Origin of the sequence: Parageobacillus sp. KH3-4 (assembly GCF_022846435.1) — a bacterium.
Taxonomy (GTDB): Bacteria; Bacillota; Bacilli; order Bacillales; family Anoxybacillaceae; genus Parageobacillus; species Parageobacillus thermoglucosidasius_A.
The window spans coordinates 1,972,061-2,029,144 of sequence record NZ_AP025627.1 but is presented as its reverse complement, the minus strand read 5'-3'; the positions used below and the strand labels follow the sequence as shown (position 1 = coordinate 2,029,144).

57 protein-coding genes, 1 tRNA gene, 2 pseudogenes and 1 riboswitch (1 of these 61 running past the window's edge) are annotated in these 57,084 nt (G+C 46.2%); of the genes and pseudogenes, 44 read left to right on the top strand and 16 right to left on the bottom strand.

All coding sequences use genetic code 11. The annotated features are described in order from the left end of the window. Positions 1–457 precede the first annotated feature (457 nt). Positions 458–994: a hemerythrin domain-containing protein gene (locus MWM02_RS10450; RefSeq protein WP_064550420.1), complete on the top strand. Its 537-nt coding sequence runs from the start codon at positions 458–460 to the stop codon at positions 992–994. Between the two features lie 132 nt (positions 995–1,126). Here the strand turns inward: MWM02_RS10450 and narI are convergent, their stop codons facing one another. From narI to MWM02_RS10430, 4 genes are read right to left on the bottom strand one after another with little or no spacing between them, the layout of a single operon-like run. After that, positions 1,127–1,831, bottom strand: coding sequence for a respiratory nitrate reductase subunit gamma (gene narI, locus MWM02_RS10445; protein ID WP_064550419.1), 705 nt, complete (start codon positions 1,829–1,831; stop codon positions 1,127–1,129). Between the two features lie 3 nt (positions 1,832–1,834). Continuing rightward, on the bottom strand, positions 1,835–2,383 hold the full coding sequence (gene narJ, locus MWM02_RS10440; protein ID WP_244401950.1) for a nitrate reductase molybdenum cofactor assembly chaperone: 549 nt from the start codon (positions 2,381–2,383) through the stop codon (positions 1,835–1,837). A 19-nt stretch (positions 2,384–2,402) separates the two neighbouring features. Beyond that, positions 2,403–3,875 carry a nitrate reductase subunit beta gene (narH, locus tag MWM02_RS10435; protein ID WP_064550417.1) on the bottom strand — a complete coding sequence of 491 codons (1,473 nt, stop codon included), beginning with the start codon at positions 3,873–3,875 and terminating at the stop codon, positions 2,403–2,405. After that, positions 3,865–7,548 carry a nitrate reductase subunit alpha gene (locus MWM02_RS10430; protein WP_244401949.1) on the bottom strand — a complete coding sequence of 1,228 codons (3,684 nt, stop codon included), beginning with the start codon at positions 7,546–7,548 and terminating at the stop codon, positions 3,865–3,867. Before MWM02_RS10430 ends, narH begins: the two co-directional genes overlap by 11 nt. A 198-nt stretch (positions 7,549–7,746) precedes the next feature. Here MWM02_RS10430 and MWM02_RS10425 point away from each other — a divergent pair, with 198 nt between their 5' ends. The 5 genes from MWM02_RS10425 to yidC all read left to right on the top strand — a co-directional run bounded on the left by MWM02_RS10425 (position 7,747) and on the right by yidC (position 14,683). Beyond that, complete coding sequence (locus MWM02_RS10425) at positions 7,747–8,253, top strand: metal-dependent hydrolase (protein ID WP_064550415.1); 507 nt, start codon at positions 7,747–7,749, stop codon at positions 8,251–8,253. Between the two features lie 77 nt (positions 8,254–8,330). Further along, a complete protein-coding gene (locus MWM02_RS10420) occupies positions 8,331–9,086 on the top strand; it encodes an alpha/beta hydrolase (RefSeq protein WP_064550414.1) in 756 nt (251 codons plus the stop codon). A gap of 245 nt (positions 9,087–9,331) precedes the next feature. Then, the gene (locus tag MWM02_RS10415; RefSeq protein WP_244401948.1) at positions 9,332–13,525 is read left to right on the top strand and encodes a bacteriocin-processing peptidase family protein; all 4,194 of its coding nucleotides are present in this window, start codon (positions 9,332–9,334) and stop codon (positions 13,523–13,525) included. A 97-nt stretch (positions 13,526–13,622) separates the two neighbouring features. Then, a complete protein-coding gene (locus MWM02_RS10410) occupies positions 13,623–13,904 on the top strand; it encodes a hypothetical protein (protein WP_064550412.1) in 282 nt (93 codons plus the stop codon). Between the two features lie 23 nt (positions 13,905–13,927). Then, positions 13,928–14,683 carry a membrane protein insertase YidC gene (gene yidC, locus MWM02_RS10405; RefSeq protein ID WP_064550411.1) on the top strand — a complete coding sequence of 252 codons (756 nt, stop codon included), beginning with the start codon at positions 13,928–13,930 and terminating at the stop codon, positions 14,681–14,683. Between the two features lie 182 nt (positions 14,684–14,865). Here yidC and MWM02_RS10400 read toward each other — a convergent pair whose 3' ends face one another. The 4 genes from MWM02_RS10400 to MWM02_RS10385 all read right to left on the bottom strand — a co-directional run bounded on the left by MWM02_RS10400 (position 14,866) and on the right by MWM02_RS10385 (position 16,522). Continuing rightward, on the bottom strand, positions 14,866–15,129 hold the full coding sequence (locus MWM02_RS10400; RefSeq protein WP_064551992.1) for a hypothetical protein: 264 nt from the start codon (positions 15,127–15,129) through the stop codon (positions 14,866–14,868). 77 nt (positions 15,130–15,206) lie between these two features. Further along, positions 15,207–15,497, bottom strand: coding sequence for a hypothetical protein (locus MWM02_RS10395; protein WP_244401947.1), 291 nt, complete (start codon positions 15,495–15,497; stop codon positions 15,207–15,209). Between the two features lie 405 nt (positions 15,498–15,902). Further along, positions 15,903–16,166, bottom strand: coding sequence for a hypothetical protein (locus MWM02_RS10390; RefSeq protein WP_064551992.1), 264 nt, complete (start codon positions 16,164–16,166; stop codon positions 15,903–15,905). 77 nt (positions 16,167–16,243) lie between these two features. Next, a complete protein-coding gene (locus MWM02_RS10385; RefSeq protein WP_244401946.1) occupies positions 16,244–16,522 on the bottom strand; it encodes a hypothetical protein in 279 nt (92 codons plus the stop codon). A 266-nt stretch (positions 16,523–16,788) separates the two neighbouring features. On the opposite strand from MWM02_RS10385, the gene MWM02_RS10380 reads away from it, so the two are divergent. Both MWM02_RS10380 and MWM02_RS10375 read left to right on the top strand, forming a co-directional pair. Beyond that, the gene (locus MWM02_RS10380; RefSeq protein WP_064553572.1) at positions 16,789–17,340 is read left to right on the top strand and encodes a cysteine hydrolase family protein; all 552 of its coding nucleotides are present in this window, start codon (positions 16,789–16,791) and stop codon (positions 17,338–17,340) included. Between the two features lie 73 nt (positions 17,341–17,413). Next, complete coding sequence (locus tag MWM02_RS10375; protein WP_064553574.1) at positions 17,414–18,883, top strand: nicotinate phosphoribosyltransferase; 1,470 nt, start codon at positions 17,414–17,416, stop codon at positions 18,881–18,883. A gap of 323 nt (positions 18,884–19,206) precedes the next feature. On the opposite strand, the gene pepF is transcribed toward MWM02_RS10375, so the two are convergent. Next, positions 19,207–21,066, bottom strand: coding sequence for an oligoendopeptidase F (pepF, locus tag MWM02_RS10370; RefSeq protein WP_064553576.1), 1,860 nt, complete (start codon positions 21,064–21,066; stop codon positions 19,207–19,209). Positions 21,067–21,196: 130 nt separating this feature from the next. Here pepF and MWM02_RS10365 point away from each other — a divergent pair, with 130 nt between their 5' ends. Then, a complete protein-coding gene (locus MWM02_RS10365; protein ID WP_064553578.1) occupies positions 21,197–22,087 on the top strand; it encodes an aldo/keto reductase in 891 nt (296 codons plus the stop codon). Between the two features lie 30 nt (positions 22,088–22,117). After that, entirely contained in the window at positions 22,118–24,274 is a 2,157-nt protein-coding gene (locus tag MWM02_RS10360; RefSeq protein WP_244401945.1) for a DNA topoisomerase III, read from the top strand. Positions 24,275–24,283: 9 nt separating this feature from the next. Here the strand turns inward: MWM02_RS10360 and MWM02_RS10355 are convergent, their stop codons facing one another. After that, positions 24,284–24,724 (bottom strand): GNAT family N-acetyltransferase, encoded by a 441-nt coding sequence (locus tag MWM02_RS10355; RefSeq protein ID WP_244401944.1) that lies wholly within the window; start codon positions 24,722–24,724, stop codon positions 24,284–24,286. A 240-nt stretch (positions 24,725–24,964) separates the two neighbouring features. Beyond that, positions 24,965–25,891 (bottom strand): glycerophosphodiester phosphodiesterase, encoded by a 927-nt coding sequence (locus tag MWM02_RS10350; RefSeq protein WP_064553584.1) that lies wholly within the window; start codon positions 25,889–25,891, stop codon positions 24,965–24,967. Between the two features lie 399 nt (positions 25,892–26,290). Between MWM02_RS10350 and MWM02_RS10345 the strand changes: the two genes are divergently transcribed. The 21 genes from MWM02_RS10345 (at position 26,291) to cobO (ending at position 44,314) form a co-directional block, all read left to right on the top strand. Continuing rightward, positions 26,291–26,362: transfer RNA gene (locus MWM02_RS10345), tRNA-Gln, on the top strand. A gap of 100 nt (positions 26,363–26,462) precedes the next feature. Beyond that, positions 26,463–26,957 (top strand): ribonuclease E activity regulator RraA, encoded by a 495-nt coding sequence (gene rraA, locus MWM02_RS10340; protein WP_064553795.1) that lies wholly within the window; start codon positions 26,463–26,465, stop codon positions 26,955–26,957. A 48-nt stretch (positions 26,958–27,005) separates the two neighbouring features. After that, a riboswitch (cobalamin riboswitch) is annotated at positions 27,006–27,197 on the top strand. 125 nt (positions 27,198–27,322) lie between these two features. Beyond that, positions 27,323–27,691, top strand: a complete 369-nt coding sequence (locus tag MWM02_RS10335) for a (2Fe-2S) ferredoxin domain-containing protein (protein WP_064553586.1) — start codon at positions 27,323–27,325, stop codon at positions 27,689–27,691. A 26-nt stretch (positions 27,692–27,717) separates the two neighbouring features. Continuing rightward, entirely contained in the window at positions 27,718–28,458 is a 741-nt protein-coding gene (locus MWM02_RS10330; RefSeq protein ID WP_064553588.1) for an energy-coupling factor ABC transporter permease, read from the top strand. Between the two features lie 3 nt (positions 28,459–28,461). Then, the gene (locus MWM02_RS10325; protein ID WP_064553590.1) at positions 28,462–28,746 is read left to right on the top strand and encodes an energy-coupling factor ABC transporter substrate-binding protein; all 285 of its coding nucleotides are present in this window, start codon (positions 28,462–28,464) and stop codon (positions 28,744–28,746) included. Next, positions 28,743–29,459 carry a cobalt ECF transporter T component CbiQ gene (cbiQ, locus tag MWM02_RS10320; RefSeq protein WP_064553592.1) on the top strand — a complete coding sequence of 239 codons (717 nt, stop codon included), beginning with the start codon at positions 28,743–28,745 and terminating at the stop codon, positions 29,457–29,459. Before MWM02_RS10325 ends, cbiQ begins: the two co-directional genes overlap by 4 nt. A gap of 17 nt (positions 29,460–29,476) precedes the next feature. Beyond that, positions 29,477–30,295 (top strand): energy-coupling factor ABC transporter ATP-binding protein, encoded by an 819-nt coding sequence (locus MWM02_RS10315; protein ID WP_244401943.1) that lies wholly within the window; start codon positions 29,477–29,479, stop codon positions 30,293–30,295. An 84-nt stretch (positions 30,296–30,379) separates the two neighbouring features. Further along, positions 30,380–31,942 (top strand): precorrin-3B C(17)-methyltransferase, encoded by a 1,563-nt coding sequence (cobJ, locus tag MWM02_RS10310; RefSeq protein ID WP_244401942.1) that lies wholly within the window; start codon positions 30,380–30,382, stop codon positions 31,940–31,942. Positions 31,943–31,955: 13 nt separating this feature from the next. Next, positions 31,956–32,780 carry a sirohydrochlorin chelatase gene (locus MWM02_RS10305; protein WP_064553598.1) on the top strand — a complete coding sequence of 275 codons (825 nt, stop codon included), beginning with the start codon at positions 31,956–31,958 and terminating at the stop codon, positions 32,778–32,780. 12 nt (positions 32,781–32,792) lie between these two features. Then, entirely contained in the window at positions 32,793–33,560 is a 768-nt protein-coding gene (cobK, locus tag MWM02_RS10300) for a precorrin-6A reductase (RefSeq protein WP_064553600.1), read from the top strand. A 20-nt stretch (positions 33,561–33,580) separates the two neighbouring features. Further along, a complete protein-coding gene (locus MWM02_RS10295; protein ID WP_064553602.1) occupies positions 33,581–34,228 on the top strand; it encodes a precorrin-8X methylmutase in 648 nt (215 codons plus the stop codon). A gap of 5 nt (positions 34,229–34,233) precedes the next feature. Next, entirely contained in the window at positions 34,234–35,331 is a 1,098-nt protein-coding gene (locus tag MWM02_RS10290) for a cobalt-precorrin-5B (C(1))-methyltransferase (RefSeq protein WP_064553604.1), read from the top strand. Continuing rightward, positions 35,318–36,523, top strand: a complete 1,206-nt coding sequence (gene cbiE, locus MWM02_RS10285; RefSeq protein ID WP_244401941.1) for a precorrin-6y C5,15-methyltransferase (decarboxylating) subunit CbiE — start codon at positions 35,318–35,320, stop codon at positions 36,521–36,523. The genes MWM02_RS10290 and cbiE overlap by 14 nt, the downstream gene beginning before the upstream one ends. Then, on the top strand, positions 36,520–37,221 hold the full coding sequence (gene cobI / locus MWM02_RS10280; protein ID WP_064553608.1) for a precorrin-2 C(20)-methyltransferase: 702 nt from the start codon (positions 36,520–36,522) through the stop codon (positions 37,219–37,221). The genes cbiE and cobI overlap by 4 nt, the downstream gene beginning before the upstream one ends. Beyond that, positions 37,218–37,988 (top strand): precorrin-4 C(11)-methyltransferase, encoded by a 771-nt coding sequence (gene cobM, locus MWM02_RS10275; RefSeq protein ID WP_064553610.1) that lies wholly within the window; start codon positions 37,218–37,220, stop codon positions 37,986–37,988. Before cobI ends, cobM begins: the two co-directional genes overlap by 4 nt. 4 nt (positions 37,989–37,992) lie before the next feature. Further along, positions 37,993–39,066, top strand: a complete 1,074-nt coding sequence (locus MWM02_RS10270; RefSeq protein ID WP_244401940.1) for a cobalt-precorrin 5A hydrolase — start codon at positions 37,993–37,995, stop codon at positions 39,064–39,066. A 13-nt stretch (positions 39,067–39,079) separates the two neighbouring features. After that, positions 39,080–40,444, top strand: coding sequence for a cobyrinic acid a,c-diamide synthase CobB (locus MWM02_RS10265; RefSeq protein ID WP_244401939.1), 1,365 nt, complete (start codon positions 39,080–39,082; stop codon positions 40,442–40,444). After that, entirely contained in the window at positions 40,437–41,951 is a 1,515-nt protein-coding gene (locus MWM02_RS10260) for a cobyric acid synthase (RefSeq protein ID WP_244401938.1), read from the top strand. Before MWM02_RS10265 ends, MWM02_RS10260 begins: the two co-directional genes overlap by 8 nt. After that, positions 41,951–43,003 (top strand): nicotinate-nucleotide--dimethylbenzimidazole phosphoribosyltransferase, encoded by a 1,053-nt coding sequence (gene cobT / locus MWM02_RS10255; RefSeq protein ID WP_244401937.1) that lies wholly within the window; start codon positions 41,951–41,953, stop codon positions 43,001–43,003. The genes MWM02_RS10260 and cobT overlap by 1 nt, the downstream gene beginning before the upstream one ends. Beyond that, positions 43,000–43,782, top strand: a complete 783-nt coding sequence (gene cobA, locus MWM02_RS10250) for a uroporphyrinogen-III C-methyltransferase (RefSeq protein ID WP_244401936.1) — start codon at positions 43,000–43,002, stop codon at positions 43,780–43,782. Before cobT ends, cobA begins: the two co-directional genes overlap by 4 nt. Next, complete coding sequence (cobO, locus tag MWM02_RS10245) at positions 43,763–44,314, top strand: cob(I)yrinic acid a,c-diamide adenosyltransferase (RefSeq protein WP_244403615.1); 552 nt, start codon at positions 43,763–43,765, stop codon at positions 44,312–44,314. Before cobA ends, cobO begins: the two co-directional genes overlap by 20 nt. A gap of 18 nt (positions 44,315–44,332) precedes the next feature. Here the strand turns inward: cobO and MWM02_RS10240 are convergent, their stop codons facing one another. From MWM02_RS10240 to MWM02_RS19395, 3 genes are all read right to left on the bottom strand, one after another. After that, the gene (locus tag MWM02_RS10240; protein ID WP_198401626.1) at positions 44,333–44,482 is read right to left on the bottom strand and encodes a hypothetical protein; all 150 of its coding nucleotides are present in this window, start codon (positions 44,480–44,482) and stop codon (positions 44,333–44,335) included. 31 nt (positions 44,483–44,513) lie between these two features. Next, complete coding sequence (locus MWM02_RS10235) at positions 44,514–44,747, bottom strand: DUF3892 domain-containing protein (protein ID WP_064553624.1); 234 nt, start codon at positions 44,745–44,747, stop codon at positions 44,514–44,516. A gap of 199 nt (positions 44,748–44,946) precedes the next feature. Next, positions 44,947–45,075, bottom strand: coding sequence for a hypothetical protein (locus MWM02_RS19395; RefSeq protein WP_255210114.1), 129 nt, complete (start codon positions 45,073–45,075; stop codon positions 44,947–44,949). Between the two features lie 380 nt (positions 45,076–45,455). Between MWM02_RS19395 and MWM02_RS10230 the strand changes: the two genes are divergently transcribed. From MWM02_RS10230 to MWM02_RS19630, 9 genes and pseudogenes are all read left to right on the top strand, one after another. Continuing rightward, entirely contained in the window at positions 45,456–46,091 is a 636-nt protein-coding gene (locus tag MWM02_RS10230) for a bifunctional transcriptional activator/DNA repair enzyme AdaA (protein WP_064553626.1), read from the top strand. Continuing rightward, positions 46,091–46,660: pseudogene (locus MWM02_RS10225) on the top strand (methylated-DNA--[protein]-cysteine S-methyltransferase). The gene MWM02_RS10230 and the pseudogene MWM02_RS10225 overlap by 1 nt, the downstream one beginning before the upstream one ends. Positions 46,661–46,679: 19 nt before the next feature. After that, a complete protein-coding gene (locus tag MWM02_RS10220; RefSeq protein ID WP_244401935.1) occupies positions 46,680–47,501 on the top strand; it encodes an SPL family radical SAM protein in 822 nt (273 codons plus the stop codon). Between the two features lie 219 nt (positions 47,502–47,720). Then, complete coding sequence (locus MWM02_RS10215) at positions 47,721–47,939, top strand: hypothetical protein (RefSeq protein ID WP_244401934.1); 219 nt, start codon at positions 47,721–47,723, stop codon at positions 47,937–47,939. Beyond that, a complete protein-coding gene (locus MWM02_RS10210) occupies positions 47,926–48,171 on the top strand; it encodes a hypothetical protein (RefSeq protein WP_064553634.1) in 246 nt (81 codons plus the stop codon). The genes MWM02_RS10215 and MWM02_RS10210 overlap by 14 nt, the downstream gene beginning before the upstream one ends. 626 nt (positions 48,172–48,797) lie before the next feature. Then, positions 48,798–49,034 carry a hypothetical protein gene (locus tag MWM02_RS10205; RefSeq protein WP_064553636.1) on the top strand — a complete coding sequence of 79 codons (237 nt, stop codon included), beginning with the start codon at positions 48,798–48,800 and terminating at the stop codon, positions 49,032–49,034. A 935-nt stretch (positions 49,035–49,969) separates the two neighbouring features. Beyond that, positions 49,970–50,452: a C40 family peptidase gene (locus MWM02_RS10200; RefSeq protein ID WP_003250775.1), complete on the top strand. Its 483-nt coding sequence runs from the start codon at positions 49,970–49,972 to the stop codon at positions 50,450–50,452. 265 nt (positions 50,453–50,717) lie between these two features. Then, positions 50,718–51,044, top strand: coding sequence for a YnfA family protein (locus MWM02_RS10195; protein WP_003250771.1), 327 nt, complete (start codon positions 50,718–50,720; stop codon positions 51,042–51,044). Positions 51,045–51,441: 397 nt separating this feature from the next. Next, positions 51,442–52,169 (top strand): annotated as a pseudogene (locus MWM02_RS19630) (transposase). A gap of 66 nt (positions 52,170–52,235) precedes the next feature. Here the strand turns inward: MWM02_RS19630 and lepB are convergent. Then, entirely contained in the window at positions 52,236–52,784 is a 549-nt protein-coding gene (lepB, locus tag MWM02_RS10185) for a signal peptidase I (RefSeq protein ID WP_244401932.1), read from the bottom strand. A gap of 174 nt (positions 52,785–52,958) precedes the next feature. Between lepB and MWM02_RS10180 the strand changes: the two genes are divergently transcribed. Together MWM02_RS10180 and MWM02_RS10175 are read left to right on the top strand one after the other, a co-directional pair. Continuing rightward, positions 52,959–53,636 (top strand): DUF6338 family protein, encoded by a 678-nt coding sequence (locus tag MWM02_RS10180; RefSeq protein WP_244401931.1) that lies wholly within the window; start codon positions 52,959–52,961, stop codon positions 53,634–53,636. A gap of 197 nt (positions 53,637–53,833) precedes the next feature. After that, on the top strand, positions 53,834–53,992 hold the full coding sequence (locus MWM02_RS10175; protein ID WP_081260538.1) for a phage terminase small subunit-related protein: 159 nt from the start codon (positions 53,834–53,836) through the stop codon (positions 53,990–53,992). A 294-nt stretch (positions 53,993–54,286) separates the two neighbouring features. Here MWM02_RS10175 and metA read toward each other — a convergent pair whose 3' ends face one another. After that, positions 54,287–55,195 carry a homoserine O-acetyltransferase MetA gene (gene metA, locus MWM02_RS10170; protein WP_064553642.1) on the bottom strand — a complete coding sequence of 303 codons (909 nt, stop codon included), beginning with the start codon at positions 55,193–55,195 and terminating at the stop codon, positions 54,287–54,289. A gap of 148 nt (positions 55,196–55,343) precedes the next feature. Between metA and MWM02_RS10165 the strand changes: the two genes are divergently transcribed. Together MWM02_RS10165 and MWM02_RS10160 are read left to right on the top strand one after the other, a co-directional pair. After that, positions 55,344–57,032, top strand: coding sequence for a formate--tetrahydrofolate ligase (locus MWM02_RS10165; RefSeq protein ID WP_064553645.1), 1,689 nt, complete (start codon positions 55,344–55,346; stop codon positions 57,030–57,032). Positions 57,033–57,045: 13 nt separating this feature from the next. Beyond that, positions 57,046–57,084: the 5' end (the start) of a hypothetical protein gene (locus tag MWM02_RS10160; protein WP_244401930.1), read on the top strand. The gene runs 486 nt beyond the window's last position; the window shows 39 of its 525 coding nt (coding positions 1–39); the start codon lies at positions 57,046–57,048; its stop codon lies off the right edge, out of view.

Below are 57,084 nucleotides of genomic sequence, written 5' to 3'. Positions count from 1 at the left end.
GGCGCCGGCGGGCGGCACGGACATCGAAATGGGCTCGTCACCGGAGCCGCCCTGCACAACCAATAAATTAATGCTTATTGAGTATGACAATGAAGGGAGATATAAACACCGGCTCGCAAATGTCCTATTCAACGCGGAAAAACGAAGATTACATATGATACGAAAGAGAAAAATCGCCGCATTCCGTTTAAGCGAAAGGTTGAAATATATGGGAAAAACGAAGCATTTACTAAAAGAGGAAAGCCGCGATCTTTTACTAGATTAGAGCAAGAGGTAGAGTGTGAATGGCGCGTTCGGAAAGCGAAGCACGACGTTCTTATTGATAAAAGCGCGGAACGATCACGCAGGAGACTCTTTTGCGTGATGTTTTTATTTGCGAATGGTGTGATATCGCTCACAACGTATTTGCGAAAAACAAGGTACAATCATGGCAAAGAAACAATAGGAGGGATGGAAGATGCATTCATTTTGCTGCCATATGGGTGGACAGGAAGAAGTGAAGCTATGCGCAGGTTTGCAGCGTTTAAAACAGGAACACGGACCGTTGCGTGAACAAAAACAGCGCCTGTTGGAACGGGCACAAGCAATCGTCGGCGACAAGGAAGAGCAAAATTGGCGGGAACGGTTGCTTGCGTTGCGGGAAAGTGTACAGGCATTTGTGAATGAACTAGATCCGCACTCCGAGCGGGAAGAAGGTGTGCTGTTTCCAATGATGGCGCAATATATCGGAAGAACATCCGGCCCGATTGCCGTCATGGAGTATGAACATGATCAGGCGAAGCAGCGGCTTGCTTCCTTTTTAGCGGAAACCGCGGAGCTTCCGGCAACGGTCGACCGCGACAGTGCGGCGGCGCTCGCCAATGTGGTGATCGACGCTTATCATATTTTAGCGGAACACTTTATGAAAGAAGAAAATGTGTTGTTTCCGATGGCTGAACGCCTGCTGTCCGCCGAAGAAAAAGAAGAATTGGCGGAAAAAATAAACCAAATATGAGAAAAAAACGGGATGTCTCCTTGATAACAGGTACATCCCGTTTTACATACACGCAAAAAATCTCTCGCCTCTGTAAGAAAAGAGGCGGGAGATTCGGAATTATATGTGAAAGGGGATTCGGACATGTTGCGATCAATGAATGTTATACGTCTGCTTCGCTTGTTTTGGCATGCGTTTGCGGTACACGACATAGCTTCGGCGCAAGTAGCGAAGCGGAAAGCTAAACACATGTACGAGCCGTGTAAACGGCCAAACGGCGAAAATGCCTAACGCCGCAATCACATGAATTTGAAATATGATTGGGACTTGCTCCATATAGGCTGGATTTGGCCGGAGCGCTAGGATGCTGCGAAACCATGGCCCGATTGTTGCCCGGTAATCAAAGCCGTTCGAATCGATATTGAACAGCGTAGAAGAAAGGCCGGTTAGGATGACAACCGCAAGGAAGAAGAGAGCGATCCAGTCGCCGCGGCTGCTTGTTGCCCGCACGCGTTTTACTGTTATGCGCCGGCGAATGAGGATGATAAGCCCGATGAAAGCGAGCAGTCCTGCCGGAATGCCGCCGGCAAGAGCAATAAGATGGTATGTTTCTTCCGATATGCCAAGTGTTTGGTAAACTGGTTCAGGAATTAAAATTCCCATGACATGCCCTACAAAGACAAACAGTATTCCCCAATGAAAGAGAAGGCTGCCGAGGCGTAGCTGTTTTTTTTCCAATACTTCACTCGATTTTGATGTCCAGCCGAATTGATCGTATTGGTAACGCCAAATATGCCCGCTGATAAAAATGGTTAAGGAAATATAAGGTAAAATCACCCAAAGAAATTGTCTGAGCACAGGTTACACACTTCCTTTCGCAATTGGCTTTACGCCGAGTTCTTCGAGTGCTAGAAAAATGGCGTCGAAAATGGCGGTGTAAGGACTTCCATTGGCAGCAAGATGTTTTCGAATTTCATCGATATTGTCCGCATATGTTTCAAAGAGCGGAACAACATATTGTTGTTCCGCATAGGCGGCAAACTCAAGCATAAGCGGCAAATAATCTGGGAGTTCCTGCTCGGTTGTATCAAATCCAGCCGCTTTATAGCGCTGTTTCAGCTGCAAAAGTTCCATTCCCCGCTCACGCTGTTCACCAGTATTCATGTAGGTAACGTACAAATTTGTTTTTTTGCCGAAATCGAACGTTTCGACATATTGTTCCATGCGCTGTCGGGCAGGGACGGCCTGGATTTCATGGATAAAAGTGGTGATTTTATCGTTGATCGTCTCATTTTGTACTGTGTTGATCATTTCCAGGCAATCGTTCAACAAGTCTGCCCATTCATCATCGGGATATGATAATAAATAGGATGTACATAAAAATACTGCTTTCATTTGTTCTCGATTCATCGTCCAATCCCCTCCCGCATTAAGAAAGCGTGCCGCATGCGCCGGGGCCGCCGGCGAATGACAAGCCGCAGCTTCCTTGTTCCGCATATAATTCCGCAACTTCTTCGCGGTGGGAGGAAGGAACGACGAAACGGTCATGGTATTTGGCGATCGCGAGCAAGCGATACATGTCTTCGATGTCTTGCTCGCTTAACCCGAGTTCTTCAATCATGCGGATATCCGGTTGCTTGTTCGTTTGCTTTGCGCGCATATAAGAGCGCATCGCCGCCATTTTTTTCAACGTGATGCGGATATGGGTCTCATCGCCGGCTGTCAGCAAGTTCGCCAAATATTCGATTGGGATGCGCATTTCATCAATCGCCGGGAAAATATCTTCCGCATTCGCTTTGCTTCCTTTTCCTTCAAACAGATTCATGATCGGGCTTAGTGGCGGAATGTACCATACCATTGGCAATGTCCGGTATTCTGGATGAAGCGGAAGCGCGATTTTCCAGTCGACAATCATTTTATAAATCGGCGAACGCTGTGCCGCTTCAATCCATTCATCTGGAATGCCTTCTTCTTTTGCTTTTGCGATCACTTCCGGATCATGCGGGTCGAGGAAAATGCCAAGCTGGGCGTGGTACAGCGCTTTTTCCTCTTCCACGCTTGCCGCTTCTTTCACTTTGTCAGCATCATAAAGCATGACGCCGATATAGCGGATGCGGCCAACGCACGTTTCCGCGCAAATCGTCGGCATGCCCGCTTCAATGCGCGGGAAGCAGAGCGTGCATTTTTCCGCTTTATTTGTTTGCCAGTTAAAATATACCTTTTTATACGGACAGCTTGTTACGCAATATCGCCAAGCGCGGCAGGCGTTTTGGTCGACGAGGACGATGCCGTCCTCGTCGCGTTTGTACATCGCCCCCGACGGGCAGCTTGAGACGCACGCTGGATTGATGCAATGCTCGCAAATGCGCGGCAAATACATCATAAAGACGTTTTCGAACTCCGCCCGGATCGATTGTTCCATTTTGACAACATTTGGGTCTTTTAAACCGGTAATATGGGCGCCAGCGAGGTCGTCTTCCCAGTTCGGTCCCCATGACAGTTCCATGAATTCGCCGGTAATGGCTGATTTCGGGCGGGCGACCGGCTGATGGCGTTTTTGCGGGCTATTTGTCAATGTTTCGTAATCGTAATTCCACGGTTCGTAGTAATCATCAATCGTTGGCTGGTACGGGTTGTAAAACAAGTTAACAAGGCGCATCGCTTTCGAGCCGGATTTGAGCTGGAGCTCGCCGTTTTTAAGCTCCCAGCCGCCTTTATATTTTTCTTGGTCTTCCCATTGTTTCGGATAACCGATTCCCGGCTTTGTTTCCACGTTGTTGAAGTACATATATTCTGCGCCGGGGCGGTTTGTCCACGTATTTTTGCAAGTGACGCTGCATGTATGGCAACCAATGCATTTATCCAAGTTCATGACCATGCCGACTTGCGCTTTAATCTTCAAGCCAATCAACCTCCTCTAATTTGCGGATAATGACGTACAAGTCGCGTTGGTTTCCTGTTGGGCCGTAATAGTTAAAGCCGTAGCTTAATTGCGCGTATCCGCCGATCATATGTGTCGGCTTCACATGGATGCGCGTCGGGCTGTTGTGCGTGCCGCCGCGGTTGTTTGTCAGTTTCGTGCCCGGAACGTTAATGTGCCGGTCTTGGGCATGGTGCATAAACGCCATGCCGCGCGGCAAGCGGTGGGAAACAACGGCGCGGGCAACGACGACGCCGTTGCGGTTGAAACATTCAATCCAGTCGTTATCGCGAATGCCGGCTTCTTCGGCATCATCTTTGTTGATCCAGACGGTCGGGCCGCCGCGGAAAAGAGTGAGCATTGGCAGCGCATCAAAATACATGCTGTGAATCGACCATTTATTATGCGGCGTTAAATAGTTCAAAACGATTTCCTTTCCTTTTGCTTCCGGACGCTTTTTCGAGAACGGGCGGTGCTGCAATATCGGCTTAAAGGTAGCCATCGCTTCGCCAAATTCGTGCATGAGCTCATGGTCGAGATAGAATGACTGCCGCCCTGTCAATGTACGCCACGGAATGAGCCGCTCGACATTCGTTGTAAACGGAGAATAGCGCCGTCCTCCTTTTTCTGAACCGCTAAATGCCGGCGAGGTGATGACCGTTTTCGGCTGCGCTGTAATTTGTTCAAATGTAAAACATTCTTCTTCGCGTTCTTTCGCCAAATCGACAAGCGATAAATTTGTCTTTTTCTCGAGCGTTTTCCACGCTTTCATCGCCACTTTTCCGTTCGTCGTCGAGGATAATGTGAGAATCGCTTCCGCCACTTTTTTCGCATCGCTGATGTCCGGGCAGCCGGCAGCGGTCGCCGCGCATTTGATCGTTCCTAACATCTTTTTCAATTTTTCGTATTCGTCTTTGGCTGACCAAGCGATGCCTTTTGCGCCCATTGGCTGTTTGGCCACATTCGGTCCAAGTGCGATCATTTTCTCGTAAATAAGCGTATAATCGCGTTCAACAACGTGAATGTTTGGCATCGTTTTTCCCGGAATCGGTTCGCACTCGCCTTTGCTCCAGTCACGGACTTTGCCGAACGGCTGCGCCAGTTCTTGTGCTGTATCGTGCATAAGCGGGGTGGCGACGACTTCTTTGACCGGCTTCATGCCGATTTGTTTGGCGACATCGGAGACAGCTTTTGCTAATGATTTGAAAATGTCCCAGTCCGAGCGTGCTTCCCAAGGGGAAGAAATCGCCGGATTGAACGGATGAATGAACGGATGCATATCTGTGCTGTTTAAATCATGTTTTTCATACCATGTCGCCGCCGGAAGAACGACATCAGAGTAAAGCGCTGTTCCCGCCATGCGGAAATCAAGGTTCACTAACAAGTCCAGTTTTCCTTCCGGCGCCTTGTCCCGCCATTTGATTTCTTGCGGACGCAGACTGTCTTTATCGTCGTTTAGCAAACCGTGCGTAGTGCCAAGCAAGTGTTTTAAGAAATATTCATGGCCTTTGCCGGAGCTCGAAATTAAATTTGCGCGCCAGACGATTAAGTTTCTTGGAAAGTTGACTTCGTTGTCCGGGTCTTCAATTGCAAATTGCAATTGTTTCGTTTTGAGCTGTTCGGCCACGTAATTTCCAATTTGTTCTGGAGTTGTTGCGCCATTGGCGATAGCTTCTTTGTAAAGATCAATGCCGTTTTTGTTAAATGTTGGATAAGACGGAAGCCAGCCAAGCCGAGCAGCGAGCACGTTATAATCCGCGTAGTGCGAATAGCGAGCTTTTTTCACAAGCGGTGATACGAGTTCATCGACCGGCGTTTCTTCATAGCGCCATTGATCGGTCGCAAAGTAGAAGAACGATGTACCGTTTTGCAATTTCGGCGGCGCTGTCCAATCGCGCGCTGTCATAATCGTTTGCCATCCTTCCACCGGACGAAGTTTTTCTTGCCCGACGTAGTGCGCCCAGCCGCCGCCATTGACGCCTTGTGCGCCGACGAACAAGACGAGGTTCAATACGGCGCGGTAAATCGTATCGGAGTTAAACCAATGGTTAATGCCGGCGCCAACGATAATCATCGAGCGCCCATTCGTGTCGACCGCGTTTTGCGCAAACTCGCGCGCGATTTTAATGGCAAGCTCCCGTTTCACCCCCGTAATCGCTTCTTGCCATGCCGGCGTAAATGGAACGAGGTCATCATATGTTCGGGCAACGTTTCCGCCGATGCCGCGGTCAACCCCGTAATTGGCGAGGACGAGGTCATAGACGGTCGTGACATATATTTCGCCATCTTCGATTTGCACTTTTTTCGCCGGAACAACGCGTTCGATCGTTTTCCTTCCTTCTTCGGTAAAGTACGGAATATGAATTGTGACAAGTTCGTCTTCCATACCTAAAAACGATAGGCGCGGTTCGATCGGTTTTTCTGTTTCTTCATCGACCATGCGCAAATTCCATTTTCCTTGACCGTCCCAGCGTGAGCCGATCGTTCCGTTTGGGATCACAAACGAATTTGTGTTGTCATCGTAAACGATCGGTTTCCATTCGGCGTTGGTGACGTTGCGGCCGAGATCTTTTGCATGCAAGAAGCGGCCGGCCACCCATTTGTCGCCGTCTTTTTTCAACATTACGACAAATGGGAAATCAGTGTACGTTTTTGCGTATTGCTGGAAGTAAGGAACTTGCTGATCGACGTAATATTCTTTTAAAATGACATGCCCCATCGCCATCGCGAGTGCGCCGTCCGTTCCTTGTTTGACGCTGAGCCAATCGTCGGCAAATTTCGTCGATTCGGCATAATCCGGGCTGACGGAAACAACTTTGGTGCCACGGTAGCGGGCTTCTGCTAAAAAGTGGGCGTCCGGCGTCCTGGTGAGCGGCACGTTCGAACCCCATGTAATAATGTAGCCGGAGTTGTACCAATCGCTCGATTCGGGAACGTCGGTCTGGTCGCCCCAAATTTGCGGCGATGCCGGCGGCAAGTCCGCATACCAGTCGTAAAAGCTGAGCATCGGCCCGCCCATCAGCTGCATAAAGCGCGAACCAGCCGCATGGCTGACCATCGACATTGCTGGAATTGGCGAAAAGCCGACATTGCGGTCAGGGCCGTATTTGATAACGGTATATAATAAGGAAGCAGCGACTAGCGTTAACGCTTCATCCCAGCTGACGCGGACAAATCCGCCTTTTCCGCGCGCTTGTTTATACTGTTTTGCTTTTTCCGGATTTTCGACGATGCTTTTCCAAGCGTCAAGCGGGTTTTTATGTTTTTTTAACGCTTCCCTCCACATATCCATCAAGATGCCGCGCACGTATGGATATTTGACGCGGAGCGGGCTGTAAATGTACCATGAAAAACTCGCGCCGCGGGGACAGCCGCGCGGTTCAAAATCCGGCATATCCGGTCCGGTTGATGGATAATCGATTTGTTGTCCTTCCCATGTGACAATGCCGTCTTTGACGTAGATGTTCCAGCTGCACGAACCAGTGCAGTTGACTCCATGGGTCGAACGAACGACCTTATCGTGCTGCCAGCGGCGGCGGTAAGCATTTTCCCAATCGCGGTCGCCATACGTCACTTCACTATGATCATTGGCGTACCGTTCAATCGGTTTTATATATTTGAAACGGTTCAATAATGGAGATCGTTTTCGTTTCATTTTGTTTCACTCCTTCAACAATTTGTGTAATCTACTATATCCATAATGGAAATAAAGAGATGTGAACTTTGTCACATTTGTCTCGGTTGTCACAAATCTGTCAAACGATGACGAAAAAGTATGAACATATAAAAAACGAACAAACATTCTTTTTATGTGCTATAATAAAGGAAAAATTTTTATATGCAGGAGGTCACTTTGCGATATCATAGTCATATTGTTACATCATTGCTATTAGGAGCAACGGCAGCGGCACAAACATCGCTTTCTTTTACAGTAAGCTATACGGCGGGAATTGTCGTCGGCAGCTTGCTCCCGGACATTGACGAGCCGACATCGTACGTCGGGCGGCGTTCATTTGGCGTATCGAATAAAGTAAAAGAAGCGTTCGGCCATCGCGGCATGACCCATTCGCTTTTCGTATGGGGAATCATCGCACTTGTCGTAATGTGGGAATCATCTTCGCTATTTGCGGCTGGCTTTGCGCTTGGCTATTTGTTTCATATTCTCGAAGACTTTTTTTCTGTCCAAGGTGTGCCTCTCTTTTGGCCGTTCACTACAAAGCGGTTTAAAATTCCGCTTTATCGTACAGGCAATATCGTAGAAAAGGCGTTGTTTTACGCGGCGTTTGTTTTGCTTATCTATCTCGGTACAAAAGAACAGCTGTTTTCTGAATGGTGGCGTTCGCTTGCTTTGTTTTGGTGAGGAAAAAGGAAAAAAGCCTGTCGGCGGCGAATACAAATTACAAAAGGAAGCGCATTTTCTGAAGTGGGGGAGAGGAGATGAAAGAGAGGTACCCTGTACTGCCAGGGGCGGAGCCGTTTTATTTTGAAGGAAGTCGCACGGGCATTTTGCTTTCTCACGGTTTTACCGGCACGACGCAAAGCATGCGTCCGTTAGGCGAAGCATACGCCAAGGCGGGCTATACCGTCTGCGGCCCGCGTCTGAGAGGACATGGAACGCATTATGAAGATATGGAGCAGACGACATACGAAGATTGGATTCATTCCGTGGAAGAGGGGTACCAATGGCTGAAAGAGCGGTGTGGCATTATTTTTGTGACAGGATTGTCGATGGGCGGGACGCTCGCATTGTATATGGCCGAGACCTATCCTGACATTCAAGGCATCGTTCCGATCAACGCAGCTATCGACATACCGGTTATGGCCGACGGCGCCGCTCATCGTGCTGAGCTGCCGCGCTACTTGGACGCGATCGGCTCGGATATTAAAAATCCGGAAGTGAAAGAGCTGGCGTATGAAAAAACGCCAACCGCTTCACTTCAACAAATTGTCAAACTGATGGAGAAAGTAAGAAACAACCTTCACCGCATTACATGTCCAGCGCTTATTTTTGTGTCGGAAGAAGACCATGTCGTCCCGCCGGATAACTCACGGCTGATTTTGCAGAAAATCAGCTCGGCGGAAAAAGAACTCATATCTTTGAAAAACAGCTACCATGTCGCGACGCTGGACTATGATCAACAAACGATTATCGATTTATCGCTGCGCTTTTTTGCCATGCATGCGAATAAATAAAAAGCTTGGCCCGTCATTGTTCCGCTCATTGCGATTTTTGCTGCGCATACAAACAAAAAAGAGATTTGCCCGCCATCATCCGCGGGCAAATCTCTTTTGCTAGGAAAGATAGGATTCATTTCCTGTCGTGTCTTTAAAAACTATAGCACTTCTCTGCGGTTCATTTTACACTAGGAATATCACAAAAAGTTGGCATTGTTTGTTGGAATGCCTTGTACAGTTATAGTAGAAAAGGAGCTTTGTACATGGATATAGAACGAATCGCAACCTATATAAAAGAAAAACGCATTATCGAAGCATTAGAGGAAATAAAGCCGATGCTTCAGAAAGCAAAGGAACATCCGTTGTGCTGGAGAATGCCGCTGCAGGCATGGCAAACAGCGGACTCGTTTCATCATCTGATCCGTTTGTTTGATTATGCGTTAATGTACCGCCATAGCGCGCTGTTGGCGCGCTACGCCCACCGCCGTTTTGCGACGCTGCAGACGCTGACGTGGGTATGTGATGAGTGGCTCGAAGAACGGCGGCCACTGGATGTCGAAGAAGCGCTACGGCCGCGTTTGGAAGAAGCAATTGCAAACGGAAAGGAAAAACCGGAACATATCGCGCGCGCTGCATTCACACTCGTGCGCACTTTTTTGGAAATGCACAGGATCGCAGAGGCACAGCAGTGGATGGACGTAGTAGAACGATACGAAACGATTCCGATGTACGATAAATGGGGATACTTTTATATGGAAGCGGGCGACCGCGACAGAGCGGAAGAAATATTGCAGAAAGGATTGGATGAGCCGGAGCGCGGCGATATGTGCCATTTGCTTTTGGCCGACTTGTACGCGCTAAACGGCTGCCAGCGGAAAGCACTAGAAGTTGTCGAGCGTGGCATCAAACGGTTTCCGCAAGTGCCGGCGTTATATGTGGAAAAAGCGCGCCGGCTACGCGATTTGCATGAGTACGAAGCAGCGCTCGAAGCGATGGAGGAGGTCGACCGCCTCACTCCGTTTCATGTCCACCATCGCTATTTTGCCCATGTGCGTGCGCAAATCTATTACAAGCTTGGCAAATTCGATAAACTAGCGGCGCTTGTTCGAACAGAGAAATCATTGGCATCTACGCCATACGTGCGCGCAAGCGAACGCGCTTCCCTGCCGCAAGTGATCTTGCCGCTTGTGCCTGTCGTGCAAAAACACAATTATTGTGTGCCCGCGAGTTTGGAAATGATGCTGTGGCTGTTGGGCAAGGAGCGCACACAAGATGAAGTGGCTCAGCATGTTTTTGATGTTCGCGGTTCAAAATTGTCGACAACCGTACATTATTTGGAAACGCTCGGCTTTTTATGCCGCTTTTTCGTCGGTTCCGTGGAGCGATGGAAACGGTTGATCGATGCCGGAATTCCCGTGCTGCTAAGCGTCGATTACGAACAATCTTCGCATGTGCAAGTATTGTTTGGCTATGATGAGCGCCTCGGGGCGTTTTACGTGCAAGATCCAAACATGCTCGAGCCGTTTGTGGTTGCTTATGACGAAGTCGAAAGATGGTATGCGGGAACACATTATTTGTCGATTGCTGCGATTCCCCGGGAAAAAGAAGCGATTGCCGTGTTGCTGCCGGAAGCGGAAGATCAATATTTCCGCCAGCTTCATGCCTTCGCCGAAAAAATGGATGAAGATGACCAAGCGTATATTGCGCCGTTTCTCGCGTTTTTGCGCCAGCATGAACACATCCCATACACGTGGCTGTATGTTGTGAAGCATTTTGGCACAGAAGAAGCGAAAGAGCTGCTTCTCGATTATACCGAGCGGGTGCTTGCTAAATACGGCGATATTAATGATTTACTGCTTGCGGCGGCGAAAGCGTACGTGTACGGGAAAGAAATCGAACGAGCCGAAGCGGTGCTGGCGCGGGTGAAAGGAAAAGCCAGCAGTCCACTGTATCACTATTTGCGAGGACGGGTCGCGTTTTACGAAAGCCGGTACGAAGAAGCAAGCCGCCATTTCCGGGCTTCTCTTCAGCTCGATCCCGACCAGCCCGATGTCTGGAGCTATATGGCCCTTAGCATTGCGTACGGTGGAAAGGAAAAGAAAGGGCTGGAACTGTCGCAAATCGCTTTAACGCTACATCCCGACGATCTGTTTATTGGCACGAACCACGGCATCATGTTATTTCAGGCCAAACAATTTCAGGAGGCGCGCGCCTTTTTTGACCAATTGCTGCGCCGTCATAAACGCGATGCCCATTTATGGTATGAACGGGCGCGCTGCGATGAAATGCTAGGAAAGATCCGCAAAGCGGAACGCGGCTTTCTTGTCGCTAAAGCGCTCGATGGCGAAGAGCCGTATCCATATTTGGCGTTAGCGGATTTATATGAAAATGAGTTAGGGGATCGGCAAAAAGCTGAAGCTGTTTTGCTGGAAGGAGCAGAAAAGGCTGGAAGCGCCCCTGAGCTACACGTTCGCCTTGGCGACTGGTATATGGAACGAGACGAAGCGGAAAAGGCGGAAGCGCATTACCAAAAAGCGCTGGAACAAGAGGAAAAAGAAATCTTTGCCCATCTCGGTCTTGCATACGTGATGATGCAACGTGGGCAGCGCGATGAAGCAAAACAGTATTTATTGGACAAGAAGCCGTTATTTGCCCAAAACAGCGAGTATCTATTAAATGCCGGGAAAATGCTCCTGGCCAATGAGCTAGCCATAGAAACGGAAGAAAAAGGAACTGCGCTTGCCTTTCTTGAAGAAGGATTGTGCCTTGCGCAATTTGATGTGGCAGAAGCGTATGAGTTTTATATCGAACAACTGACCGAACTTTCTCTTGTCGACCGCGGGATAGCTTTTCTTGAGAAGCTCATCGACGAGCGTCCGACTGATGTAAACGCGCTTTGTTACCTCGGCGTGCTTTATGAGCAAAGCGGCATGTTTTCGAAAGCGATCGGTTTATATGAACGGGCGAGCAAGGTGCGAAAAAGCACGTTTCCGCTCTATCGTCTGGCCGAAACGTATCGCGCGTTTGAACGCTGGGACGAGGCAAAACGGTATTATGAAGCGTGTCTCGAGGTCGATGATACGTTTGCGGTGGCTCACCTTCGCTTAGCTGTTCTTTACGAAATGGAGGAAAACATTGATAAGCAGCGGTTCCATCTGCAAAAAGCGCTCGAACACGATCCGTTGCACGTCCATGTGGAACATGCCGTCGCGCTGTTTGACGATCCGTCCCTGCTTCTCCAAACAATGGAATCTGTGCGGGAACGAGCGGGCGACGTTTGGTACTATGACAGCCTCGGTTACGTATATGGAGCAATGGGGGATGTTTCCAAAGAAAAAGAGGCGGTCAAACAAGCGCTTCGCCTCCATCCTGATCATCCGGATGTGCTCCACCATGATGCGAAAGTGCTTGTCAAGGAAGGGAAGCCACGCGAAGCGATCGCCATCCTTGAGCGGCTGATTGAGCAGGATGTCCGTAACGAAGCCTTGTATGAAACTTATGTTCAAGCGTTTTCGTATACAATGAGAGGAATAGGAAAACTGCGCGAGCGGCTGCGCAAATGGAAGCTTGACAATCAAAAGAAAAGCATCGTATACATGCACACCGCTTCCGCCCTTTCCCCATATATGATCGACATAACATGGGCTGAGGAGGATGGCTCTTTCGCCAAACGGCTATGGACAAAAGCAAAAGCATGGACGAAAGAAATGGTTGTTGTTTCTGCTGTTTTGGATTTATACGAAACGGCGCTCCGTTTGGACAGCGGCAATATAGAAGCATATGAGCGACTTGCCCAGTTTTATGAAGCGGCGGAATTGACGGATGATGCGATCAAAACGCTGCGCAAGGCGTTAACATACGAGTGGAATGCCGGTGTCGCCCGTGAGCTTGCCATGCTGTTGGCCCACTCGGAGAGTAGCAAGCTGCAAAAAGAAGCAGGCGAGTGGATCGACCGTCTCCTCGCTGAACAGCCGAACGACCTGGCTATGCTGGAATTAAAGGCGTTCTTGCTTCTTGACGATGGACGGGAGGAGGAGGCGGAAAATCTATTTCGTTCCTTAGTCGAAATGGAGCCATTTTTACATCGCAGTATTTTGACGTTAGGAGCGATGTATATGGCAAAACAGCGCTATGCCGAAGCGATTGCCGTACTTGCAAACGGACTTTCCCATCATCCGCATGATGCAGAGATGAGGCAAGAATTGGCGCGTGCGTATGATGAAGCGGGGCAGACGGAAAAGGCGCTTTCCGTTATCGACGAATGTCTTCAATTTGCTGAAGAGGATTTATCCGCTCGTTATCAACGGGCGTGCTATTTAGCCAAGCTTGGGCGAATCGAGGAAGCCGGGCGCGAACTGGCACATGTTCTCGATGAAGATGAAACGGGAGATTTTGTCGAACTGGCTAACGAAGAACCAGCGTTGGCGCCGCTGCTGCAGCTGTCGGCGGAGAAATAACGGCGCTGGTTTTGTGAAACTTTTTCTTTTCTTTTTTCGCTAAGTTTGCTATGTTATGTAAGGAAACTTTTTTCTTGAATCGAAAAGAGGTGGGAGAATGGAAGCCCCCTTTGATTTGCTGGCGTATGTGTCGCTTGTTGGCGCACTGCTTGTCGTCGTGAAATGCTATATCGGCGAATACCGCAAAACGAAAGCTTTTTTATATGACGTTACGTTCGCGCATGCGGAGCGGAAGAAAGATGGCGCATGTTGCGCTTATGCTGTCGTTCCTTTCCGTCGCGTTTTTGCATTGCAAAAGCGGAAAATTCCTGTGCGTGAACGTTCACATCCGTCTGATGAAGAAGGAAGGAGACCACTTGCCTTTGCTGCACATAAATGACACGACACGCAAGGAGGTCTCTTATGAAAAAGTGGCTGTTTGCATTACTAGGAACGGTTGTTTTATTGAGCGGCTGCAACCGCAATGCACCGATCGATGAGCATAGTCAAGGGATTTGGGATCATTATTTTGTCTATCCGATGTCGAAATTGCTTTTAACCCTTGGTCATTTTTTTGGCAATAACTATGGCATTGCGATCATCGTGTTAACGTTGATCGTTCGTGTTTGCTTGCTTCCGCTTATTATAAAGCAATTTAAAACGACGATTGCGATGCAAAAGCTTCGCCCGGAACTGCAAAAGCTTCAGGAGAAATATAAAGGCACCGATCTTGAAACGCAGCGCAAGCTCCAGCAGGAAATGATGCAGCTCTATCAAAAGCACGGCGTCAACCCAGCGAGCGGCTGCCTGCCGGTGCTGATTCAAATGCCGATTTTTATGGCGCTTTATTATGCGATTTCGCGCACCCAGGAAATTAAGCTCCATTCGTTTTTATGGGTACAGCTCGGCCATCGCGATCCGTACTTCATTTTGCCGATTTTGGCCAGCCTCACGACATTTATCTCGTTGCGTTTGTCACCGTCGATGGCGGAAGAACAAATGCCGCAAATGGCGATGATGTCGTATATCATGCCGATTATGATTTTTATTGGGGCAAGCTCCGTACCGTCCGCCCTGTCGCTTTACTGGGTCGTCGGAGGCTGTTTTTCGATCATCCAATCGCTGATTTTGCGCGCGCAACTAAAAGCGGTCAAAGCTGCAGAAAACGGACGGGCATGACAATTCCCCCCCCCGCTTTCCTTTAAATGGAAAGCGGGGGTTTTTATCATAAATAAACCATGAAGGCTCGTGCTGAAAAAGTTCACTTTCCTCGTGAACTTTTTCAGCACTTTGGAAAAAGGATAACGAAATTTGTCAGTTTTTAGACACATAATTGTTTTCTTTTTACAGAATAAGATTTCTTATTTAGATTTATACTTTTCTAATTTTCTAAGGGCTAATTCAAATTCCTCATTTGATAGTTGGTTCTTGGCTAATAATGAATATAGAATGGCAAGTGCAATCGGCTTTACATCCACTTGGATATTTATGTGGACATTAACATCCGAATTACCGCTATGAGCAACTTGTGATTGATTCAAATTAACATCAACGGAAGGGATTCCATCTAGTGAAGATAAATTCCCTAAATTCTCGGAAGAGAGATTATTCTTTAGATTTTCCATTGCATATCCCCGCTTTAAAATAGACTACTACTAAAGTGCGATAAGTATTATCTCACTTTAGTAGTAGTTTTCAGATTTTAATAATCGTCTTCTATCTCTTGTTTTTGCTTTTGTTGTTGTTTTTGTTCTTGGTCAGATTCAGATTCGGATTCAGTTTTCGCTCTTACATAAGAGTTTCCACTGTGGGAAACTGAAGCATTAGTGTGAACGCTAGTATAGTTTGAATTGCGATTTTTTAGTTCAGTCTCATTCTCGTTCTCATTCTCATTTTCGTTCTCGTTTTGATTTTTAATTTTTGCCTTTGCCTCCGCTTCCGCTTCTGCCTCGGCTCTACGCTTTTTATGATGGTCATCGTACATCATTACCATTTGTTACCTCCTGATTGATTTTTTTGATTACAATCGCAGTATATGCGGAGTAAATCAGAAGGAATGGGTAGTTTTCCTGCGATATAAGTGGATTTTATATTTATGTCAACCCTTAAACGTATGCACCTCTACAATTTTAGTTCATAATAATCACTAATTTATTAAGAAGTTTCTCAAATTATGGTGTAGGTGCGAAGATGGGAAAACGTAAAAGGCATAATCCAAAACCGATGGGGCGGGCTAAATCACGGTTATTGCAACTATATGGTTTATATCTAACTTACTAATGGGAGAAAAAGAAAAAGTTCACTTTCCTCGTGAACTTTTTCAACACTTTGGAAAAAAGATAACGAAATTTGTCAGTTTTTAGACACATAATTGTTTTCTTTTACAGAATAAGATTTCTTATTTAGATTTATACTTTTCTAATTTTCTAAGGGCTAATTCAAATTCCTCATTTGATAGTTGGTTCTTGGCTAATAATGAATATAGAATGGCAAGTGCAATCGGCTTTACATCCACTTGGATATTTATGTGGACATTAACATCCGAATTACCGCTATGAGCAACTTGTGATTGATTCAAATTAACATCAACGGAAGGGATTCCATCTAGTGAAGATAAATTCCCTAAATTCTCGGAAGAGAGATTATTCTTTAGATTTTCCATCACATATCCCCGCTTTAAAATAGACTACTACTAAAGTGCGATAAGTATTATCTCACTTTAGTAGTAGTTTTCAGATTTTAATAATCGTCTTCTATCTCTTGTTTTTGCTTTTGTTGTTGTTTTTGTTCTTGGTCAGATTCAGATTCGGATTCAGTTTTCGCTCTTACATAAGAGTTTCCACTGTGGGAAACTGAAGCATTAGTGTGAACGCTAGTATAGTTTGAATTGCGATTTTTTAGTTCAGTCTCATTCTCGTTCTCATTCTCATTTTCGTTCTCGTTTTGATTTTTAATTTTTGCCTTTGCCTCCGCTTCTGCCTCAGCTCTACGCTTTTTATGATGGTCATCGTACATCATTTATTACCTCCTGATTGATTTTTTTGATTACAATCGCAGTATATGCAGAGTAAATCAGAGGGGATGGGTAATTTTACCAAGGTATCAGTGGATTTTTAAACTACACATGATGCATTTGAGTTGATCAATAATGTTGTAGTCCCTTTTGTTATTTAGAAAGAACAACGGTATGGTTTTCAAGAGTGAACGGTCAATCTATACGCGCTAGTAATTTTTTTTCTTTTAACATATAATAGTGTTAAATTCGGGATAGTGGGGGAGTTGCGATGAAAAAAGCGTTGATTAATATCGATTATACTATTGATTTCATCGCCGACCACGGCGCGCTTACTTGCGGAAGACCAGGTCAGGAAATTGAAGCGGAGCTTGTGAGGATTACGAAACAGTTTATCGAGAATGGCGATTTTGTCGTATTTGCAATTGATATGCATAAAGCGGGCGATACTTATCATCCGGAAACGAAGCTGTTTCCGCCGCATAATATCGAAGGCACGGACGGCCGGAAATTGTATGGAGAATTGGAAGCGGTTTATCAAGCGTACAAACATAGAGACAATGTATATTGGATGGACAAGACGAGATATAGCGCGTTTGCCGGGACGGATTTAGAAATAAAGCTAAGAGAACGAGGAATTACGGAAGTTCATTTAGTCGGCTGCTGTACTGACATATGCGTGCTTCATACAGCGGTTGACGCGTATAATAAGGGATTTCGTATTGTCGTACATAAAAAGGCGGTCGCAAGCTTCCATCCTGTCGGGCATGAATGGGCGCTTGAACACTTTAAACATTCATTAGGTGCAGAAGTAGTGGAATAATAGAATAAAAGTGGTAGAATAAACGGAGGATATGCTTTTTGTCAAATCGAATCGTTGTTTTGGAGGTAGCACAATGAACGAAAAATACGCAGATGACAGCTTTACTCTTCATACCGACTTATATCAAATCAATATGGTAGAGACGTATTGGGAAGACGGCATTCATCAACGTAAAGCGGTATTTGAAGTGTTTTTCCGAAAACTTCCTTTTGGAAACGGATATGCTGTATTTGCCGGATTGGAAAGAGTGATTCAATATTTACAAAATTTCCGTTTTTCCGAAAGCGATATTGAATATTTGCGTTCGGAGTTAGGCTATCAGGAAGATTTTTTAGAGTATTTGAAAACCGTTCGTTTCACAGGGACATTGCGCTCGATGAGGGAAGGGGAAATTGTTTTCGGCAACGAACCGATTTTGCGCATTGAGGCGCCGCTGGCGGAAGCGCAGCTCGTGGAAACGGCGATTTTAAACATTATTAACTTTCAAACATTAATCGCGACGAAAGCGTCCCGAATTAAACATATTCTTGGCGATGAACCAGCAATGGAGTTCGGCAGCCGGCGAGCGCACGAGTTGGACGCCGCATTATGGGGGGCGCGCGCTGCGTATATCGGCGGCTTTGACGCGACTTCCAACGTGCGGGCGGGTAAGCTTTTCGGGATTCCTGTGGTGGGCACTCATGCGCATGCGATGATACAAGCGTATCAAGATGAATATGTTGCATTTCATAAATATGCGCGCCGCCATAAAGATTGCGTCTTTCTTGTCGATACGTACGATACGCTGAAGTCAGGCGTGCCAAATGCGATTCGTGTCGCGAAAGAGCTGGGCGATCAAATTAATTTTATTGGCATCCGCATCGACAGCGGCGATCTCGCCTATTTGTCGAAAGAAGCGAGAAAAATGCTCGATGAGGCGGGATTTACGGATGCGAAAATTTTCGCTTCGAACGATTTAGACGAAGAGACGATTATTAATTTAAAATCCCAAGGTGCGAAAATCGACGTATGGGGAATCGGCACGAAATTAATTACGGCGTACGATCAGCCGGCGTTGGGCGCCGTTTATAAATTGGTCGCCATCGAAGACGAAAACGGAAACATGGTCGATACGATCAAAATCAGCGGCAACCCGGAAAAAGTCACGACCCCTGGGTTGAAACGGGTGTACCGCATTGTAAACAAAATCAACCAAAAAGCGGAAGGGGACTATATTGCGCTAGAAAACGAAAATCCGCAACAAGAAGAGCGGCTGAAAATGTTTCATCCTGTTTACACGTTTATCAGCAAATTTGTTACCAATTTTGAGGCGAGAGATTTGCATGAAACGATTTTTGAAAACGGCAAGCTGGTGTACACTTCCCCGCCGTTGAAAGAAATCCAAGATTTCGTTAAGGAAAATTTGAAATTGTTTTGGGATGAGTATAAACGAACAATGAATCCCGAACAATATCCTGTCGATTTAAGCCAAGCCTGTTGGGATAATAAAATGGAGAACATCCGAAAAGTGAAGGAGAAGATTGAAAAATTGGGAGAATATTGAGAATGATTGGTGTAACCGTTTTTGATAACATGAAAAAGATCATCGACGGTGCGATGATCTTTTTTCGTTTTTCTGGGTTATTTGCGACATTTATTATTAAGCAGGCGGACATTAGCAGCTAGCCTTAAAAGGTTAGTCGGAGTGATCGCTTTCACCGCAGTAACATTTATCTTTAAGCGCCGTCTAACGAGTACAAGGAATAAAGGGGAAGCGGCAGAAAGCCAAATCAACAAAGTTTCTCGATTGTCGCTTAAACATTGATGCAAAAGCGCTGGCTTGAAAAGGATCAGAAAGCGACATGTTGGAGTCAGTTCCATTTCTAGTTACAGTTTTCTTTGCATTTTCAACTGCTGTTCCATTTTGCGGACGAGCAGGTCGAAATAGGAAAGCAGGTTCTCAAGCGGCTTCGATGATGTCATGTCCACGCCCGTTTTTTGTAAAAGGCGGATTGGGTCGTCAGATGTGCCGGCGCTTAAAAACTGCAAATAGCGTTTCGTTGCTTCTCCGGTTTTATCCGCTTTCATTTGCTTGACAAGCTCGAAGGAAGCGGCGAGGGATGTCGCGTATTTATAGACGTAAAACGCATCATAAAGATGCGGGATGCGCAGCCAGCCGCGCGCTGCTTCCGGGTCGGCGGCGTAAGCAGGGCCGTGATACTTTTTCAATAAACGAAGCCAAAGATCGTTCAGCTCGGCAGCGGTTAAGCTTCCACCTTGCCGCACTTTGTTGTGGATCGCCTGTTCGAACTCGGAATACATCACTTGCGTATATAGCGTGCCGCGGATTTGCTCGAGTTGCTGGTTGAGCAAATACAGCTTTTCTTCGTCCGTTTTCGCCCGCTTCATCAAGTAATCCATCATCAGCCATTCGTTGGCGGTGGAGGCGACTTCTGCGGTGAAAATCGATTGCCCGGAATAATGGTACGGCTGCGTGTTGTTTGTGTAAACGGAATTCATTGCATGGCCGATTTCGTGGGCGATCGTCAGCATGCCATCGAGCGACTCGTCGTAGTTGAGCAAAATAAACGGATGGGTGTCGTACGCGCTCGTATTATAGCCACCCGTATATTTTTTGGGGCGCGGATATGCGTCAAGCCAGCCTTGTTCGAAAGCGAGCTTCACGTGTTTGATGTAGTCGCCGCCGAGCGGTTTCAATCCTTCAAGGAGGAGCGTTTGTGCCGTTTCGATCGGAAACTTCATTTTTTTCGCGACCGCCTCGTCGACAAGCGGCACATACATATCGTAACTGTGGACGCGGTCGATGCCGAGTGCTTTTTTGCGCAGTTCGACATAGCGGTGCAGTGATGGCAGATGATCGTTTACGGTCGAGATAAGATTCGTAAACACTTGTTTTGGCACATCATCGGCTGACAGTGCTGCCTCGAGGCCAGATCGATATTTTCGCGCTTTCGCGTACAATTCGTCCGCTTTCACCGAAGCGTATAACGTGGCGGCCGATGTGTTTTCGATCGCTTCATAGCTTTGAAAACGCGTTTGAAACGCCCGCTTGCGGTAGCTGCGGTCTGGATGTTCAAGCGCTTTTGTATAGTTTTCCTCTGTCAGCGAAACCGTTTTCCCGTCCGGCGTGCGAATGGAAGGAGGCTCATAATCGCCGCGCGCGGCATTGTTATAAATGTTTTCCGGATCACTCATGATTGGGGAGAGCTTGGCGAGCAGCTGTTCCTCTTGTTTGGAAAGCGTATGTTTTTTTTGTTCGCGTAATTCTTTAAAATAATAGCGGTATTGCTTAAGTGCTTTGCTTTTTTGCAGCTTGGCAAGCGTCTGCTCGGAAAGCGACAGCAGTTCCGGCTCGATAAACGCTGTTTTGGCTGCATATTCGGAAATAAGCGCCTCCACTTTTGCTTTCAGCCGCGCCGCAGTCTCATCTTCTATATTTAAATCTTGTTTTAAGTGAGCATAAAGCGACAATTTTTCAAGCTTTCGTGCTATCCTTTCATTAAGGGCAAACAGCTTGGAGACGTTGGCGGCGCTCTGAAGCTTTCCTTCATAGGCGGACAGTTTTGGCAGCGCATCGGCGGCTGTTTGATAGTCGCGCTCAAAATCAGCTTCTGACGTGTAAATGTCGGCCAGATTCCATTGGTATTTTGTTTGTGCCGCGGAGGCGTTCGATGGCGCAAGCAACAGGATGACCGCCAGCCATGCATATAACTGTTTTTTTATCATCTTCCCATTCCTTTCCTGTTTTTCCGTTGTTAAGTAGTATGCGCAAAAAGGGATGGATTACTCGAACAAAAAGGAATAGAAAATCGATGAGAAATGGATAAAGGGCAAAAAAGGAAGAGGAGGACGAGCAGTGGAACGAATCCGTTTAGCAGAAGATTTAACGTTTTCCCGCATCATTCACGGGTTATGGAGACTAGCGGAATGGCATTATTCGAAAGAACAGATATTGGCTCTTATCGAATTTTGTCTCGAACAAGGGATTACGACGTTTGATCATGCCGACATTTACGGGAATTATACATGCGAGTCGCTGTTTGGCGAAGCGCTGGCGTTAAAGCCAAGCTTGCGTGGGCAAATCGAGATTGTTACCAAATGTGGGATTAAGCTCGCATCGAAATACGGCTTGAAGCATTATGATACAAGCAAAGAGCATATTATCGCGTCCGTCCACCAATCGTTAAAAAATTTCCGCACCGATTACATCGACGTGCTGCTTATTCACCGTCCAGATCCGTTTATGAACCCGGAAGAAGTGGCCGAAGCGTTCACTAGGCTGAAAAGAGAAGGGAAAGTGCGCCATTTTGGCGTGTCGAACTTTAAACGTTCGCAATTTAACATGTTGCAGTCGTATTTAGATTTTCCGCTCGTGACCAACCAAATCGAGGTATCGGCTTACTGTTTGGAAAATATCGAAGACGGTACGGTCGATTTATGTTTGGAAAAGCGGATTCCGCCGATGGTGTGGTCCCCGCTTGCCGGCGGGAAAATATTTACGGCGGCGGACGACAAAGCAGTGCGCTTGCGCGCGGCGCTGGAACAAGTTAGAGATGAACTAGGCGCCGAAACGATTGATGAAGTATTATACGCATGGCTGCTTGTGCATCCGGCGCGGATGATGCCAATTGTCGGCTCCGGCAGAAAAGAGCGCATTATTCGTGCAGTGCGCGCGCTTGCACTGCCGCTTCGCCGCGGGCAATGGTTTGAAATTTTGCAAAGCTCGATGGGGCATGAAGTGCCATAATCAGCAACGAACAACAAGGAGAAGTCTGCAATGAAAGTGATCATCGCCGAAAAACCGGATCAAGGTGCGACGCTGGCCTCGATTTTTCAAACGAAAAGGCATCAGGGCTATATCGAAATTTATCCGAACGAATTGTTTCCGAAAGGAGCGTATGTGACGTGGGCGATCGGGCATCTTTTTCAGCTCGTTCCGCCCGAACGGTATCGTCCGGAATGGAAACAATGGAAGCTTGAGACGCTGCCGATCATTCCGGAGCGTTTTCAATATGAGGTAGAAAAAGCGAAAGCGAAGCAGTTCGCGATTGTGAAAGAATTGCTTTGCAAACCGGAAGTGACGGAAATTATCCATGCCGGCGACGCCGGAAGGGAAGGAGAGCTGATCATCCGCAATATTATCCATATGAGCGGTGTGAAAAAGCCGATGAAGCGGCTTTGGCTTTCATCATTGACGCCGAAAGCGATTTACGAAGGATTCCGCCAACTGCTAGACGAAGCAGAAACAAGAAATTTATATGAAGAAGCGTACGCGCGCGCTTGCGCCGACTGGCTCGTCGGGATGAACGCCTCGCGCGTGTACAGCATTTTACTGAAGCAAAAAGGGATGGATGATGTTTTTTCGGTAGGAAGGGTACAAACGCCAACGCTCGCGCTCATCGTAAAACGAGAAAAAGAAATTGAACAGTTTCGCCCTGAACCGTTTTGGGAAGTAGTGGCGACATTTGCCATTGACGGCAGGCAGTACGAAGGAAAATGGGCGAACGAAAAAGGAGAAACGCGGATCAAGGAGGAGCAGCTGGCGCAACAAATCGCCCAGTTTTGCCGAAACAAGCCCGCAATCGTGGGCGAAGTGAAAACAGAGCGGAAAACATTTTTACCGCCGCTATTATTCAATTTGTCCTCCTTACAGGCGACGGCAAACAAAGTGTATCAATTTTCTCCAAAAAAGACGCTCGATATTTTGCAAAAATTATACCAAAAAGGTATCGTGTCATATCCGCGTTCCGATTCCAATTATGTGACAAAAGGCGAGGCGGAAACGTTCCCGGATATTTTGCAAAAATTGCAGGCGTTTCCGGAGTATCAGCCGTTTTTTCCGCTGCCGAATGCATCAATTTTACATAATAAACGTTATGTAAATGAAAAGAAAGTGACTGACCATTATGCGATCATCCCGACGGAGCAGGTGGTTGATCCGGCGAAGTTGTCGGCGGATGAGCGGAAAATTTACGATTTGGTCGTGCGCCGTCTCATTGCCGCTCATTACGAAGCAGCGGTGTTTGACTATACGACCGTCACGACGCTTGTCGATGGGCGCGCCCGCTTTATTTCGAAAGGCAAGCGGCAAATCCAGGAAGGATGGCGGAGAGTCATCAGCCAGCGCGAAGACGATGATGTGGCGCTTCTTCCTTCGCTCCGTGAAAGCGAACGAGGCGATGTGCTGAACGTTCGTGTCAAAGAAGGAAAGACGCAGCCGCCGAAACGGTATACAGAAGGCCAGTTGATTACCTTGATGAAAACAGCGGGGAAATTTTTAGATAACGAAGAATTAGAAAAAGTGCTTGCCAAAACAGAAGGGCTCGGCACGGAAGCGACGCGCGCGGCGATCATTACCATGTTGAAAGAGCGCAATTACATCGAAGTAAAGAAAAATCAAGTGTATGCGACCGACAAGGCGAAAGTGCTGATCGAAGCGATTGGTGATAAAATTTTGGCATCTCCGGAAATGACGGCGAAATGGGAGCAACGCTTAAGCGAGATCGGTGAAGGAAAGGCGGCAGCGGCGCAGTTTATGGAGCAAGTAAAAAAGCTGTCCGCAAAAATTGTCCAAGACGCCGTTGAAATGTCGAAAACATGGGATTTCGCCGGGCTCGATACCGCGTCGATTCAACGGACAAAATCGAAAGCGGCACTCGGAAAACCTGTTGGCATCTGCAAGCTGTGCGGCGGCACGGTCATCGATAAAGGCACGTTTTACGGCTGCGCCAATTATGCCAAGACGAAATGTTCATTTGCGATTTCGAAAAAAATTCTCGGCAAAACGATTTCGCAAGCGAATGTGAAAGAGCTGCTCAAGCACGGCCGAACGAACGTCATTAAAGGATTTAAAAAAGGAGAAAAAACGTTTGATGCGGCGTTAGTGTGGGATGAAAAAGAGAAAAAAATAACGTTTTCGTTTGCGAAAAAATAATCTCCTTCCTCATGGCGAGGGGGAGATTATTTTTTCCATCAGCTGTTCCGGATGTCGCGGCGTCTGAAAGCCAAACTGTTCATATAGTCCGTGGGCGTCTTTTGTTGCCAGCAAAACGCGTTTTACGGCAGCGACGTCCGGGTGCCGCAATATGCATTTCACCAGCCATTTGCCAAGCCCTTGCCCTCGAAATTCCTCATCAATAAAGACATCGCACAAATAGGCGAACATCGCCCCATCAGTAACAACCCGCGCCAATCCGATTTGCGTCTGTCCGTGAAACAATGAAAAGCATAAGGAATGTTCCAAAGATTTTATGATCGTTGCCCTGTCTCTCGTATTCGCCCAATAAGAGCGGGCGAGAAATTCGCAGACGCGGTCGACTTGCACAAGAGCTGGATCGGTGGAAAGCGTAAACGGGCCGTTTTTGTATTGGACGATTTGCAGCAAGTTCGTTGCTCCTTTCGTGCTTTTCCCCATTATATCGATAAAACTAGAAAATGACAATAAGAATTTTATGAATAGAGCCAAAAATTATTCGATTATGTTTATAATGTTGAGAATCAATCCATTATATTATGAGGACAAAAATGATGGGAAAGTTGTTTCTGTTCGCACCGAATGTTTTTTGGTAAGTTGCTGTTTGCCGACGAGCGTGCTTTGGGGTGCATGAATGGTAAAATGGCGAAGCTATTTTTTGTGCAAGCTTGCTAGCCGATCAGGATAGTTTGTAAACATTCCGTCCACGCCTAATGATAATTGTTTGTGCATTTCTTTTTTCGTGTTTATCGTATACGGATGAACAATGAGATGGAGTTCATGCGCTTTTTGCACAAATTCCGGAGTAACGAGCGATTGATCTGGTGCAACTCCTTCAGCGTATTCGGCGGTTCGATCGAGCACGTCATCGAGGTTTCGTCCTTGGATCATGGCGGGACTATACAGTTGAATAAGCGGAATGCCTTTAGGAACGATGTTCTGCAATTTTCGCAAACTCGCTTCGCTGAACGATTGGAAAATGACTTTTCCTTCCTGCAAATATCCGTTCTTTTTTAAAATATCCACCATTTTTTCTTCCATGCCGGAGTAGACATTTGGAGCTTTCGTTTCAATGTATAGAGCGGCTTTCGCGTCTTTTTGTTTCATAAAATCAATCACTTCTTGCAGAGTAGGAATTTTTTCTTTGGCATATTGCTTCTTCGCGTATTCCGGATAAGCGTCGTTAAACCAAGAACCGGCATCCAGCTGTTTAATTTCTGAAAGCGTGAAGTCTTTTATCCGCCAAGGGGCGCGATCGGGGTATGCTTCTTCTGCGTTTGTTGTTCTCGCTAGCGTCGCGTCATGAATGGCGACTAATTCTCCATCTTTCGTCATATGCAAATCTAATTCCACATAGTCCGCTTTCATTTGAATTGCTTTTTTGTATGCCGATAACGTATGTTCTGGTGCATATCCAGACGCGCCGCGATGGGCGATAACAGCGATGTCGTCTGCAATTGGGGGCGGCGTGAACGGTTGCATGCCCAATTTATCGGCAGCCGCGGCGTTGAAGGAGTATGATGCGAGAAAACTGAATAGTATGGAAAGCGGCCAACCAATGATCGTTGATTTTTTCATTTTTTCTTCACTCTCCCTGCGACGATTTTTTCGCTTTCATTGTAGGAAGTGAAGGTAAAGATTAAATAAATGAATATTTAAAGTTTTGTCATTTATGCATAAAGAATGTTTAGTATATTTTTAAAAAATAGTATTTGCTAAATAACATTTTCTATAAATGAAAACTAATAGTATTTTGAAATATTTTTTAACAATAGTGGTATAGAGTGAATTGACAGAGGAAATACTATAAGCGGATGAAATACAGGAAAAACCATTTTGTTGTCCGTTGATTTAAGTTCACCGGATGATAAGCGGAATTTTGCGCTGACTTTATCTAAATGCAGATCATTTTAAAATTTTCCCATGCTGACTCGTCAATCAGTCAATTAAGGAAGAAGTTTCATGAAGTTATTTCGTTGGGCTATAGCCAAGCGGTAAGGCAACGGACTTTGACTCCGTGATGCGCTGGTTCGAATCCAGCTAGCCCAGCTGGAATGCAGGCAAGCAATCGCTTGTCTGTTTTTTTGTGGAAAAAGAAGGAGTTTCGTCAAATATGTCAAATAAAGACGATAGTGGGGAGGGAATGATGGTGAAAACAGCTGATTTATGCGATAAATTTTTTAGCGAGCTTCAAGTTTGCCGGCTGCCGATGCAATCATATGGCGGAAAAGCAGAATTTTCCGGACCGATCGCGACGGTCGACGTATTGGAAGATAATGTGCTTGTGCGCGAGGCGTTAGAAACCGTTCCGGCCGGCACTGTATTGGTCGTTGACGGGAAAGGTTCGCGAAATTGCGCACTGCTTGGAGATCGTTTGGCGCAAATCGCCTGCGATCGCGGACTTGCGGGCGTAATTATCCATGGCTGTATTCGTGATTCTGCAGAGATCGCCAATATGCCGATCGGGGTGATGGCGATCGGCACGTGCCCGATAAAAAGCAAAAAAGAAGGAAAAGGAAAACGGGACGTTGCGCTTGAATTTGGCGGTGTTCTTTGGGAGCCGGGCGCCTATGTATATGCGGATCGCGACGGGATTGTGTTGGCAAAAACGGACTTATTGAAAAAAGTGATTGACGGCGTTTAAAAATTTGTACTACCATGAGTAACAGAAATGTTCCATGAGAAATCAATATCTATGCCAAGCAAATAAGGTGCCTTTCTCATTAGAGAACAGGCTTAAAAGGGAAGTACGGTGAAAATCCGTCACGGTACCCGCCACTGTGATGGGGAGCTTTGTTGCATGATGTCACTGAAGGAAACTTCGGGAAGGCGCAGCAAAGCGATGATCCTAAGTCAGGAGACCTGCCTTATTTGTTCGGACGGATACCTACGGGATTATAGGTAGACGTGCGGGAGAATGGCATACTTTTTTGGCTATATTTGTATGCATTTTTCTGCACCTCTGCGTATAGAGGTGCTTTTTATTTTGCAAAAAAGGAGAGATTGAACATGACAACATGGAACTTAACCGGAACGAAACATCATGTGCTGATTTGCAACGGAGGCAGCTGCATGCGTAAAGGGGGAGAGGAAGTAACACTTGCCATCCGTGAAGAAATTGCGAGGCTGGAGTTAAACGACAGCGTACATACGACGCGGACGCGCTGCAATGGCCGCTGCCAGGATGCATGCGTCGTCATCGTTTACCCTGAAGGCGTATGGTACAACGGGATGACGCCGAAAAAAGCAAGGGAGCTTGTGCGAAGGCATTTACGGGACGGGGAATGGCTGGAAGAAACGATAACGTACCGTTATGAAAAGATGAAGGGATTCATGATGCCAAAACAATCAACGTCCCCTCTAGGAATCTCGAAATGATGCAGAACAGCGGGAGGAACGGAAGCATGAAAAAATGGAAATACGCCCTTTTCCTTTGCGGTTTAGTTGTCTATTTTACTTTTTCTGAAAGTTCATCGGCATTTGCGATGCATATTATGGAAGGATTTTTGCCTGTTAGATGGGTGATTTTTTGGTGGCTCGCGTTTTTGCCATTTTTGATCATCGGTATGCGTTCACTCATCCGGATTACGCGTGAGCATCCGGAACTAAAGCTGCTCATTGCGCTGTCCGGGGCATTTACGTTTGTGCTGTCTGCTTTAAAAATTCCATCCGTTACTGGAAGCAGCTCACATCCAACGGGGGTAGGGCTCGGTGCGGTGCTGTTTGGTCCATGGACGATGGTAGTGATGGGGAGCATCGTATTGCTGTTTCAAGCATTACTGCTGGCACATGGCGGATTGACGACATTAGGTGCGAATGCCATGTCCATGGCAGTCGCCGGCCCGCTTGTGGCGTACGGCATTTATCGTTTCGGGAAAAAGTGGAATATATCGCGGCGTTGGACGATATTTTTCGCTGCATTTTTTTCTGATTTAGCCACATATGTTGTCACCTCATTGCAATTAGCGTTGGCGTTTCCAGATGCGACAGGCGGGATTTTCGCTTCGTTTGTCAAATTTGCCGGCATTTTTGCTGTCACGCAAATACCACTGGCGATTACAGAAGGGCTGCTTACGGTTGTCGTTTGGAATTTCTTATCGACTTACAGCAGCCGGGAACTGACTCAATTAGAGAGGGGAGTGTAAATTATGAAGCGAAGTCTTTTTCTCCTTGTTTTTGCTGTTTTATTAGTAGTGGCACCGTTATTGTTCATTCATCACTCTGATTTTGGCGGCACGGATGACCAGGCGGAAAAAACGATTCAGGTGATCGCTCCTCATTATCAACCTTGGATGGAAACCATATTTGAGCCGCCGGGCGGAGAGGTGGAAACGTTGCTGTTTTCTGTGCAGGCGGCGGTCGGGGCCGGAATTATTGGCTACATTATCGGCGTCTATAAAGGTCGGGAGAACCGAAGAGAGGAATCAAAATGATCCGACAGTTTGACACAATTGCTTACAATAACCGCCTGCGGACAATACGTCCTGAACAAAAAGTGATATTTGCGCTCATATTATTAATGATGGCCATGATAGGTAGTTGGAAAATGCAAGTAATGATAACGATTTGGCTTGCCGCATGGATTATCGGGTATGCACGTGTTTCGTGGAAAGTGTACGCCAAAACACTCGGAGTTGTGGCATTGTTTCTGATGGTGAGTTTTCCAGCTTTGCTTGTTTCCATTGACAGTTCTTTTCATGTTTCTATTGATCGTTCGCAAATTTTTGCCGCGATGTCTTTGCTCTCTCGTTCGGTTGCGGCATGGTCTTGTTTATTTTTCCTGCTAGTGACTACCCCGTTTCCAGAGATGCTGTATGTGCTCAAGCGAATGAAAGTACCATCCGTCATCATTGAGTTGTTATTTTTTACGTATCGGTTTGTATTTGTTTTCGAGAAAGCAGCAGAAGAGCTATATGTAGCAATGAAAGCAAGAAACGGAGGAAACCATTGGCGGCATGGCGGGATGTTGGTGTTCCAGCTTTTTCAAAAAATATGGCATTCCTATGAAGCGCTGCGCCTTGCTTTATGGGCCCGCGGAGTTTCCGATGAAATGGTCTATGTTCATGTGGAAACATACAATGAAAAAAACAAACGTTATCTGTGGGAAGCAGCCATCGGCATAAGTTTGCTTCTATGGCTGGGATGATAGGAGGGCAGCAGACGATGCTGAAAATGGACGAAGTATATTATACGTATCCAAACGGGCCGTGTGTATTGAAGGGGTTAAGCCTTTGTGTCCCCAATGGAAAAAAATGTGCGCTTATCGGTCATAATGGATGCGGCAAGACCACGTTATTTTTACATGCGAACGGGCTGTTGCGCCCCGATTCCGGCGATATCTATTGGAATGGCGAGAAGATGGATTACCGACGTCCAACATTGCAAAAATGGCGGCGGGAAGTCGGCATCGTTTTTCAAAATCCAGAACACCAGCTTGTGGCGCCGCTGGTGCGTGATGAACTGGCGTTTGGCCTGTGCCATTTAGGAATGAAAAAAAGCGAGATGGACGAGCTCATGGAAAAAGCGCTGGACGAGTTTGGATTGCGTTCATGGTTGGACAAGCCTGTTCATCATTTAAGTCTCGGTCAAAAAAAATGGCTGACGCTTGCCGCCGTCATGGTGACGAACCCGAAATTATTAGTGCTCGATGAGCCGACGGCATATTTAGACCGACTGCAAATCGAGAGGTTTGTCGAGAAGATCAACGATATTCATCAAAACGGCACGACGGTTTTGATTGCGACTCATGATTTTGATTTTGTTTTAGAGTGGGCGGATATCGTGTTTGTCATGCATGACGGACAAATTGTCATGCAAGGAGCACCGCAAGAGGTATTTGCAAAGCAGCATCAATTGCAAAAATGGCATCTTGGTGTTCCGCTGCTTGCTTCTGTATGGAAAACGTTGTTTCCACACGAGACACGCATCCCGCGGAATGTGGAAGAAATGAAACAATGGATGAACGCCCAAGCTCCGTATTAGTGAGACAGTGATATAGAGTTCCAGTTTTTTAGGCAAATATGCCCAGTTAACATGAACAAGAAAGATGGAAATTGAGGTGAAACGATGAAAGGGAAATTGCTGATCGTTGGATTTGGGCCAGGCAGCGAAGAACATATGACAAAGCGGGCGCGGGAAGCAATTGAAGAAAGCGACATCGTTATCGGTTATAAGACGTACATTGACCTCGTCGCGGATATAATCGGCGATAAACAAGTGATTAGTACGGGAATGACGGAAGAAGTCAGCCGCGCCCAAGAGGCGGTGAAATGGGCGGAACGCGGAAAAGCGGTCGCCGTCATTTCCAGCGGGGACGCGGGCGTGTATGGAATGGCAGGGCTTGTGTATGAGGTGCTCATCGAAAAAGGGTGGACGCGAGAGAGCGATATCGAAGTGGAAGTCATTCCAGGCATTTCCGCCATTCATTCATGCGCCGCGCTGTTAGGTGCGCCGGTTATGCACGACGCGTGCACGATTAGCTTAAGCGATCACTTAACGCCGTGGGCGCTGATTGAGAAACGCATCGAAGCGGCAGCCGCTGCCGATTTTGTCATCGCTCTATATAATCCGAAAAGCGGACGGCGCACGCGGCAAATTGTCGAAGCGCAGCGGATTCTTTTGCGCTATCGCTCGCCAAGCACTCCAGTTGGATTAGTGAAAAGCGCTTATCGCGCGCGGCAGCATATCGTATTGACAGATTTAGCGCATATGCTCGATTACGATGTCGGAATGTTAACGACTGTCATTATCGGCAATTCTTCGACGTTTGTATACGACGGGCTGATGATTACGCCGCGCGGCTACCAGCGGAAATATACGCTGAGCGCCGCCGAACAGCCGTTGAAACCGCACGAACGGCTCCGCAAAGAAGCGGAACCGTGGGCGCTTGATCAAACGAAACCGTCCTCGGCAAGAGAAATCGCGGAAGACGCGTTGCAAAAACTGGCGATCCGCCAGCGCGACGCCGCGGTGTTTGCCCCTGCGATTTTCGAAATCGCGGTTAGCCCGGGGGTAGCGAATAAAAACTTTACGGCAAAGCAGATGATGCTGCTTGCTGAAATCGTCGGCGAAGGCGGAACGATGATGTATACGCCGGATCATTATTTGAAGCTAGAGGTGCCTACTTCTGATCCAGACTGTATCGTTTCGAAACTGAAAGAAGCGGGACTGACTGTTGCCCCGATCGGTGATGTGCTGATGGTGAAGGCGTGCGATTTTTGCGACGGCGAGAAAAAAGACGCGATTCCATACGCGGAAGAGTTATACGATCAGCTTGGCGGAATGGCGCTTCCGAAAGAATTGAAGATCGGTGTAAATGGCTGCGGCATGGCGTGTTACGGAGCGGTGCGGGAAGATATCGGCATCGTCTATCGGAAAGGGGCATTTGACTTATTTTTAGGAGGAAAAACAGTCGGAAGAAACGCGCAGCCTGGACAACTTGTCGCTGAAGGAATTCCTCCTAGCGAGATTGTATCTGTTGTCACCCGCATTATTCAAGAATATAAGGAAAACGCCTATCCAAACGAACGGTTTCATAAGTTTTTCCAGAGAGTGAAGCAAGTCGGCGGATTTGCGTATCAAGAAGAGAAGCAGGCGGCAAAAATCGAAGTGCCTGTCTGCGGTGAATAGGGGGAGAGAATCAATGAAAGCCGTATTATTTGTCGGGCACGGCAGCCGCGACCCGGAAGGAAACGATCAAGTCCGGCAGTTTGTCGAACAATTAAAGCAGAGCATTAAAGTATCCATACATGTCGAAACAAGTTTTTTAGAATTTGGACTGCCGACGATTCGCGAAGGGATCGATCGTTGCGTCGCCGCCGGGGCTCGTGAAATTGTCGTGATGCCAATGATTTTGTTGGCGGCAGGCCATTCGAAGCTGCATATTCCGGCGGAGATCGATGAAGCGAAGAAGCATTATCCGCATGTGGCGTTCATCTATGGCCGGCCGATTGGCATTCACGAGCAAACATTTGCGATCTTGAAAACGAGATTGCTAGAAATCGGTGAAAATATTGAAAACCCTGCTCCGGAAACAGCGGTGGTGCTGCTTGGGCGCGGGGGGAGCGATCCTGATGCGAACAGCGATTTATATAAAATTTCCCGCTTATTTTGGGAACAAACGAACTATTTCCTCGTCGAACCGGCGTTTATGGGGGTAACAACGCCATCGTTAGATGATGCTGTGGAGCGTTGCGTCAAGCTAGGGGCGCGAAAAGTGGTAGTTTTGCCGTACTTCTTGTTTACCGGGGTGCTTATCAAGCGTCTTGAAGAAAAAGTAAAACAATTTCGTTTTCAGTATCCCAAAGTTGATTTTGCCCTAGCCGGCTACTTTGGATTTCATCCGAAATTAAAAACGATTGTGCTTGACAGATTAGAAGAAGCGCTTGGCAAAACGATTGTGATGAACTGCGATATGTGCCAATACCGGCTTCACGCAACAGGGCATCACCACCATCACCATCATTAAGGAGGAACATGCATGGTTATCGTATTAGCGGGAACGAGCGATGCCCGAGAGCTGGCGCTTTGCATCCAACAGGCGGGATATAATGTGTTGGCGACTGTCGTTACAGAACATGCGGCGGACCAGCTGCGCGCTTCCGGATTAGCGGTGCATCTTGGAAGGCTGCCGGCGGATCAATTGGCAGCGTTGATCCGCGCGAAGAAAGCGAAAGCGGTGGTGGATGCAAGCCATCCGTTTGCCGAAGAAGCGTCGAAAAATGCGATGCAGGCGGCAGCGGCAACCGGCGTTCCGTACATCCGCTATGAACGCCAAGCAGCCGAGTTAAGCAGCCGGCTTGTCACCTTTGTTGACAGCTATGAAGAGGCGGCCGAATTGGCGGCGCAAAAGCGCGGGGTGATTATGCTGACGACAGGAAGCAAAACGCTGCACATTTTTGCCGCCAAGCTGCTTGGCCTTCCAAATACGCGCGTGATTGCGCGCATGCTCCCGCGCAAAGACAATATGGAGAAATGCGAACAACTAAAGTTTCCGCAAGAAAATATCGTTGCGATGCAAGGCCCGTTCTCAAAAGAACTGGATATGGCGCTTTTCCGTCATTTTGGCGTTACGTTGCTCATTACGAAAGAAAGCGGAAAAGTTGGATTTGTCGACGAAAAAATCGCCGCCGCACAAGAGCTGGGGATTGAGACGATTGTCATCCGCCGCCCATCGATGGAATATGGCACAGTGTTTTCACAATTTTCCGACGTCATAGCGGCGCTGCGGCAAACGATACAGTCTTAAAAAAGAAAGGGGTTTTGACAATGGATTTCCGCACGGAATTTCGTCCGGTTACAGTACAACCGCAGCAAATTGAAAAAAGAAGCTTTCAAATCATTGATGAAGAAATCGGGGAACACCATTTTACGGAAGAACAATATCCGATTGTACAGCGCGTCATTCATGCTTCTGCCGATTTTGAGCTTGGAAAAAGCTTATTATTTCATCCTGAGGCCGTTCGCGCAGGAATAAAAGCCATACGCAGCGGCAAGACGGTTGTCGCCGATGTGCAAATGGTCCAAGTCGGGGTGAACAAAACGCGCATTGAAAAATTTGGCGGAACCGTGAAGGTATATATTTCCGATGAAGATGTCATTGCCGAGGCGAAGCGGCTCAATACGACAAGAGCGATCGTCGCGATGCGAAAAGCGGCGAAGGAGGCGGAAGGCGGGATTTTTGCGATCGGAAACGCGCCAACGGCATTGCTGGAATTAATTCGTTTAATTAAAGAAGGAGAAGCGCATCCGGGATTAGTGATCGGCCTGCCGGTCGGGTTTGTGTCGGCGGCGGAAGCGAAAGCGGAATTGGCGAAATTAGATATTCCATTTATTACGAATATTGGGCGGAAAGGAGGAAGCACCGTTACCGTGGCGGCGCTAAACGCGCTGTCACTGTTGGCAGAGCGAGGTTAAACAAAATGGAAGCGAAAAAAACGCTGCGAGAAGGATATACGACGGGGGCGTGCGCCACAGCGGCGACGAAAGCGGCATTAACGGCACTGATTACCGGCATCCGGCAAACGGAGGCAACGATTTATTTGCCGGTTGGACGCTGGGCGACGTTTGCGATTGAATCGTGCGAGATTGGCGGGGCGTCGGCAGCGGCAACGGTGATCAAAGACGGGGGGGATGACCCTGACGCGACGCACGGAGCCGCGATTGTATCGACTGTGTCATGGGCGGAGCAGCCCGGCATTCATTTAGATGGCGGAAAAGGGGTAGGGCGCGTCACGAAACCGGGTTTGCCGGTCCCGGTAGGCGAAGCCGCAATCAATCCTGTCCCGCGGAAAATGATTTGCGAGGCAGCGCGCGAAGTGCTGGAACAATACAGCGTTTCCCGGGGAGTAAACGTCATTATTTCCGTTCCTGGCGGGGAAGAAATCGCCAAAAAAACGCTAAACGCGCGCCTCGGCATTATCGGCGGCATTTCGATTTTAGGGACGCGCGGCATTGTCGTTCCTTTTTCGACGTCCGCGTACCGGGCGAGCATCGTTCAGGCGATCCAAGTGGCGAAAGCAAACGGATGCGACCATGTCGTGATCACGACAGGGGGACGAAGCGAAAAATTTGCGATGCGACAATATCCTCATCTTCCTGAGGAAGCGTTTATTGAAATGGGCGATTTTGTCGGCTTTACGCTGAAACAGTGCAAAAGATTAGGAATCAAAACCGTTTCGATGGTTGGGATGATGGGGAAGTTTTCGAAAGTGGCGCAAGGCGTCATGATGGTCCATTCGAAAGGAGCGCCTGTCGATTTCTCATTTTTAGCGGCGATTGCCGAGCGAGCAGGTGCTTCGCCGGAACTCGTTGCCGCTGTTCGCGAAGCCAATACGGCGTCGCAAGTTGGCGAGATGATGTTGAAAGCAGAAAATAGACATTTTTTTGAAATACTATGCGATCATTGTTGTTTGTCGGCATTACGGGAAGTCGGCGGCGGCATTACAGTCGAAACATCGCTGTACACGATGGACGGCCAATTATTAGGAAAGGCGGTGCGAAACGATGCAGGCGATTAAACTAATTGGCATTGGCGCCGATGGGAAAGCGAGCCTCCCGCGCCTTTATGAACGCTGGATTTATGAAAGTGAATTATTGGTAGGCGGCGAGCGACACTTAGCCTTTTTCCCGGATTTTCAAGGGGAGAAGCTTACGATTCAAGGCGGTCTGTCCGAGCTTGCCGAAAGATTGAAACGTGAAACGAAGCGAACCGTCATTATTGCGTCTGGCGATCCGATGTTTTATGGAATCGGCAGCTATTTATCGAACAAGCTGCCGATCGAAGTGTATCCGACAGTCAGCTCGATTCAATGGGCGTTTGCGAAAATGGGGGAAAAGTGGCAGGACGCCGAGTTTATCAGCGTCCACGGCCGAGGCATGAAAGGGCTCGCGCAGCGAATCGACGGATGCGAAAAAGTGGCGATATTAACGGATGAAACGAATTCTCCTAACGCCATTGCGAAATATTTGCTTTCGTACGGAATGACCGAATACCGCGCGTTTGTCGGGGAAAATCTTGGCGGACGGGATGAACGGTGCCGCTTTTTCAAATTGGAAGCGATGGCAGATGCCGAGTTTGCCCCATTAAATGTCGTTATTTTGCAAAAAACAAAAGCAGGGCCGACGTGGTCATTCGGGATTAACGATGATGAATTTTTGCAGCGCAAGCCGGAAAAAGGGCTGATTACGAAAAAAGAAATTCGCGTGCTAAGCATTAGCGCGCTTCGCCTTCATGAAAAAAGCGTCGTTTGGGACATCGGCACATGCACCGGTTCGGTGGCGATTGAAGCAGCGAAAATCGCCCGCGAAGGCGCGGTGTTTGCGATTGAAAAAAACGCCCATGATATCGAGATTTGCAAGGAAAACTTAAAAAAATTCCGCGTCGACATTACGCTTGTGCACGGCAAAGCGCCTGAGCATTTAGATGAATTTGCCGACCCGGATGCCATTTTTATCGGGGGAACGTCGGGAGCAATGGGGCCGCTGCTTGACGTTTGCTGCCGGCGCTTGAAACGGAACGGGCGCATCGTGATTAACGCAGTTACGATAGAAACGCTGGCGCAGGCGGTGGAAGGATTAAAACAGCGCGGCTTTCAAGCAGACGTTACGCTTACGCAAATCTCCAGAAGCAAGCCGATTTTAGAGCTGACGCGGTTTGATGCGCTGAATCCGATTTATATCATTGCAGCAAAGAGGGAGGGAGACGAATGAGCGGAACGTTGTACGGCATCGGCGTCGGTCCGGGCGACCCCGAGCTGTTGACGGTGAAGGCGTTTCGCCGTCTGAAGGAAGCGCATGTCATTGCTTATCCGAAAAAACAGCGCGGCAGCAAAAGCTATGCCCAGCAAATTATTGAAGCATATTTTTCTCCGACGGAAAAAGAGATGCTTGGGCTCGTCTTTCCAATGACAAAAGATAGAGATGTGTTGAGAGAAAAATGGAACGAAACGGCAGAAGCGATATGGGAACAGCTCCGCGCGGGAAAAGATGTCGCATTTGTGACCGAAGGTGATCCGCTTTTATATAGCACGTTTATCCATCTGATGAACATCATGAAAGAACGTTATCCAAATGTCGTGATTGAAATTGTTCCGGGAGTTTCCTCCGTCAACGCGGCGGCGGCGAGACTGCAAATCCCGCTTGCCGACGGGGATGAACATGTGGCGATTATTCCGGCGCGCGACGACTATGAGGCGATGAAAAAAGCGCTTGAAGATCATGACTGCGTCGTGTTTTTGAAAGTGGCGAAGGTGATGGATATGATGATTCAGCTCCTTCGCGAACAAAGCTTATTGCCAAAAGCCGCCGTGGTGACAAAAGTGACATCGAAAGAGGAGGTCATTTGGAATATTGAACAGCTCGAAGGCGCGGAGCTTGAATATTTAACGTTATTGGTGGTGAGAAAGTGAAATTACATATTATTGGCGCAGGGCCCGGGGCACCGGACTTGATTACCGTGAAAGGCGCACAATTGCTCAAAGAAGCGGATGCAATTTTTTACACGGATTCGCTCGTCAATGACGAACTGATCGAGCGCTATCGAAAGCCAGAAGCCGAAGTGTTTCATACGGCGGGGATGCATTTAGAAGAAATGGTCGAAGCGATGCTGGAAAGACTGAAGCAAGGCAAAAAAGTCGTGCGCATCCATACGGGGGATCCGTCGATTTACGGAGCGACACTCGAACAAATAGCGCTCTTAAAAAAACAGGGGGTCGAAATCGAAATTGTCCCTGGCGTCAGTTCGGTATTTGCGGCGGCTGCCGCTGTCCAAGCGGAGCTGACTGTTCCGGATTTGACGCAGACGGTTATTTTAACGCGAGCGGAAGGGCGGACGCCGGTCCCGGAAAAGGAAAAGCTGGAAGAGCTGGCGAAACATCATTGCACTTTGGCGCTGTTTTTAAGTGCAACATTAACAAAAAAAGTGACAAAGGCGCTGAAGGATGCGGGCTGGAGCGATGATACCCCCGTTATCGTCGTATATAAAGCGACATGGCCAGACCAAAAAATCATTTATTCCACCGTCGGCACGCTGGATGGGGATATGCGAGAAAACGGCATCCGCAAACACGCGCTCATTTTAGCAGGCTGGGCGTTAGATCCAGCGATCATCGAGCGCGAGTATCGCTCGAAATTGTACGATAAAACGTTTACGCACGGATATCGGCGGGGGGTGTGAGAAAATGTATGCGATTGTTGCGATTACAAAGCACGGCGCGGACATTGCCCGCCGCGTCGGCGAAAAGCTCCCGAATGCGGATGTGTATTATACGAATAAGTTTGCGAGAGGTGACGAAGAAGAAAAAGGAATTCGCTTGTTTGAAGGGAACGTGCGGTTATTATTGCCGTCGCTCTTTCAAACATACCGCGGGCTTGTGCTTATTATTTCGCTCGGCGCGGTCGTGCGGATGATTGCCCCGTTATTAAAGGATAAAAAAACCGATCCGGCAGTTGTCGTTATCGATGATAAAGGGCAGTACGTCATTAGCGTGCTTTCTGGACATCTTGGCGGGGCGAACGAATTGACGCGGCAAGTCGCGGAAATTTTACACGCCCAACCGGTTATTACGACTGCTTCTGACGTACAAAAAACGATTGCCGTTGATTTGTTTGGCCGTTCTTTTGGATGGGAGTGGGAATCCGCCGAAAAGCTGACGCCTGTCAGCGCCGCTGTCGTCAATGAACAGCGCGTTGCCGTGGTGCAGGAATCAGGGGAGCGAAATTGGTGGAACTACGATACGCCGCTGCCAAACAATATCCATATTTATGATTCGATTGCGGAAGCGCTAGCGGCAAAACCGGACGCCGCTCTTGTCGTGACCCATCGCCTGTTGACGAAAGAGGAAGAAGCGATATTGCAAAACGGCGTTTTGTACCGCCCAAAAGTGATTGTGCTCGGCATCGGCTGCAACCGCGGCACAACAGCGGAAGAAATCGAAACGGTCATTCGCGAAACGTTAGACGAGCTCCGTTTTTCGCTGAAAAGCGTGAAAGCGGTATGTACGATTGCATTAAAAAAAGACGAGCCGGGGCTGCTTGAAGTTGTCCGGAAATACGGATGGGAATTTGTTTACTATACTCCGGAAGAATTAAACAATGTAAACATCGAACAACCTTCGGAAACGGTGTACCGCTATACAGGCGCCTACGGTGTAAGCGAGCCGGCGGCGAAGCTATATAGCGGCGCGGAAAAGCTGGAACTAGTAAAGAAAAAAGCAGGCAATGTCACGATTTCGGTGGCACTTTTGCAACATTAAGGAGGAACGTAACATGCGAAGAATCGTGATCGCCGGGACAGAAAGCGGCGTCGGAAAAACTACTGTAACCATTGGGCTGATGGCGGCGTTAAGAAAAAAAGGCTACGCCGTGCAAGGATTTAAATGCGGTCCGGATTATATTGACCCGACCTATCATACCGCTGTCACGGGAAGACGATCGCGCAACCTCGACAGTTGGATGGTCGGCCACGAAGCGGTTCGAGCGATTTGCGCAAAAGGCTGTGTAGGGGCGGACATCGCCATTATCGAAGGGGTCATGGGACTGTTTGACGGAAAGCGGCCGACGACAAACGAAGGAACGACGGCGGAAATCAGCGTTTTGACGAAAAGCCCGGTGTTGCTTGTCATCGACTGTTCCGGAATGGCACGGAGCGCGGCGGCGGTTGTCCGCGGCTTTCAAACGTTTGATAAACGCGTGCGCATTGCGGGAGTGATTGCCAACCGCGTCGGCAGTGAGGGGCATTTTCGCCTTGTGAAAACGGCGATTGAACAAGAATGCGGCATTCCAGTGATCGGATTTTTAACCAAAGATGATGCGCTTCACATTCCGGAACGGCATTTAGGCCTCATTCCGTCGATAGAGCGCGGAGATTTGGATGGCTTTTTTGCGGAATTAGGGGAGCGCGTCGCCGAGACGGTCGACCTTAACGCATTGCTTAAGCTGGCGGAAGCTCCGGCATTGAACGCGCCTCGATCGTATGTCGATGTAAACAAATCGTATGATGTGCGGATCGCGGTCGCCAAAGACGCGGCGTTTCATTTTTACTATCCGGAAAATTTAGAGCTGTTACAAGCGTATGGAGCCGAGTTGGTCTTTTTCTCCCCGCTTGCCGGCGAGCCGCTGCCGGACGATGTCGATGGGTTGTATATTGGCGGCGGATTTCCCGAAGAATTCGCAAAACAGCTGTCCGAACAGCGAAGCGTCAAACAGTCGATCAAAGCCGCGATCGAAAGCGGGCTTCCGACATTGGCGGAATGCGGGGGATTTATGTTTTTAACCGAAGCCATTGAAACGACGGATGGTTCGCGTTATGACATGGTCGGCGTCATTCCGGGGCGCGTCGTCATGCATCCGAAGCTCATCGCGCTCGGCTATCGCGAAGTTAAGGGAGAACAAGGAAATTTTTTGCTTCCGGAAGGATTGCGGGCGCGGGGGCATGAGTTCCATTATTCTACGTACGAAGCGGGAGGCGAGATTCCATTTGCGTATGAAACAACGGGATTGCGCGGTGTGAAAAAAGACGGCTATCAGCGGCAAAATTTAATTGCAGGCTATGTCCATTTTCATTTTGCTTCTTGCCCGCCAATGGTCGAAAATTGGCTGAAGCGATGCAAGAAGGTGAAAGAACATGGCTAAAGCGTTGCCGATTATGTTTCAAGGAACGCATTCCGATGCGGGAAAAAGCATTATCGCCACGGCGTTTTGCCGCATTTTCGCGCAAAACGGCTGGAAAACGGCGCCGTTTAAATCACAAAATATGTCTCTTAATTCGTATGTTACGGTCGATGGCAAAGAAATCGGGCGGGCGCAAGGAATCCAAGCGGAGGCGGCCGGCGTTGCCGCGACGACCGATATGAACCCGATTTTAATTAAACCGAGCCGCGAGCATGAATCGCAAATCATCGTGCACGGACGGCCGTATAAAAATATGCAGGCGTTCGCGTACCGCAACGAATTTTTCGAACATGGATTAAGCATTATCCGCAAGTCGCTGGGCGTTTTAATGAATGAGTATGATCGGCTTGTTATTGAAGGGGCGGGAAGCCCGGCGGAAATCAATTTAAACGACCGCGAACTTGTCAACATGCGCGTCGCCCGCATGGCAAACGCGCCGGTAATATTAGTCGGCGATATCGAACGCGGCGGCGTGTTTGCCAGTTTAGTAGGGACGTTGCAGCTGCTTGACAAAGAAGACCGCAAGAGGATCATCGGCGTGATTATTAATAAGTTCCGCGGCGATTTGGCGCTGTTGAAGCCGGGGCTCGACTGGTTTGAGCAATATACGGGCGTTCCGGTGTTAGGCGTCGTTCCATATTTAGAAGATTTACATATTGACGCGGAAGACTCGGTTAGTTTAGAACAAATGTCCGCAACCGTCAATCCGGACAAAGACATTGATATTGCAGTGATCCGCTGTCCGAAAATCTCTAATTTCACGGATGTCGATCCGTTTTTGGCCGAACCGGACTGCCACGTCCGTTTTGTGACGACGGCCGCGCAGCTTGGAAAGCCCGATTTGCTTATTTTACCAGGAAGCAAAAATACAATAGAAGACTTGCTATATATGAAGAAACAAGGCATTGCCGAGCAAATTGTAAAACTTTATAAATATCATTCTACGACGATTGTTGGAATATGCGGCGGCTATCAAATGTTAGGCGCCCGCATTCGCGATCCATTTGGTGTGGAAACGCCGCTAGAGGAAATTTCTGGATTAAATCTGCTTCCGATGGAAACGACACTGGAGCGTAAAAAAACAACCGTTCTTTCAGAAGGGATATTGACATTTGCCGGTGAGCGTTTTTCCGTAAAAGGGTATGAGATTCATATGGGTCGTTCGCAGCCGCTTGACGGAGATTATATCCCTTTTGTCGACGTTCAAGGGCGTGGGGAAGGCGCGAAAAGCAAAGACGATCGGGTGTTAGGCACGTATTTTCACGATCTTTTTCATAACGATGCGTTTCGTGAGGCGCTATTGAACAATATTCGCCGCCGGAAAGGATTGGCGCCCATTTACGGGCGTCAGTCGTTTCGCACCATCAGAGAGCAGGCTTTTGATCGCCTTGCCAATCATGTGAAGCGGCACGTCCGCATTGATGAAATTGAAGAAAAAATGCATGCGTTTCAAAAGGGGGATGTGTAATGTTATTTTCGATTCCAAAGCTGAATAAAGAAATAGGAAAAGAGGCACGCGCTTACGTCGACCAATTGACAAAGCCGGTTGGCAGTCTTGGCCGTTTAGAGAAGTTAGCGGTCGAGTTGGCGGAAATGACAGGGACTAAATTTCCCAATGTTTCCCCGCCTGGCGTGCTTGTATTTGCCGCGGACCACGGTGTTGCGAAAGAAGGGGTGTCAGCATTTCCGCCGGAAGTGACGGCGCAAATGGTAGGGAATTTTGTTCAAGGCGGCGCGGCGATTAATGTATTCAGCCGGCAAATTGGCGCAATATTTGCCATTGTTGATGTTGGAGTCGCTGCACCGATTGAACTTGAAGCGGTAATTTCGAAAAAAGTGCGGCACGGCACCAACAATTTTTGCGAAATGGAAGCGATGAGCAGCGCGGAAGCGGAACAAGCGCTAATCGTTGGTTACGAACAAGCGAAGGAGATCATCAATAAAGGCGCTCGTACTCTTATTGTCGGCGAAATGGGCATCGGCAACACGACTACCGCAAGCGCGATTCTAACGGCGGTGAGCGGCAAGCCAATCGAACAACTTGTCGGGAGGGGAACGGGCATTTCCGAAGAGAAGCTAGCCCATAAAGCAAATGTCATTCGCCGCGCATTGTCGCTTCATAAACCTGATCCGTCCAAACCGATAGAATTATTATCCAAAATCGGCGGATTGGAAATCGCTGCGATAGCAGGAGCGATGTTGGCGGCAGCGGAGCGTCGTGTTCCGATTTTATTGGACGGGTTCATCTGTACGGTTGCCGCGCTTGTCGCTAAGCTTTTCGCTCCCGCTGTTGCCGATTATATGATTGCCGGCCATCGTTCTCCAGAAATGGGGCATCAAGTGGCTCTTGAATTATTAGGAAAAGAGCCGCTCATCGATTTAAACATGCGCCTTGGCGAAGGAAGCGGGGCGGCGGTCGCATTTCCGCTGTTGGCATTTGCGACGGCGATGGTTAAAGAAATGGCGACATTTGCTTCTGCACATATTTCCCATTCTGTAGAAGGAGAAGGAAAACAATGACAGCGTGCGGAAAAGTATATATCGTCGGCGCCGGCCCCGGTGACGAAAAGCTGATTACTGTCTATGGGTTGGAGTGCATTCGAAACGCCGATGTTATTATTTACGACCGATTGATTAACCAAAATTTATTGAAATACGCCAAAAGCGGCGCCGAGCTCATTTATTGTGGAAAAGAACCGGGAAAGCATGAGCGCATTCAAGAACAAATTCATGAATGGTTGGTCGAAAAAGCGAAACAAGGAAAGATTGTCACTCGGCTAAAAGGCGGGGATCCTTGCGTATTCGGACGTGCCGGGGAAGAAGCGGAAGTGCTCGCGCGACACGGCATTCCGTTTGAAATCGTTCCTGGCGTGACGGCAGGAATTGCGGCGCCGGCATATGCCGGCATTCCAGTCACGCACCGAAAATATGCCGCTTCCTTTACCATTGTGACCGGCCACGGCCGCCCGGAAAAAGGCGAAGACCGCCTTCATTGGGAAGGATTGGCGAAAGGAAGCGATACGATTGTGTTTTATATGGGTGTTGGCAATTTGCCGTATATTTGCCGAAAACTGATCGAACATGGAAAACCGGTGCATACCCCTGTAGCGGTGATCGAGTGGGGGACGACGGAGCGGCAGCGGACGGCTGTCGGCACGCTGCAGATGATTTCCGATATCGTCAAAAACGCCGGTCTTTCTCACCCAGCGGTGATCGTTGTCGGGGAGGTCGTACGCCTGCGGGAAACAATTCAATGGTTTGCTGAGATGGAACGGGGTGATGCGATTGCCACCACATAAAACGAAAGGGCGCGTCATCGTTTATACGGGGGACGGAAAAGGCAAAACGACCGCTGCGCTCGGGTTGGCGATACGGGCTGCAGGAAGAGGAAAAAAAGCCGCCGTCATTCAGTTTATCAAGTCGCCCGAACGAACGTATGGCGAACAGCTTATTTTTCAAAAACTCGGCATCGAAATGTATCCAATGGGCGCCGGGTTTACATGGACGAAAACGCCGGAAGCGCATCGGCGGGCGTTGAAGGCGGCATGGGAGTTGACGAAAGAAAAAGTGCTTTCAGGCATGTACGACTTAATGATTTTGGATGAATTGAACAATGCGCTGGCGATTGACCGGTTTCCGGTCGATGATATCATTTCCATTCAAAAGGTGCTTCAATTAATAGAAAAGCGCCCTCCCGCGCTTCATTTAGTGATCACCGGCCGTTCGGCGAAGCGGGAATTAATCGAGGCAGCCGACATTGTTACAGAGATGAAGCTGGTCAAACATGATTATGAGCAAGGCGTTACGGCGATGAAAGGGATTGAGTTTTAGCTCATCCCTTTCTCTGATTTATTCATACAGATCTGTTTTGTCGTTTTGCGATTTATTTCGTTTATTTCCTTTGCTGTTGTCGCCCGCGATGGTCCCGTTTAAGAGCGACATGGCATCTTGTGTCGGTGCATTCTGATTTTTGCTTCCTTTGTTCGGTCGTTTTGTCATGTGCTAGCACATCCTTTCCACAAATAAGTATTTAGGAAAACGGAGGAAGTTGATCAAGATTGTTGGAGGGATCTCCGTCGGGATTGGAGCGTATATATCGTTCTCCGTCGTGCTCGGTAACGACGTGGACACCGGCAATCGCCCCTTTTTCCACTTCCATTAATGCTCTGCGATATGATAATATGCGCCCTTTGGATGTTTTAAATCCAATAATGTCGCCTTGATGATTTTTTTGGACGGCGACAAATGTTTCTTGTCCGTTCATGAACAGTCACTCCTTCTTTCAGCATCATTATTTTTTGTAAACGGATAAATTTTTATGCGAACGAGGTGTTGGCTATACATAATGAAGGGGAAAAACAGTGGAACGAAAGAGCAGAAATTTTGGCATCAAAGCAATGAAGAGATGCGGGAGCGGGGAAGCCGGAAGGAAGTGAAAAAACCTTGGTGTAGTACCAAGGTTTTTAGCTCGCCGTATATTTTTCTTCCCATTTTTGCCGCCATTTATTGCGGCGTTCCACGCGGGCACCTTTATATAAATGTTTGTATTTGCGCCAATGCGATTTCCATTGTTTTCTCCGTTCTGCTCTCACGTGCCACTCATCCCTTTCTAGATGTGGTCTTATTCTACGTTGTTAACTTCGTTCTGGGGGCCGTCGAATCCTTTGACAAGTTTTGTCGAGGAATCGGAAGTTTCCGTGAACAATCGCGAATTAGGATAGTTCTTTTTTTTATATTTGTCAATAGGAAAAATCGATTATCTCCAAATTTTCACGCCTATACACACTAAGGAGCGCCTCACTCAGGATAAATCATGCTATTTTTATGCAAATGTTTCCATTCTCCGCAATAACGATACAATCTTAGTGTTAACATGAAACGTATTCGATTTGATTTTAAAATCTTGCTTTTATATTCGTAGAAACATATATTCGGATATCATCTGGTGTTACTGTATGTGGAGGTGAGCCAAATGAAGAATAAAACACAGCAAGAACATGAAGATATTCCAATCGCAACCAAGAACGCTAGTGAAACAGATATAACAGATGAAATATGGCAAGCGATCGTGCGCAACGATTCGTCCTATGACGATAAATTTTTTTACGGCGTAAAGACTACCGGTATTTTTTGCCGTCCTTCTTGCAAATCCCGTCCCCCAAAAAAGGAAAACGTCCGCATCTTTCAAAATGCGCAACAAGCTCTATCAGAAAATTTCCGACCATGCAAACGATGCAAACCGACCGGACAACGGTTGCCGGATGAAGAATGGGTGGCCCAAATCGCACAATTCATTGACACGAATTACAGGGAAGCTTTAACGCTGAAAACGTTGGCGAATATGTGCCACGGCAGTCCCTATCATTTGCACCGTACGTTTAAACGGATAAAGGGGATCACCCCAGCCCAGTATATCCGGCAAACAAGAATTTCCAAAGCCGTTCATTCTCTTGTCAATTCGGATAAAACTATTACAGAAATTGCCTTGGCAGTAGGCATTCCTAATACAGCATACTTTATCACTTTATTTAAAAAAGAAACAGGTTATACGCCTGCAGATTACCGCCAATTAATTAGCAATAACATAAACGATGGGAGCGTTAAATAATGGTATCAAAAAATAATCTAACGGTTTATTGGACTTTGTTTGTGTATAACCAATGGCAAATGTATATCGCTGCGACATCCAAAGGACTTTGTTACGTAGGTTCTCCGAATAAGCCATTTGAAGAGTTAGCCAATTGAGTTACGAAACGCTTTCCGAACAGCGTTTTGGCGCAAGATGATGAGAAATTACGACCTTATACAGACGAATTGGAAGAATATTTCCGGGGGAAGCGCAAGAACTTTTTACAGCCTCTTGATTTATACGGTACACCATTTCAATTATCAGTGTGGAATGCATTGCGCAAAATTCCGTACGGGCACACGCAATCTTACTCGGAAATTGCGGATTATATTCAAAAACCGGCTTCGGTACGTGCCGTCGGAGCTGCTATTGGTGCCAATCCAATTTTAATTGTGGTACCTTGCCATCGTGCGATTGGCAAAAATGGAAAACTGACAGGTTATCGGGGCGGTTTGGAGATAAAGAAACAGCTGCTGCAGCTAGAAAGTAGAAGCTTGCTTATGGAGGCGAGCCCTTGCATGCCTAATAGTACCACGGAGCGTATGTAAACCTCTGGAGGGATTCGGCGTGAACGTTGAATTTTTTTACAAATACCCAAAAACCCTTCTTAATAAAGGAACAGGATTTCTTTCCGGTTATAGTCATTCTTTGAATCCATATGCTGGTTGTGCATTTGGTTGTTCATACTGCTATGTGCGTCAAATGCCTATTTCGGTATTTCGTAAGAAGGAATGGGGAACATGGGTAGACATAAAAAAGGAAGCGGCAGATTTGCTGCGCAAAGAGCTGGAGAGAGCAAAAAATAAAGGGAAAGTGACGATTTTTATGTCATCTAGCACAGACCCTTATCAGCCTATTGAGTATAAGGAGAAAATAACAAGATCCTTGTTGGAAGTAATGGCGGAAAATCAACCGGATTTTTTATTCGTACAGACACGGAGCCCTTTAGTATGTAGAGATATTGATTTATTTCTGCTTTTAAAGGATAGAGTCCGAGTTAGCATGACCATTGAAACAGACAGGGAAGATATACGTAAACTTTTTACGCCTTATGCCCCGCCGATTAGCGCTAGATTAAAGGCACTGCAACTTTTGGCAGATGCAGGTGTGCCGACTCAAGCCGCAATCGCCCCTGTATTGCCTAGCAGTGAAGAGTTTCCAGAAACATTAAAGAAATTAGTCGATCGTGTCTGTGTGGATGATTATTTCATGGGAGACGGCAGTGGAGGAAAACGAACCAAAAATTTAGGCATTTTTTCTATGTACAAAGAATTAGGTTTGGAAGAATGGTGTGATCCTTCCGCATATCGCATCGTGTATGACAGACTAAAAAAGGTATTCTCCGATGAACAAATTTATTTGAGTCAAAAAGGCTTCTTGCCTTCATAGGGGATATTGTGAAGTAGGAAGTGCCGAAAAAACCCTTTCCCCGAACATGACGCCGAAGCAACGGAAGAGTGGCTATTTGTTTTATGGAAGGAAAAAAGGAAGTGAAAAAACAATCTATGCTGTTTTATCGTGAAAATAACAGCGCCGCCAAAGTGAAATAAAAAAAGAAGGCGGAGTTATCCTTCAGCCTTCTTGTAAATATTAAGGGGAACGGAACATGTGAGTGAACGGCAAGCAAGGAGAATGAGAAAAGAAATCGTTCAAGCGATTGCAGGAAAATTGGGGCGGGTGCGGTCTGCTTTTTATGGAAAAAATCTGCTAAAGAATGTTGCTGGTTTTCTTGTTCGGCTAACGGGCAGGAGAATCGAAGAAGGAACGCGAAATAATTTTCATAAAGGATTAAAAAGTAGAGGGAGATACAAAAATGGAAATGAGTAAGTTTATCCTCCATGGCGATATATTGATTATGAACGTCAAGATTGATGGTGTTGATTATACATTTGGCATTAGGTGGAAAGCCCCGAAGAAACCTTATGATGAAACTTGGGAACTTGTATCATATGTTAAAAATTCGACTGGTGAAAAAGATTTAAGCGAAGAACAAATTAAGAAGTTTATGGATGCCGTTAATCCTAAAATGAATTGGAATATAGCAGATTTTCAAAAGTAAACTTCTGGAACCCCATGGAAGAACGAACTTACTTCCATCATCTGTGGTGCCACGAAGCGATGTATGCATGGCTAACGGATAGGATATTATTGAGAAGGAAATAGTAAACAAACAACTTAATATATGGTAAAATAAGTTATAAAAATGAGTGGTGTAGGAGAATGAATTATTTTAATTCACTACGTAAACTTTTATTAGTAATATTGCCATTGATGGCCATATTACTTTTATTCGGATTAGCTTTGGGTTCAGGTATTGCAGAGAGAACTAAGATAAGTTTTGCAGCATACGCTTTTAGTTTTAGTACACTTTTAATCATTGAGTTTGTACTTTTGCTAAAAAAGAAGTGGGTAAAACCAGTTTCTATAATTTCTCTATTGCAACAGTTTTTTATTTGTTTGGGGAATACTTTGAAATATTTCATTTATTAGATTATATAGAGAAACATTATCATTTAAAATAATGATATGTTGTTGAACTCCCGTGAAGAATGAGTTAATTTCCATCATCTGTATTGAAGCTTGCTTCATGGTTGGTTAAGAGAAAAAGTTAGTTGAAGAATTTTTCAAAATCTTGAATCTTTTATGGGATATAATCGTAAATAAGTAAGTTAGGAGGTGGATAAAATGAAAAAGTACATGATATTCTTAGTGAGCTTCGTATTGCTATTTTCATTAACGCAAATGTTATCAGGTATACTTCTCACTGCTACATACAATCCTGATCTATCAGAAACTCGGAATATAAGCGCTAATTTACCTCAAGAGGTTGTTTTTGGTGAAAGTTCTGCCGTTCCTACGTTGATATTGGCTGTATTATCAGCAACAATAGCCTATTTCATTCCTAAAATATTAAAAAATTAACATTTCTTTAAGGGGAAGGCACTATGCTTCTCCTTTTTGCTTTTTGATAAATCTTTTAGAATTCAACTAATGAGTTGCGATATTTGAACAAGACGCAAGGCCGATTTATTTCGGTCTTTTTCTGTAGTCTAAAAATCAACATTAAAATTTAACAATCCTGTATGAAAAAAGGAAAACTTGTCTGCTTTTGTTGACCGTTTTTCTCTGAAAAATATTCTTTTGATATTAGGAAAAATCGGACAAACTCTAGCTGTTTCTCTCCCTTCCGCTTGTCACCTAAATTTGCGGGTGGCGCGCGGTGGCTGATATGCGGCCATGAGCGCATGGGCTTTGCGCCCCGACGAACTGGCACACATGGAAAAATTCAAAATAACGTCATCCTGTCTTGTTAGTCCAAGACCGACCGCCTCTTGCGCTTATGCGTGAGGAGTTAAGCAAGATGGGGGCGTTTAATGATGCCGTCATTATGTATTCTAATAAAAGTATATGCTAAATAAAAAACAAACAAAAAGAATAGAACAATACAATAAGGAAGAAGAAAAGCGAAAGAAGAATATAAAAAAATATCCATGAAAAAATTGCATTTGGACGAAATGGCAAAAGAAACGGGTCGTGTCTGAAGGATAGTTTCCTGCTTTATAGGGATAGCTATCCATAGGTAAGGAAAACGTATAGCTGGGAAGACAAATGTGCGTAAAATTCAATGGCTACGGATATCCTTTGCCAAGTGCTTAATGGTGAAGGAGTATTTCATCGCTGACTTACAAAGACTCGTCCGAAGATTGGACATAGAGGAACCGAAGCATAAAAACAAAACTTCTGACGCTAAACACGCAAGTGCACCCCCCAAAAATTTTTTACTTTAGGAATCAAAATGATTAATATCCGTATATTTGAATTGAGGTTCATTTTCTAAATCTAAGGGGGGAGTAGAGATGAGCATAAGTTTATCGGTTCCAAAATGGTTATTAACAGTTTTATCAATTTTATCTTTAGTCGTAGCATTTATCTTCGGTACCGTTTCCAATGCATCAGCAACAATTAACTATGGGGAGGAAGTCGCGGCAGTAGCAAATGACTATGTAGGAAGCCCATATAAATATGGAGGTACAACGCCAAAAGGATTTGATGCGAGTGGCTTTACTCAGTATGTGTATAAAAATGCTGCAACCAAATTGGCTATTCCGCGAACGAGTGCCGCACAGTATAAAGTCGGCAAGTTTGTTAAACAAAGTGCGTTACAAAGAGGCGATTTAGTGTTTTATGCAACAGGAGCAAAAGGAAAGGTATCCTTTGTGGGAATTTATAATGGAAATGGTACGTTTATTGGTGCAACATCAAAAGGGGTAAAAGTGGTTAAAATGAGTGATAAATATTGGAAAGACCGGTATATAGGGGCTAAGCGAGTCATTAAGTAAATAAAGGGCTATAGTAAATCTCTTTGTTAATTGGAAGAAAAACGGTAGGCTTTTGGCAGAAAGATGGAAGACTATGTTGCTTCAAACATGCTATGATGATAACGTGGATATTTTATTTAGCAGGGCGTCACTCCGATCGGGGTGGCGTTTTTTATTTAAATAATCTGTTCTTAATTGTTTATTGAACTAACAGAGCAGGTGAATGCAATAAGGAAACGTTATAATAGCTTATATAAAAATAAAATTGTTCAAGGAAGTGATGTACATGTTTTATGCAATTATCTTGTTTGTGCTTGCTGGAATCGCTGAAATTGGCGGGGGTTATCTTATTTGGCTATGGTTAAGAGAAGGTAAGCCATTTTATTGGGGTGTCTTTGGTGGATTATCTCTGGCTTTATATGGTGTTATTGCTACATTTCAATCATTTCCATCGTTTGGTAGAGTTTATGCTGCTTATGGCGGGGTGTTTATCGTTCTTTCTGTATTATGGGGTTGGTTGATTGATAAGAAAACGCCTGATTTATACGATTGGATTGGTGCAGTTATTTGTTTAATAGGGGTTTCCGTCATGCTATGGGCACCACGGCAATAAGGCATCATCTTTAACTAGGTGCGCAAACCGGTTGATTTGATGGGCACGTACAAGCAAGTACTTGGGGCGATGAGAAGGTAAGCAATCTTCAAACACCGGGAATGGATATTTGATTGGAAAGAAAAACAGATAATGTGGACTCTCTTTTTGAATGTTTGATCGCGCTTTCATCTTAAGGAGATCCTCACGCAAGGGCTATTTTTATGCTTGTCTGATTTTATCCTAGCACCACGGGTAATTGGATGTGTTGCAAAACGCATAACGAATGCACAAATGCACATAAAAAAATCCACCGCCTTGGAAATCATATACAGTGACCTAAAAAACTTCCAGTAGTGGGCACGTTCATGATTCCCATTGGAACAGAGGAAATGCATGGACTGATAAAACAGCTCCCATTTTAGAAACATTATTCGGTATATGGACTTGCTATCATTACCGGATGTGGCCGGAAGACCGCCGTGCTGAAAACAACATTATTGAAATGTTTCTTTTGGAAAATATATTTTTATTCCATAGATTCCTTGAATTATCATTCTGCAGTGTTTTTCGCCGTTTTCAGCAGGCTGGCGGGCTCAGTGAAGTTCCTTCAAAGCCGTGCGATGAAGTGGTTTAGCGAACAGAGATTCCCTGTTTTTCATGCACAGCTGCTCCAAGATTTAGAAGTGCGGTATTCCAAAATTGTGCTGATTGGCAGCACGGACCTTCGCAGCAGTCTTTACGATTCGCAAGCGAAGTGGGGAGCGTCCACCCGATGCCATTGGTTTAAAGGATATTAAGCTCCATCTCTGCACCGCTTTTGAAGAAATCATTTTCTCTCATGTGTGGGCGACAGCGGATCGAAATGATGCGGCAGTAGCACCAGAATGGATTGTTTTCAAATTTGTATTGGGCGATGCCGCGCATGACAGCAAAAAAGGTTCGCCCAACAGCAGAACAGTCGGGGATCTTATGGATTTCCCCTATCCACCGCCGCAATAGCGAGCTCCTATGGCTGTGTTCTTCCTTTTTTAAAAACGAGGCCAATGGCTGGCTTCGTCGTGAACGCGTATTTAATAAGTGAAAGAGCGACGGATTGGAACAGCCAAAATGGCATGATTTCATCGATATGTACTGCATATGTGATGTTGCATCCTTATGCATGATTTGTGCAATTTCTGTAGAGGATCAAAAAAGGCGTCTTATATAAGTTTATTCAGGAATTCCTATTTCTTTTAAAGGGTAATATCTGAACTTTACCTCACCAATAACAGATTTAATCGGTATGAATTTAAAATGTCTACTATCCTTGCTAACCAATCTATTATCTCCCATTACAAAGAGATAACCTTTTGGTACTTCTGATTTTCCAGTTATTTCTTTTAATGTAAAATCACCTGTTAATTTAATGCCATGGAATAGATTCTTTCTATTAGGCTTTAAATATGGTTCTTTATAAGGCTTGCCGTTAATGTATAGTATGTCATCTTTTACTTCAATACGATCTCCAGGAAGACCGATAATCCTTTTTATATAGTTTGCATCCGAATCCGGGGCATGAAATACAATCACATCGAAATGCTCTAATTTGCTAACTTTGCTAATTATAATTTTTTCATGATCTTTAAATGTTGGAAACATCGATTCTCCGTGAACGGTAGAAGGAGAAAATATGAAGTAACGACAAATTGCAACTATAACCAATGAGAATAATATAGATTTCACCCATGAAAATATCTCTTTGTTTATATTTGTCTTCAATTAAAATCACTTCCTTGTTTCAAATTGCTTCTTAATAATTTAATTATTTCAAATATTTAATACAAGTTCAACAAAAATAAAAGCATCATTTCGGGGGTTTTTTATTTGGAGGAGAAATTAAATGAAAATTAGCAGGAATTTATCTCCTTTTGTAGAAATGAATAGGCGAAAGGGGTGAGTAATATAGGATTCACTGAATTAACTGTAAGGTTACTGTTTTTATTTTTGCCAGGAATTGTTTCAACTATCATAATTGATACTTTAACAAGCCATAGGAGAAACCAACTTTTTCACTTCGTTATCCATTCGTTTTTACTCGGAGTAGCCTCGTATTTTGTAGTTTTCTTATTGGTTTCATTAATAAATTATTCCGCTCAACTACTAGGTAGGTATTCAACTCTCAAATCAACTTTTATGGATTCTCTTTTAAACAATGATGTACAGATTAATGTCATCGAAGTATTCCTCTCAACCGTTGTCGGTGCTTTGTTAGCTATTTTGTTTGTTGCAATCATCAACCAAAAAATTCTATATAAAATTTCAAACTGGTTACATATATCCAATAAGCATGGAGATGAAGATATCTGGGAATTCTTATTTAACTCTAATGATGTGGAGTGGGTTAATATACGTGATTTGGAATCTAAAATTGTTTATCAAGGTGCTGTATCGGCATTTTCGCATAAAGATGATAAAAGAGAACTTGTTTTATCACAAGTCAAGGTTTTTAAGGATGACGAAAGCGGAGAATTAAGGGAACTGTATGATATGTCGTTTGTCTATTTTAATTTTGATGTTAATTCGAAAATCATTATAGAAATAGATAAGAGAGGAGAGGAAAATGATGAGTAGCGAAAAAGAGATGCCAAAAATTAACCCTAATCCCCAAATTAACCATGGCATAAAGCAACCTCCAAAAACACCGAGGCCTCCAAAACCACCAAGTCAAAATAAAAAAAATTAATGCTTTATGGGAAAAGCGTCCATTTAGGATGCTTTTTTTTGTTGGGCAAAACAAACGGATATATGGTGGAGGTGGGTGAGATGTAATGCCAAGACAAAGCGGCCCAAGACGAGATGCAGCATTTGAGGTATGGAAAGCAATCGGCGGTGAGAGGAAACGAAAGGATATTGCCGCTCAGTTAAGTGTATCCCGATGCACAAGTCCGAAAGTGGAATGGGAACAAAAATGGAAGGGGAACATTTGAAGTATTTTAATGCCACGAAGGCTTATGGATGTAGCTATAAAACAGCCAATGTGGAAGACCGGAGAAACCTAGTCGGGAATATAGTTTTTATGTATGGGATGAAAAAACAGGATATGTACACGAGGCTCTATGCAAATATGCTGAATAAAAAAGCGGGATTGCTCCCGCTTTTTTGCGTGGCCACACTTGACCACACAAATAATAAATTGACGGGAAATAAGTGGAAAACTCCGATTTTAGCAATATTTATTCAATTATTCAATTAAATTTTTTAAAAAGAAAAAAAGAATATACTCATTCCCACACATATGGCGTTTCTTGATAAACGTAATAGTTCAGCCAGTTGACAAACAATAAATTTGCATGTGAGCGCCAAGTATTGAGCGGCTGTTTCGTCGGATCGTCGTTTGGGAAGTACGATTCTGGAATGTGAATCGGCAGGCCTTTGGCTAAATCCCGTTCATATTCCTCTTTTAATGTCGTGGCGTCGTATTCCGGATGGCCGGTTAAAAAGATTTGCTTTCCATCATTCGATGCAACTAAACATACCCCCGCCTTTTCAGAAGCAGATAAAATCATCAATTCCGGGACTTTCTCAATATCTTCGCGCTTTACGTCGGTATGGCGCGAGTGCGGTACACGAAATACGTCGTCAAATCCGCGCAGCAGTTTGACGTTTTTCACTTCAAGCGTATGTTCGAAAATGCCGAAGCATTTTCGCGGAAGCGGGTATTTTGGAATGCCGTAATGATAATAAAGTCCCGCTTGCGCTCCCCAGCAAATATGTAGAGTGGAAGTGATATGCGTTTTTGTCCATTCCATAATTTCAGTAAGTTCGTCCCAATACGTTACTTCTTCAAACGGCATTTGTTCGACAGGGGCGCCAGTGATAATCATTCCGTCGAATTTTCGATGGCGAATTTGTGAAAAGACCGTATAAAATTGCTCAAGATGGTGCTTGCTTGTCGTTTTCGGCTCGTGTGTTGCCGGGCGCAAAAACGTCACATTGACTTGAAGCGGTGAATTGCCAAGAAGACGCAATAGCTGTGTTTCTGTTTTTTCTTTTTGGGGCATTAAATTTAAAATGACTATATTTAACGGACGGATATCTTGAGAATACGCCCGTTCCTCATCCATTACGAAAATATTTTCTTGTTCCAATATTTCTTTTGCTGGTAAATCTTTCGGAATGTTAATTGGCAACAGTCTCACCCTCCATTCTTCATATTTTAAGTTTTAAATAACTTAATTATAAAAACATTATAAATTTTATTCAACGAATTTTTTTCAAATTGTGTAAATGATAAAATATATATGTTTATGTCCATTTTGAATGATGGGGGAACGGATTATGGCAGTAATGGCGAATCAGATGACCGACTTGGAAATCGCGCAACAGACGAAGCTGAAGCGCATTCAAGACATTGCCGAAAGCTTAGGCCTTCAAGAAGACGAATGGGAACCGTATGGTCACTATAAAGCAAAACTTTCTTTAAACATTATGAATCGACTTGCGACGAAACCAGACGGAAAAGTAATCTTAGTCACATCGATTAATCCAACGCCTGCCGGGGAAGGGAAAACAACTGTAACCGTCGGATTGGGACAAGCGTTGCAACGGCTTGGTAAAAAAGCGATCGTTGCGATGCGCGAACCTTCGCTTGGGCCGACGATGGGAATCAAAGGAGGAGCAACTGGCGGCGGTTACTCGCAAGTGCTGCCGATGGACGAGATTAATCTTCATTTCACTGGGGATTTTCATGCGATCACAACGGCAAATAACGCATTGGCCGCTTTCATCGATAACCATCTTCATCATGGAAATGAGCTGCGCATCGATCCGCGCCGCATCGTCTGGAAACGGGCCGTAGATTTAAACGATAGGGCGCTTCGCCACGTCGTTGTCGGTTTAGGCGGGCCGGCGCAGGGGGTGCCGCGGGAAGATGGATTTGATATTACGGTTGCCTCGGAAATGATGGCGGTGTTTTGTTTAGCGACAGACTTGCAAGATTTAAAGCAACGTCTCTCTCGTATTGTCGTCGCGTACAATATGGACAAGCAGCCAGTGACGGTTGGCGATTTAGGCGTGGAAGGGGCGCTGACGCTTTTGTTAAAGGATGCGTTCAAGCCAAATTTAGTGCAAACAGTGGAGCACACTCCGGCGCTAGTGCATGGTGGGCCGTTTGCAAATATAGCGCACGGCTGCAACAGCGTCATTGCGACAAAGATGGCGCAAAAGCTCGCCGATTATGTCGTAACGGAAGCCGGTTTTGGCGCCGATTTAGGGGCGGAGAAATTTTTGCATATTAAATCGCGTCTTTCACATATTCGGCCGGAAGCAGTCGTTATTGTCGCGACAATCCGCGCGTTAAAAATGCATGGCGGAATGGCGAAAGAGGAACTGCATGCCGAAAATGTCGCGGCATTGCAAGCCGGATTAGCAAATTTGCAAAAACATGTTGAAACGATACAGGCGTTCGGCTTGCCGTTTGTCATTGCCATTAACCGCTTTGCCAATGATACAGACCGTGAAATAAAAACGCTTGTAGATTTTTGCGATAGGAATGGATATTCCGTATCGCTAACGGAGGTGTGGGAAAAAGGCGGCGAAGGAGGCATCGATTTAGCCGAAAAAGTGCTGAATGCCATCGCAAACGAAGCGAATCGCTTTGCGTTTTTATATGACGTGAACGAACCGATTCCAGAGAAAATTCGTAAAATTGCCCAAATTGTTTATGGTGCAAAAGATGTCGAGTTTTCTGCAAAAGCCCAACAACAAATAAAACAGTTTGCCGAGTTTGGCTGGGACAAGCTGCCGGTTTGCGTGGCAAAAACGCAATATTCGCTTTCCGACGATCCAGAAAAACTTGGAAGACCGACAGGCTTTACGATTACAGTGCGCGAATTGAAACCGGCGATTGGGGCGGGATTTCTCGTTGCATTGACAGGGGATGTGATGACGATGCCAGGCTTGCCGAAACAGCCGGCAGCGCTTCACATGGATGTGGATGAAAACGGCAATGCTGTCGGTTTATTTTAAAAGGGGAGATTGGATGTTCGATCCAACTGTGTTTGATAATTTGAAAACAGTG

What these genes read in the sequence shown, in the direction of transcription:
- cbiE (WP_244401941.1), top strand. Translation starts at nt 35,318, where the DNA reads ATGCAGGCGATTAAACTAATTGGCATTGGCGCCGATGGGAAAGCGAGC.
- MWM02_RS10375 (WP_064553574.1), top strand. Translation starts at nt 17,414, where the DNA reads ATGAACGAAAAATACGCAGATGACAGCTTTACTCTTCATACCGACTTA.
- MWM02_RS10195 (WP_003250771.1), top strand. Translation starts at nt 50,718, where the DNA reads ATGTTTTATGCAATTATCTTGTTTGTGCTTGCTGGAATCGCTGAAATT.
- MWM02_RS10205 (WP_064553636.1), top strand. Translation starts at nt 48,798, where the DNA reads ATGAAAAAGTACATGATATTCTTAGTGAGCTTCGTATTGCTATTTTCA.
- MWM02_RS10175 (WP_081260538.1), top strand. Translation starts at nt 53,834, where the DNA reads ATGCCAAGACAAAGCGGCCCAAGACGAGATGCAGCATTTGAGGTATGG.
- pepF (WP_064553576.1), bottom strand. Translation starts at nt 21,066, where the DNA reads ATGATAAAAAAACAGTTATATGCATGGCTGGCGGTCATCCTGTTGCTT.
- MWM02_RS10235 (WP_064553624.1), bottom strand. Translation starts at nt 44,747, where the DNA reads ATGAACGGACAAGAAACATTTGTCGCCGTCCAAAAAAATCATCAAGGC.
- MWM02_RS10380 (WP_064553572.1), top strand. Translation starts at nt 16,789, where the DNA reads ATGAAAAAAGCGTTGATTAATATCGATTATACTATTGATTTCATCGCC.
- MWM02_RS10200 (WP_003250775.1), top strand. Translation starts at nt 49,970, where the DNA reads ATGAGCATAAGTTTATCGGTTCCAAAATGGTTATTAACAGTTTTATCA.
- cobO (WP_244403615.1), top strand. Translation starts at nt 43,763, where the DNA reads ATGCGATTGCCACCACATAAAACGAAAGGGCGCGTCATCGTTTATACG.
- MWM02_RS10390 (WP_064551992.1), bottom strand. Translation starts at nt 16,166, where the DNA reads ATGGAAAATCTAAAGAATAATCTCTCTTCCGAGAATTTAGGGAATTTA.
- yidC (WP_064550411.1), top strand. Translation starts at nt 13,928, where the DNA reads ATGAAAAAGTGGCTGTTTGCATTACTAGGAACGGTTGTTTTATTGAGC.
- MWM02_RS10270 (WP_244401940.1), top strand. Translation starts at nt 37,993, where the DNA reads ATGTATGCGATTGTTGCGATTACAAAGCACGGCGCGGACATTGCCCGC.
- MWM02_RS10305 (WP_064553598.1), top strand. Translation starts at nt 31,956, where the DNA reads ATGAAAGCCGTATTATTTGTCGGGCACGGCAGCCGCGACCCGGAAGGA.
- cobK (WP_064553600.1), top strand. Translation starts at nt 32,793, where the DNA reads ATGGTTATCGTATTAGCGGGAACGAGCGATGCCCGAGAGCTGGCGCTT.
- cobA (WP_244401936.1), top strand. Translation starts at nt 43,000, where the DNA reads ATGACAGCGTGCGGAAAAGTATATATCGTCGGCGCCGGCCCCGGTGAC.
- MWM02_RS10290 (WP_064553604.1), top strand. Translation starts at nt 34,234, where the DNA reads ATGGAAGCGAAAAAAACGCTGCGAGAAGGATATACGACGGGGGCGTGC.
- MWM02_RS10410 (WP_064550412.1), top strand. Translation starts at nt 13,623, where the DNA reads ATGGAAGCCCCCTTTGATTTGCTGGCGTATGTGTCGCTTGTTGGCGCA.
- MWM02_RS10360 (WP_244401945.1), top strand. Translation starts at nt 22,118, where the DNA reads ATGAAAGTGATCATCGCCGAAAAACCGGATCAAGGTGCGACGCTGGCC.
- MWM02_RS10430 (WP_244401949.1), bottom strand. Translation starts at nt 7,548, where the DNA reads ATGAAACGAAAACGATCTCCATTATTGAACCGTTTCAAATATATAAAA.
- MWM02_RS10230 (WP_064553626.1), top strand. Translation starts at nt 45,456, where the DNA reads ATGAAGAATAAAACACAGCAAGAACATGAAGATATTCCAATCGCAACC.
- MWM02_RS10265 (WP_244401939.1), top strand. Translation starts at nt 39,080, where the DNA reads ATGCGAAGAATCGTGATCGCCGGGACAGAAAGCGGCGTCGGAAAAACT.
- cobJ (WP_244401942.1), top strand. Translation starts at nt 30,380, where the DNA reads ATGAAAGGGAAATTGCTGATCGTTGGATTTGGGCCAGGCAGCGAAGAA.
- cobI (WP_064553608.1), top strand. Translation starts at nt 36,520, where the DNA reads ATGAGCGGAACGTTGTACGGCATCGGCGTCGGTCCGGGCGACCCCGAG.
- MWM02_RS10420 (WP_064550414.1), top strand. Translation starts at nt 8,331, where the DNA reads ATGAAAGAGAGGTACCCTGTACTGCCAGGGGCGGAGCCGTTTTATTTT.
- cobT (WP_244401937.1), top strand. Translation starts at nt 41,951, where the DNA reads ATGTTATTTTCGATTCCAAAGCTGAATAAAGAAATAGGAAAAGAGGCA.
- MWM02_RS10395 (WP_244401947.1), bottom strand. Translation starts at nt 15,497, where the DNA reads ATGGTAATGATGTACGATGACCATCATAAAAAGCGTAGAGCCGAGGCA.
- narJ (WP_244401950.1), bottom strand. Translation starts at nt 2,383, where the DNA reads ATGAATCGAGAACAAATGAAAGCAGTATTTTTATGTACATCCTATTTA.
- MWM02_RS10330 (WP_064553588.1), top strand. Translation starts at nt 27,718, where the DNA reads ATGAAAAAATGGAAATACGCCCTTTTCCTTTGCGGTTTAGTTGTCTAT.
- MWM02_RS10450 (WP_064550420.1), top strand. Translation starts at nt 458, where the DNA reads ATGCATTCATTTTGCTGCCATATGGGTGGACAGGAAGAAGTGAAGCTA.
- MWM02_RS10260 (WP_244401938.1), top strand. Translation starts at nt 40,437, where the DNA reads ATGGCTAAAGCGTTGCCGATTATGTTTCAAGGAACGCATTCCGATGCG.
- MWM02_RS10210 (WP_064553634.1), top strand. Translation starts at nt 47,926, where the DNA reads ATGGAAATGAGTAAGTTTATCCTCCATGGCGATATATTGATTATGAAC.
- MWM02_RS10295 (WP_064553602.1), top strand. Translation starts at nt 33,581, where the DNA reads ATGGATTTCCGCACGGAATTTCGTCCGGTTACAGTACAACCGCAGCAA.
- MWM02_RS10335 (WP_064553586.1), top strand. Translation starts at nt 27,323, where the DNA reads ATGACAACATGGAACTTAACCGGAACGAAACATCATGTGCTGATTTGC.
- cbiQ (WP_064553592.1), top strand. Translation starts at nt 28,743, where the DNA reads ATGATCCGACAGTTTGACACAATTGCTTACAATAACCGCCTGCGGACA.
- MWM02_RS10385 (WP_244401946.1), bottom strand. Translation starts at nt 16,522, where the DNA reads ATGATGTACGATGACCATCATAAAAAGCGTAGAGCTGAGGCAGAAGCG.
- MWM02_RS10325 (WP_064553590.1), top strand. Translation starts at nt 28,462, where the DNA reads ATGAAGCGAAGTCTTTTTCTCCTTGTTTTTGCTGTTTTATTAGTAGTG.
- MWM02_RS10240 (WP_198401626.1), bottom strand. Translation starts at nt 44,482, where the DNA reads ATGACAAAACGACCGAACAAAGGAAGCAAAAATCAGAATGCACCGACA.
- MWM02_RS10415 (WP_244401948.1), top strand. Translation starts at nt 9,332, where the DNA reads ATGGATATAGAACGAATCGCAACCTATATAAAAGAAAAACGCATTATC.
- MWM02_RS10400 (WP_064551992.1), bottom strand. Translation starts at nt 15,129, where the DNA reads ATGGAAAATCTAAAGAATAATCTCTCTTCCGAGAATTTAGGGAATTTA.
- MWM02_RS10315 (WP_244401943.1), top strand. Translation starts at nt 29,477, where the DNA reads ATGCTGAAAATGGACGAAGTATATTATACGTATCCAAACGGGCCGTGT.
- MWM02_RS10350 (WP_064553584.1), bottom strand. Translation starts at nt 25,891, where the DNA reads ATGAAAAAATCAACGATCATTGGTTGGCCGCTTTCCATACTATTCAGT.
- MWM02_RS10165 (WP_064553645.1), top strand. Translation starts at nt 55,344, where the DNA reads ATGGCAGTAATGGCGAATCAGATGACCGACTTGGAAATCGCGCAACAG.